Source organism: Streptomyces sp. NPDC088387 (assembly GCF_044753385.1).
Lineage (GTDB): Bacteria > Actinomycetota > Actinomycetes > Streptomycetales > Streptomycetaceae > Streptomyces.
Window position 1 is genome coordinate 228,918 of the sequence record NZ_JBIVNC010000012.1, and the last position, 53,952, is coordinate 282,869.

Consider the following 53,952-nt stretch of genomic DNA (forward strand, 5'->3'; position numbering starts at 1 on the left):
ACCAGGCGGTACGCCGCCGGGCGTTCACCAGGGCGCTGCGTGCCCCGGAGGCGCTCGACACAAAGGCGTTGCGCCAGTACGTCGAGCAGTCGGACAGTTGCTGAGCAGGCAACACCGTAAGAAGCGTCGCGCGGAACCCCCGCGTGGCCCTGGTACCCCGCGAGTTGGAAGTAGGTCGAGATTGCGATGAGCACTCGATGAGCACGCGATGAGTACGCCCATGAAGTAGCGACGGTCCGGACGCACCCGGACCTAAAAGGAGCGAAGTGGCTAAGGTCCGGGTATACGAACTCGCCAAGGAGTTCGGGGTCGAGAGCAAGGTCGTCATGGCCAAGCTCCAAGAACTCGGTGAATTCGTCCGTTCGGCGTCTTCGACCATCGAAGCGCCCGTAGTACGCAAGCTGACAGACGCCTTCCAGCAGGGCAGTGGCAACGGCAAGCCTGCCCCGCGCAAGGCGGCTCCCAAGCCCGGCGCGCCCTCTCCGGCGCCGTCGGCACGTCCGGCCGCACCGCGGCCGGCCGCACCCAAGCCGGCCGCGGCCCAGCCGCCGGCCGCCCCTGTGGCACCGGCCGCCCCCGCGGCGCCGGTGGCCCCCGCATCGACGCCGGCCCCCGCGGGCCAGCGCCCCCCCACTCCGGGCCCGCGGCCCGCGCCGCGTCCGGCGCCCGCCGCCCCGGAGTTCACCGCACCGCCGGCCGCCGCCGCCTCGTCGGCACCGGCCGCTCCGGCCAACCCGGCCGCACCCCGCCAGGGCTCCGGCCCCCGTCCGGGCGCCCCGCGTCCGAACACCCGTCCGGCCGGTCCCGGCCAGGGCGGTCAGGGTCAGGGTCAGGGTGGCCAGGGCCAGGGCGGTCAGGGTCGTCCGAGCCAGGGCGCGCCGCGTCCCGGTGGTCAGGCTCCGCGTTCCGGTGCCCGTCCGTCCGGCCCGCGTCCCGGCAACAACCCGTTCACGTCCGGCGGCAACGCCGGAATGGCCCGTCCGCAGTCGCCGCGTCCGCAGGGCTCCCGCCCGGGTGGTCCCGGCGCGCCCGGCGGTGCCCCCCGTCCCCAGGCGCCCGGCGCCCAGGGCGGCGGTCCGCGTCCGCAGGCTCCGGGCGGCTCCCGTCCGAGCCCCGGCGGCATGCCCCGCCCGCAGGGCGGCGGCCCGCGGCCCGGCGGCGGTTCCGCCGGTCCCCGTCCGAACCCCGGCATGATGCCGCAGCGTCCGGCTGCCGGCCCGCGTCCCGGTGGCGGTGGCCCCGGCGGCCGCGGTCCCGGTGGTGGCGGTCGTCCCGGCGGCGGTGGCGGCGGCGGTCGTCCCGGTGGCGGTGGCGGCGGCTTCGCCGGTCGTCCCGGTGGCGGCGGTGGCGGTGGCGGCTTCGCCGGCCGTCCCGGCGGTCCCGGTGGCGGTGGCGGTGGCGGCGGCTTCGCCGGTCGTCCGGGTGGTCCCGGCGGTGGCGGCGGCGGTCGTCCCGGCTTCGGTGGCCGTCCCGGCGGTCCCGGTGGCCGCGGTGGCACGCAGGGCGCCTTCGGCCGTCCCGGCGGTCCCGCGCGTCGCGGTCGCAAGTCGAAGCGGCAGAGGCGCCAGGAGTACGAGGCCATGCAGGCCCCGTCGGTCGGCGGTGTGATGCTGCCTCGCGGCAACGGCGAGTCCATTCGCCTGTCGCGCGGTGCGTCCCTCACCGACTTCGCGGAGAAGATCAACGCCAACCCGGCGTCGCTCGTCGCGGTCATGATGAACCTCGGCGAGATGGTCACGGCCACCCAGTCCGTCTCCGACGAGACGCTGGAGCTCCTCGCGGGCGAGATGAACTACACGGTTCAGATCGTCAGCCCCGAGGAGGAGGACCGCGAGCTGCTCGAGTCGTTCGACATCGAGTTCGGCGAGGACGAGGGCGGCGAGGAGGACCTCGTGGTCCGTCCGCCGGTCGTCACCGTCATGGGTCACGTCGACCACGGAAAGACCCGGCTGCTCGACGCCATCCGCAAGACGAACGTCATCGCGGGCGAGGCCGGCGGCATCACCCAGCACATCGGTGCCTACCAGGTCGCGACCGAGGTCAACGACGAAGAGCGCAAGATCACCTTCATCGACACCCCGGGTCACGAGGCGTTCACCGCCATGCGTGCCCGTGGTGCCCGGTCGACGGACATCGCGATCCTCGTCGTCGCGGCCAACGACGGCGTCATGCCGCAGACGGTCGAGGCGCTCAACCACGCCAAGGCGGCCGACGTCCCGATCGTCGTCGCGGTCAACAAGATCGACGTCGAGGGCGCCGACCCGACCAAGGTGCGCGGTCAGCTCACCGAGTTCGGGCTGGTGGCCGAGGAGTACGGCGGCGAGACCATGTTCGTCGACATCTCCGCCAAGCAGGGGCTGAACATCGACTCCCTGCTGGAGGCCGTGGTCCTCACGGCCGACGCCTCGCTCGACCTGCGGGCCAACCCGAACCAGGACGCGCAGGGCATCGCGATCGAGTCCCGTCTCGACAAGGGCCGCGGTGCCGTCTCCACGGTCCTCGTCCAGCGAGGCACCCTGCGGGTCGGCGACACCATGGTCGTGGGCGACGCCTACGGCCGGGTCCGCGCCATGCTCGACGACAACGGCAGCAACGTCGCCGAGGCGGGTCCGTCCACGCCGGTCCAGGTGTTGGGTCTCACCAACGTCCCCGGTGCGGGCGACAACTTCCTCGTCGTCGACGAGGACCGCACGGCCCGCCAGATCGCCGAGAAGCGTGCGGCGCGCGAGCGCAACGCGGCCTTCGCCAAGCGCACGCGCCGTGTCTCGCTGGAGGACCTGGACAAGGTGCTCAAGGCCGGCGAGGTCCAGCAGCTGAACCTGATCATCAAGGGTGACGCTTCTGGTTCCGTCGAGGCCCTCGAGTCGTCCCTGCTCCAGCTGGACGTCGGCGAAGAGGTCGACATCCGCGTCCTGCACCGCGGTGTCGGTGCGGTCACGGAGTCGGACATCGACCTGGCCATGGGCTCGGACGCCATCGTGATCGGCTTCAACGTCCGCGCGGCAGGCCGTGCGGCGCAGATGGCCGAGCGCGAGGGCGTGGACGTCCGGTACTACTCGGTCATCTACCAGGCGATCGAGGAGATCGAGGCGGCCCTGAAGGGCATGCTGAAGCCGGAGTACGAGGAGGTCGAGCTCGGTACGGCGGAGATCCGCGAGGTCTTCAAGTCGTCCAAGCTGGGCAGCATCGCGGGTGTTCTCATCCGCTCCGGCGAGGTCAAGCGCAACACCAAGGCGCGTCTGGTCCGCGACGGCAAGGTCATCGCGGAGAACCTCAACATCGAGGGTCTGCGTCGCTTCAAGGACGACGTCACCGAGATCCGCGAAGGGTTCGAGGGCGGTATCAACCTCGGCAACTTCAACGACATCAAGGTCGACGACGTCATCGCGACGTACGAGATGCGCGAGAAGCCGCGGGTGTAACCCGCGCGCTGTCCGAGTGCCGGGGTTCGGGGGCTGCCGCCCCCGGACCCCCGCTTCGGCCCTGAACGGGCCTCGTCCTCAAACGCCGGACGGGCTGGATGGGGCTGGGCGGAGCCCGGTCCTACAGGGGCGCGGGGAACTGCGCGACCAGCCCCCACCGGCCCGCACTCGCGGTACCACCCCAGCCTGAACGGCGCTGGGGCGAAACCCGTTAGAGCCCCCGGCAAGGGCGCGGTACCGTTCTTGGTGTCCCGCCCGTCCAGAGGCGCGCGGGCCACCGATCCCGGACCGGCGGGTGAACCGGCTGCATACATGTATGTGGGGACGCTGTCCTTCGACCTCCTCCTCGGCGACGTGCACTCGCTGAAGGAGAAGCGCTCCGTCGTCCGCCCGATCGTCGCCGAGCTCCAGCGGAAGTACGCGGTGAGCGCGGCCGAGGTGGACCATCTGGACCTTCACCGCAGGGCCGTCGTAGGCCTCGCGGTGGTCTCCGGCGACGCGGGGCACGTGACCGACGTACTGGACCGGTGCGAGCGGCTGGTCGCCGCCCGCCCGGAGGTGGAACTGCTCTCGGTGAGACGCCGTTTCCACGGCGACGACGACTGACCAGAGAACACAGATCAGGAAAGAACGGGAGACGGACCAGTGGCCGACAACGCGCGCGCCAAGAGGCTGGCGGACCTCATCCGAGAGGTGGTGGCCCAGAAGCTACAGCGTGGGATCAAGGACCCGCGGCTCGGCTCGCACGTCACCATCACGGACACCCGGGTCACGGGTGACCTGCGGGAGGCGACCGTCTTCTACACCGTGTACGGGGACGACGAGGAGCGGGCGGCGGCCGCCGCCGGCCTGGAGAGCGCCAAGGGCGTCCTGCGCTCCGAGGTGGGCCGGGCGGCCGGCGTGAAGTTCACGCCGACCCTGGCCTTCGTCGCCGACGCCCTGCCAGACACCGCGAAGACCATCGAGGACCTCCTCGACAAGGCCCGCCAGTCCGACGAGCAGGTGCGCCAGGCGTCGTCCGGCGCGGCCTACGCCGGAGAGGCCGACCCGTACAAGAAGCCCGGTGACGACGAGGACGACGCCGCCGAATGACCCAGAAGCACACCACGCCCGACGGCCTTGTCATCGTCGACAAGCCGTCGGGCTTCACTTCGCACGACGTGGTCGCCAAGATGCGCGGCATCGCCAAAACGCGCCGCGTCGGCCACGCCGGCACCCTCGACCCGATGGCGACGGGTGTCCTCGTCCTCGGTGTCGAGAAGGCCACCAAGCTGCTCGGGCACCTCGCGCTGACCGAGAAGGAGTACCTGGGCACGATCCGCCTGGGCCAGACGACCGTCACGGACGATGCCGAGGGCGAGATCACGGGGTCGGTCGACGCCTCGAAGGTCACCCGGGAAGCGGTCGACGCCGGGATCGCGAAGCTGTCCGGCGACATCATGCAGGTGCCGTCCAAGGTCAGCGCCATCAAGATCAACGGCGTGCGGTCGTACAAACGGGCCCGTGAGGGCGAGGAGTTCGAGATCCCCGCCCGCCCGGTCACCGTCTCGTCCTTCGCGGTCCACGACGTCCGGGACGCCGTCGCCGAGGACGGCACCCCCGTACTCGACCTGGTCGTCTCGGTGGTCTGCTCCTCCGGCACCTACATCCGCGCCCTCGCCCGCGACCTGGGCGCCGGCCTCGGCGTCGGCGGCCATCTCACGGCGCTGCGCCGGACCCGCGTCGGACCGTACAAGCTGGACGCGGCGCGCACGCTCGACCAGCTCCAGGAGGAGCTGACCGTGATGCCGATCGGCGAGGCGGCCGCCGCCGCGTTCCCGCGCTGGGACGTGGACCTGCGGCGGGCCAGACTGCTCACCAACGGTGTGCGGCTCGACATGCCCGAGGAGTACGCGGGCGCCGGGACGGTCGCCGTCTTCGGGCCCGAGGGCGGCTTCCTCGCCTTGGTGGAGGACCAGCGGGGCAAGGCCAAGAGCCTGGCCGTCTTCGGCTGACCCCACCTCCCGGTTCTGCCCGTGGAGCGGCGGTCACGGGGCCTGCTCGCCCGCCGCTCCACGGTCCCCCTCGGTTCCCCCACCCCTAGGGTGTGTCCACGGGCCCGGTTCTATTCACCCGTTCAGGCGGGCGCTCGGAGTGAACCGAGGGAGTGTATGGGGGCGCGTTCGTCGCGCACTGTGTTCAGCTGATCACCGTCCGCCTACCGTCGTACGGAGGTACGTGCGCGGGCGGGGAGGTTCGGCGATGGCGGGACGGGCCGGTCGTACCCACCGTGGTGACGACGACGGGACACCCGGGGCGGTGGACGGGCCGGCGCTCGTGCGGATCCACGACCTCGCCGGGCGCCCGCGCGGGGTCGGATTCGCCGCCGACCACCAGGGCACCCTGATCACCAGCCACGAGGCCGTCGACGGACTGCGCAGACTGGTGCTGCGGACCGCCGACGCCCGCGACCGGGTCGTCACCGCCGACGAGATCACCCCGCTGCCCGACCGCGGCCTGGCACTCGTCCGCGCCGAAGGGCTCGGCGTCGACCCCCTGCCCGTCACCGCGCGGGACCGGACCGAGACCGGCAGCTATGTGCGGCTCGCCGCCGGCTGCTGGCGCGAGGCCCGCGTCCTCGGCGTGGCCGACGCCACCTACACGGCCACCGACCGCTTCCATCTCCTCGGCGGCGCCCTGGAGTTGGCGATCGGCACCGCCGGGCGCGACGCCCTGCGGCTGGGCGGCGGCGCGGCCGGCGGCCCGGTGCTCGACGTTACGACCGGAGCCGTCGTCGCCGTCGTCGGCACCGCACTGACCGCGGGACCACGCGACAGCGGCTTCGCCGTCCCGCTGCGCCCCGCCACCGCCGGCCCGCTCGCCGACCTCCTCGCCCGCAACGCCGCGACCGTCCCCGCCTACGGCGCCGACCTCAACCTCGCCGGCGTCCTCCAGCTCACCGCCACCTCCGTCGGCTCCGACGGCCCACCCGCCGCCCGCGCCGCACACCCCACCGTCGTCCAGGTCGAACGGGCCGCCACCGCACGGCAGTTCGCCGCCTTCACCGCGAGCCGCGCCGACGTCCTCGCCCTCGTCGGACCACCGGGCAGCGGCCGTACGACGGAACTCGCGGCGCTCGCCGCCCGCCGCGGCAGCGGACCCGAACCCGCCCCGACGCTCTGGCTGCGCGGCGCCGACCTGGGCGCCTCCGACGTCTCCGTCGCCGACGCCGCCAGCCGCGCGCTCACCCGCGCCGCCCGGATCGTCACCGCCTCCCGCCCCGAACTGCCCGGCGGCCTCGGTGACTTGACCCCCGAACGTCTCGCCCACCTCGCCCGTGCGGCCGGCCGCCCCCTGCTGCTCCTCCTCGACGGCCCCGAGGAGATGCCCCCGGTCCTCGCCCACCGCCTGCACAACTGGACGCAGGGCACGGCCCGTTGGCTGCGGGAGACCGGCGCGCGGATGGTGGTGGGGTGCCGGGAGGAGTACTGGGAGCGGGCGGGGGAGGGGTTCGCCCCGGAGGCGCTGCACGACGCGCGCGACACGGTTGGCGCGGCCGGGCTGCCGCCGTGCGTGCCGCTCGGTGATCTCACCGACGAGGAGGCGCGCGAGGCCCGTCTCCGCTACGGCGTCCCGGACGACGCCCTCGTCGCCGCCGAGGCCCGGCATCCCCTGACCCTGCGGCTGCTGTCGGAGGTGCGGGCGGCGCTGGGCGAGGCCGGGAAGGGTGATGCCGGGCAGGGTGACGCGGTGCAGGGTGATGCCGGGCAGGGTGAGGGACGGGCCGGCGGTTCCGGCGTCCCGCAAGGGAGGGCGCTCGACCGGCACGACGTGTTCGCCGCGCATCTCGACCTGATGTGCCTGCGGATCGCCGAGCGGATCGCCGACGAGAACGGGCTGGGCGGGACCGCCGTACGCCGGCTCGCCGCCAAGGTCGCCGGGCAGGTGCACGAGGCCGCCCGGAGCAGTCTCGGACCGGGACAGGGGGAGCTGGACCGCAAGGCGTTCGAGACCGTCTTCCCCTGGGGGCCCGCGCCCCGACGGCTCGGCCGCGGCACCGGATGGGCGTCGGCCGTACTCACCGAGGGCCTGCTCGTCCCCGCGGGCGGCGGCTACCGCTTCGCCCACGAGGAGCTCGCCGACTGGCTCCAGGGCACCCACCTCGACCTCGACGAGGCGCTGCGCGCCCTCGTCCACCGGCACGCGCCGCCGCACCCCCTGCCGGTCCCGCACCACCGCATCGGCCCGGTCGTCCAGGCCCTGCTGCTCGTCGCCCGCCAGCACGGTCCCGCACAACTCGTCCCGCGTCTGGCGGAGTTGGTGCACGCGCTGGACGCCGACCCGGACTCCTGGTGGGCAGCCCGACTGCTCGGCGAGGTGCTGCGCCGGGTGCCCGACGGCACGCCCTATCTCCGGGTGCTGCGGCTGCTGGCCGACCGGCTCGCCGCATGGCGCGGCCAACACCCTTACGGGGCGCGAGAGTTCGGGCCCGGCTTCTGGACGGGGCTGCCCGTGGCCGTGGGGGAGCGGCTGGATCTGCTGCGCCGGCTGATGCTCGCCGACCCGGCGCCGGGCGAGGGCGGCGGGCCCCGGTACCTGGACGCCGTCGCCGCGCTGCTGGTCGCCGACCCCGTGGCCGTACAGCCGCATCTCACGCGCTGGTTCGCCGACGAGCGGGCGCTGCCCGCGACCCCGCACGCCACCGTGGCCACGGCCGCGCAGGCGCTGCTGCACACCCACCGGCACCGGGCCCTCGACGACCTCACGGACGCGCTCGCCGACCGGGCGCATCCGTATGCCGAGGAACTCCTCGCCGCACTCGCGGAGGAGGAGCCGTCCGCGCTCTGCCGGGCCGTGGACCGCTGGGCGCACGATCCGCGGCCCGCGCGGCACGAGGCGGCGATGACGTTCGGGCCGCGCGTCGCGCCCCACGCGCACTCCGCCGCCGACCGCGACCTGCTGCGCTACGCGGCCCTCGCCGTACTCGCCACCGCGGCCGACGCCCCGCTGCACGGCGCCGCGCTCGGCATGCTCGTCCGCGACCCCCGCAGCCGCGCCCGGCATCTGCCGAAGGCCCTCGCGCGGTTCGGCGCCGGTGATCCACGGCTGCCGCCGAGCGCGCTGGTGACCGCGCTCAACACCCATCCCGAGCCGGTACTGGAGGCGTTCCGCGCCCGGATGATGTCCGGCGGCCCGGTCACCATGGACGCCTCCGGCGCCGGGGAGGCGCTGCGCACACTCGCCGACGTCACCCCGCCCGCGCTGGCCCCCCGGGTCGCCGTGCTGGTGCGGGAGGCGATCGGGGAGCGGCCGGAGTGGGCGGAGCCGGTGGCGGCGTACGTCGACCGTCGGCTCGACGAGGGGCCGGACGCCAGAGCCGTACTGTTTCCGCTGGTCACGGGGTTGCTGGACGGAGGGCCCGAGCGGATGCGGGCCGGGCTCGCCGGGGTGCTGGCGGGGCCGGGTGCGCCCGCGTCGCGGGCCGCGCGGGACGAACTGCGGGAGTTTCTGCTGACCCATGAGCGGGAGCCGGCGGTGCTGGACGCACTGCTGCGGGGTGCGGTGCCGCACGGCGGGGCGGGGTTGGGCGGCGGTGCGAGGTTGGGAGGCGGAGCGGAGTTGGGCGGGCAGGGAGGGGCGCGAGGGCAGGGAGGGAGCGGAGGCCTGGGCGGGCACGGGGGACTGGACGGGCGCGGAGGAGTGGACGGGCGCGGCGGGCTTGGTGGGCTGGTGTGGCGGATCGGTGGTCTTCTTGTCCGTACGCCGGAGGGGGCGGCCCGTTTCGACCGGGCGCTTGTCGACCTGGGCCGTCATGTGCCGGGCTTCGCCGCGCTGGTCGCCGGGTGGCTGACGGAGTCGCCGGAGGAGTGGGCGGCCGTGGTGGGACCCAGCACCCGGCGGATGATCGAGAACCTGGCGGGGACGCGGGTACCGGCGTGAGCGAGGCCCCGGGACCGGGTCCGGGGCGGGGCCGCGGGGACCTTCCGGGCCCTTGGCGGGGCCGGGTCGGCGTGCGCCCTGTCACAGCCTGGATGCCGATGCGGGGCCGGGGCACCCGGCATGGCACCCTTAGACCTGCATGAGAAGCATCCGTATAGGGCAGACACGGGTTCGAGGAGCGGTCACAGTGCAGCGCTGGCGTGGCTTGGAGGACATCCCCCAGGACTGGGGGCGCAGCGTCGTCACCATCGGTTCCTACGACGGGGTGCACCGCGGCCACCAGCTGATCATCCGGCATGCCGTGGAGCGCGCGCGCAAGCTGGGCGTCCCCGCCGTCGTGGTCACCTTCGACCCGCACCCCAGCGAGGTCGTCCGCCCCGGCAGCCACCCGCCGCTGCTCGCCCCGCACCACCACCGCGCCGAACTGATGGCCGAGCTGGGTGTGGACGCGCTGCTCATCCTCCCCTTCACCACCGAGTTCTCGAAGCTGTCGCCGGCCGACTTCGTCGTCAAGGTCCTGGTCGACAAGCTGCACGCCAAGGCGGTCGTCGAGGGCCCCAACTTCCGCTTCGGCCACAAGGCCGCGGGCAACGTCGAGTTCCTCGCCGAACAGGGCAAGGTCTACGACTTCGAGGTCGAGGTCGTCGACCTGTTCGTGACCGGCGAGGCGGGCGGCGGACAGCCCTTCTCCTCCACCCTCACCCGGCGCCTGGTAGCCGAGGGAGACGTGGCCGGCGCCGGCGAGATCCTCGGCCGCCCCCACCGCGTCGAGGGTGTGGTCGTACGCGGCGCGCAGCGCGGTCGCGAGCTGGGGTTCCCGACCGCCAACGTCGAGACGCTGCCGCACACCGCCATCCCCGCCGACGGCGTCTACGCGGGCTGGCTGCACGCACAGGGCGAGGCCATGCCGGCCGCGATCTCCGTCGGCACCAACCCGCAGTTCGAGGGCACCGAGCGCACGGTGGAGGCGTACGCCATCGACCGCGTGGGGCTCGATCTGTACGGCCTTCATGTCGCCGTCGACTTCCTGGCCTACGTGCGTGGGCAGGCGAAGTTCGACACGCTCGACGCGCTGCTTGTGCAGATGGCGGCGGACGTGAAGCAGTGCCGGGAGCTGGTGGCCGAGGCGGAGGCCCGGCGGGGGCAGTAGCCCTCAGGGTTCTGACGGAAAGGGCGGCCGGTGCCTGATGGCATCGGCCGCCCTTTGTCGTTGGCGGGTGGTTATTGCTGTGGGGGTGCCGGCGGCGGGGCCTGGCCGTCGTTGGGCTGGGGCTGCTGGGGCGCCTGCTGCGGGGGCTGGGGCGGGTGTGCGGGGTTCGCGGGGTGCGGTGGCTGAGCCTGCTGGCCGGGGTGGGGTGCCTGGCCGGGCTGTCCGGGCTGTCCCGGTTGCGGGTAGCCGGGCTGGGCGCCGGGCTGCTGGTAGAAGGAGGGCGGCGGGCCCGGTTGGCCCGGCTGCACCGGCGGCTGTCCCGGCTGCCCGGGCTGGCCGTAGGGCTGGCCCGGGTGGGCCTGCTGGTGGCCGGGGTACGGGGGCTGACCCGGTTGCCCCGGTTGCACCTGCTGACCGGGCTGGGGGTAGCCGGGCTGCGGGTAACCAGGCATGGGCTGGCCGGGCATGGGCTGCCCCGGCACGGGCTGGCCCGGGATCTGCTGCCCCGGCACTGGCGGCTGCCCCGGATACTGCTGCTGGCCCGGCAGCGGCGGTGCCACCACCGGCGGCGGGTTGCCGTCGCTGGTCCACAGGCCGTGCATCTGCTGGTGGCGTACGAAGTCCTCGGCGACCATGGCCGCGAGGTTGAAGTACGCCTCGCGCACCTTCGGCCGCATCATGTCGAGGTCGACCTCGGCACCGGCGGAGAGATGCTCGTCGAAGGGCACCACGACCACACCGCGGCAGCGCGTCTCGAAGTGCGCCACGATGTCGTCGACCTTGATCATCTTGCCGGTCTCGCGGACCCCGGAGATGACCGTGAGGGACCGTGACACCAGGTCCTGGTACCCGTGCGCCGACAGCCAGTCCAGTGTGGTGCTCGCACTGCTCGCCCCGTCCACCGACGGCGTCGAGATGATGATGAGCTGGTCGGCGAGGTCGAGTACACCGCGCATCGCGCTGTAGAGCAGACCGGTGCCGGAGTCGGTGAGGATGATCGGGTACTGGTTGCCCAGCACGTCGATCGCGCGCCGGTAGTCCTCGTCGTTGAACGTCGTCGAGACCGCCGGGTCCACGTCGTTCGCGATGATCTCCAGGCCGGAGGAGGCCTGGGAGGTGAACCGCCGGATGTCCATGTACGAGTTGAGGTACGGGATCGCCTGGACCAGGTCCCGGATCGTCGCCCCGGTCTCCCGGCGCACCCGGCGGCCGAGCGTGCCCGCGTCCGGGTTGGCGTCGATCGCCAGGATCTTGTCCTGCCGCTCGGTCGCCAGCGTGGAACCCAGCGCGGTCGTTGTGGTCGTCTTGCCGACGCCGCCCTTGAGGCTGATCACGGCGATGCGGTAGCAGGACAGCACCGGCGTACGGATCAGCTGGAGCTTCTGCTGCCGCTCCGCCTCCTCCTTCTTCGCGCCGAGCTTGAACCGCGAGACGGCCGCCGCTGGACGACTGCTCTTCGCCTTCTGCCGCTTGTTGTTCAGCAGCCGGTCCGACGACAGCTCCACGGCCGCGGTGTAACCGAGCGGCGCGGCACCGGGGTTGGTCGGCTGCCGCTGGTCGTGCTGGAGCGGCTGCGGCCAGGCGGCACCGGTACGGGGGTCGACGGGGGGCTGGGGGTGGGGCTGGCCCTGTGGGTGCGGTTGCCCCTGTGGGTGGGGCTGCGGCTGACCGGGGGCCTGTGCTTGTCCGGGCACCTGCGGCTGTCCGGGCACGTTCGGCTGCCCCGGTACCGGCGGCTGGCCCTGCGGGTGCTGGGCGTTCGGGGGCTGCGGGAAGCCGTATCCACCCTGGGGGTTCGGGGGTGCCGGTTGCTGGGGGAAGCCGTAGCCGCCGCCCTGCGGGGTGGGAGGTGCGGGCTGCTGCGGGAAGCCGTAGCCGCCTTGCGGGTCGGGGGCGGGGGGAGTGCCCGGGTGCTGGGGCTGCGGCTGGGCGGGCTGACCCGGCTGGCCCGGGTGTTGTGGGAAGCCGTAGCCGCCCTGGGGGGGTTCAGCGCCCTGGGGGTTCGGGGGCGTGGGCGTCGGGGCGGCGCCCGGGGGCTGCGGGGGCGCCTGGACGGGCTGGCCCGGGTGCGCCGGGTGCTGGGGGAAGCCGTAGCCGCCCTGGGGGTTGGGGGGCGCGGGCTGCTGCGGGAAGCCGTAGCCGCCCTGGTGGGGTTGCGGTTGCGGTTGCGGCTGTCCGGGTGCCGCGGCCGCCGGCTGGGGCTGGCCCGGTGCCGGGTTCGGCTGTGGCGGCTGTACGGGCCACTCCGCCGCGGTGGCGGGGGCCGACGGCTGGTACGACGGGGGCAGCGGCGGTACGCCGCTCTCCGGCGCCGGCGGGGGAGTTGTCCAGCCGGGCGTCTCGCCCTGCGCGGGCGCGGCGGCGGCCGGACCACGGGGGTCGGTCGCCACGGGCTCGGCGTCGGGGGTGGCGGGCGCCGGGTCGTCGCCGTCGGGCGCTGGGGGTGCGGTGGGAGCCTCGTCCTGGGACGCGGTGTTGGTCTCGGGGGTGGTGTCGTCGGATGCCTCGGTGGGCTCCGACGGCTCGGCCGCATCCGCTGCTTCGGGAGTCTCGGGGGCAGCGGACGCTTCCGGAGCAGGGGGCGCTTCGGGAAGCGGGGGCGCCGAGTCGCCGCCGTTGTTGCTGTCCTCGCCGGGGTCCGAGGCGGGCGCGTTGGCCTCCGCCTGGGTCTCCTCGGTCGCGGCTCCGGCGTCGGACGCGGGGTTGCTCTCCCCGGTCTCCCCGGTCTCGCCGGACGCGCCGTCCGCCGCGGTCTCCGCCTCGGGCTTGTCGTCCTCGCCCTCGGTGGCCGGAGGCTGGGACGTGTCCGTGGCCGGGGTCTGGGCCCCCGCCAGCTCCGTCATCTCACGCCTGAGCGCGGCGGCCGAGAACTTCATCGTGGCGCCGCTCTCCAGATCACCGTTGTCCGGCTCGGGCGCCCCGGACATCCAGGCCGGCGGCAGCCCGCCCGGCTGCTGCGCCTGCGGCTCGAACCCGCTGCCCTCCGGAAGCCTCGGCACCTCGCCGGGGGGCGCGGACGGCAGCGGAGGAGGCGTGGTGAAGGGGCTGCCTCCTGGCGGCGTGTGGGACGGCGGACCCACGGGCGGAGTGCTGTGCGGCGTACCGGCCGCCGGAGTGTGCGGCGGAGTGCCACCGGGCGGGGTGTGCGGAGGCGTGCCCGCGGGCGGTGTGCTCCCGGGGAAGCCCTGACCGGGCCCACCGGCACCGACACCGGCAGCCGGAGGCGCAGCCGCAGCCGCACCCGCAGCGGGATCCGCGGCGACACCAGGCCCCGCACCGGGTCCCGCACCCGCAGCACCCGTACCCCCCGGCCCGCCGCCGGGACCGTACGCCCCCGGTTGCTGCTGCCCGGTCGCCGGACCGCCCGTCGGGCCGCCCGCCGCGTTCTGCGTGTACCAGGCGGGTGGTGCGTAGTCGATGGTGAACTCGCCCGTCATCTCCACGGAGGCGTCCGTATCGGGCTGGTCATCGTCGGGCGACGCCCAGCCCCCGCGGATCCCGTCCCGATCGCTGGTCACAATTCCTCCTGCTGTGGTCGAGCACCGTCATGCCGTGCTGGGGCGACCATTGCTGTCGTCCGAATCACCGCGCCGTCCCCCGGGGTCTCCCCGGAACGCGCATCTCCCGTTGACGGGTACTCGCGACGTGCCCCACCCCAGCCTAATCATGAAAGGGACGGCCACGGCAGGCCCGCCCGTCCCCAGGTGCCCGTACGGCGCTCCACCTCGCGCTCGCCACGGCCGGGACGGACGTAACAGACATCGAACCGTGACGAACGGCGTGCTGTCCGTATGCCAAATCGCGGTGATTTGGGTGTTATTGGTCATCGGGCGCGGCCGAGTGGCCCCGCGTGTCAGTCCATCCGCCGGGCCACGCCCAGCAGTCCGATCTCGGCGTCCGTCGGCTGGGTCATCACGTACTGCCGGTCCCGCTCGGTACACCACAGGGTGACGCCGTCGGCGAGGGTGGGCAGCGACTCGTACTCGGGGCGGGGCAGGCCTATGACGCGGCCGATCTCCGTCGCCTCGTCGGGCGACACCCGCTGCACACCCACCAGACGTGCCTGCCGCATCAACCGGGGCGCCACCGGGCTGAGATACGGCAGCAGCGTGATGACCGACTGCCAGGGCGCCGACACCACACGGCCGCGCGGCGGGCGCATACCGCAGTCCCGGATCACCAGCACCGGTCCGCCGGCCGACGCGCCGAGCGGCGGCACCCGGCCCACGTCGTGCACGGTCATCCCCGACTGGCCGCCACCCACCGCCTGGACCACCTGCGTCCAGTGCGCCGCGCGGCCGGTCTCGACGGCGACCCGGGCGCCGGTGGCCGCGGCCCGCAGGGCGAGCACCTGGGCCGTCCACAGTCCGCCGATGAGCAGGATGTCGTAGGGCGTGGGGCGGTTCACCCCGAGGACGGCCGGGTGGCCCTCCGCGTTGACGCCGACCACCACGCCGTCGTCGCCGATGGGCAGCGAGAGGGCGTCGAGCTGGTCGGCCCGCAGGGAGTGCCGCGGGTGCCGGGGGCCGAGCAGGCCGAAGCCGGTGCGCAGACGTTCCGCGAGGCCGGGGCCCTGCTGGGCGTCGGGGCCCATGGGGGACGTACGCGACGAAGCGGGTGAACTCGTCATGGTCATCAGCGGGCACCTCCGAGCGGCAGCGTGGCGAGGACACCGGGCAGCTGTTCACGGTCCAGGCGGGCGAGGCCGGTGCGCAACTGCCGTGCCGCACGCTCCAGATCACGTCGGGACGTCGCGAGCTCGCTGCTGCTGCGGCCGGTGATCCGCACATGGCCGGTGACCGAGACGTCCCGCTGCTCGCCGCCGGCCAGCGTCAGGCTGAACGTCGTCGCCAGCGCGGGTACCGCCGTCAACTGGGCGATCAGCTGGGGCAGTCCGATGCCGTTGCCACCGAGCGGGGGCCAGCGGCGGACCCAGTACGTGGTGTGCCGGCGGTTGTCGCAGCGCCAGCTGCGGCTCGACTCCTCCGTACGCCGCCGGGGCGCGTCGCTCTGGCCGGCCTGAGCGGTGACCATCGGGTTGGCGCAGGCCGAGGTGGCGATCGCGGAGGTGACCTCCTCCTCCGTGAGCACGTTCACCCGGAATCCGGCGCCGGTCAGCCGGCTCGACAGATGCTCCGCCGACCGCACCAGGCACTTCTGTGTACCGACCAGACCGCCACCGCGCGCGGCCACGGCCTCCGGGCACAGCTCGGGGTCCAGCTTGAGCGCGATCCACATGATGCGGACGGCGGGGGAGGCGGTCTGGGCCTGAAGCTGGGTGTAGTTGGTCACCACGACCGACTGCTGCGGCAGATGCGGCGCGGGCGCCGGCTGCGTGTGCACCACGATCTGCGCGGACTCCAGCCGGATGCCGTCGACGTCGAGGGCGTCCCGCACCAGGCCGACGGGCAGCGGTCTGCGGCTGCGCTCCGCGCGCAGCGCACCGGCGTCGGCCTCCACCTGGAGCAGCACGGTGAGGAAGCCGCCGTCGCCGACCATGCCCACGGGCCGCCGGTCGTCGCCCCGGCTGTAGCTGTACGTACGCAGGCTCTGGTCGCACTCGACGGCGGGCGCGAGACCGGCGTCGGTACCGGGCGGAACCGGGGTGCCGGCCGCGCGGCGGCGCCGGGTCCGCAGCGCCTGCACACCGCCCAGCCACTCGGGGAGCGAGCGCCCCCGGCGTCGTACCAGAGCGAGGACCACGAGGAGCGCGGCGACGGCGGCGGCCGGGATCATCGCGTACGTGCCGATCAGCCAGCCGCACACGACCAGCGCCGCGGCCAGCTCCAGCAGCACCAGCCGCTGGACGGCGAACGAGCCGCCGCGGCCCGAGCGCGACCGCGGATGCGGGGTCACGCTGCTGGTCTGCGACGTGGTGTGCGGCGCGACGGGCGCCGGGCCGACGGTGCCGGGCCCGCCCACGCCGGGTCCACCCGCGCCGTCCGTTCGCGACCTCGACTGCGACCGTGATTGCGATCGCGACCGGATCCGCGGTGCGGAAGCCATCACTCAAAAACCCCCGAACTCTCCCGAAATCCCTCGCGCACAGGTCCCTTCAAGCCCTGAGCACCCTACCCGTGCCACATGCGCGGTCCCACAACAGGCATAGTAGGGGCCGGGTCTGACAACTGAGGCAGCAGAAGGCAACCGAGGGCGGGGGACGGATCTTCACGGGTCCCCCCATGGCTCCGCACGGGGAGAGAGCGGACACAGATGGCATCACGGCGCGACGAACTCAACGCCTACACCTTCGCGAAGCGCCGCACACTCGCGTCGTTCCTGCGACCGTCCCCCTCCGGTTCGGAGGAGGGAGCGCCGAAGCCGCTCAGCGCGGTCTGGCCCGGCGTCGTCGTGGGCATCGTGATCCTGGCGGTGTTCGGCGCGATCGGCCTGTTCAGCCCCACGGCACCCAAGGGCTGGGACACCCCGGGCGAACACGTGATCGTCGCGAGCGACTCGACCACGCGGTACGTCGTACTGGAGACCGGCGGCGACAAGCAGCTGCACCCCGTGCTCAACATGGCCTCCGCCAAGCTGCTCCTCGACCCCAGCAAGAACAGCATCATCACCGTCGACGAGAAGGTCCTCGACAGCGGCAAGCCGCCGCACGGCACCACCATCGGCATCCCGTACGCCCCCGACCGCCTCCCGTCCGACGCCGAGGCGGAGAAGGCCAAGCGCTGGGCGGTGTGCGAGCGCCCCGGCGAGGGCGGCCGGGCCATCCAGAAGGCGGCGTTCGTCCTCGCCGAGAAGGAGTGGGACCTGACCGAGGGCCGCAACAGGCTCACGGGCGGCGACCTGATGTACGTCGTGGGCCCGGACGGCAGGACCCAGTACGTCGTGGACGCGCGCGGATCCGCGTACGAGATCTCCGACTCGCGGAACAACGAACTCCTCAAGGCCCTCGACACCCAGGGCCGCGAACCGCAGCGTGTCTCCCAGGACTGGCTCGACACCCTGCACAAGGGCGACCCGCTGGAGATCCCGAAGATCGAGGGCACCCCGGGCGAGCCGGCCGGTGCCTCGGACAGCCTCGGCGAGTACGACAAGGTCGGCATGGTCATCAGGGCCTTCGAGGGCCGGCGGATGCAGTACTACGTCGTACAGCCCGGCGAGGTGTCCCGTATCTCCGAGTTCACCGCGACCCTGCTCCTCAACAGCACCGCGCTGGTCGCCGTCGGTCAGGCGGGCGAGGCCCAGCAGGTCAGCCCGGGTGCGGTGGTCGACAGCGGCACGTTCGGCGCGGAGGGCAACTGGCCCGAGTACAAGCCGCGGATGGTCAACGAGACCGGCTCCGCGACCGGCCGCAACGCCGTCTGCAACGTCCTGCGCTCGGTCGACGCCAAGTCCGGTACGACGACCCTGTCCACCTGGGTCGGCACCAACTTCCCCGCACAGCTGCCCACCGGCTCCTCCAGCGCGTACGTCACACCCGGATCCGGCCAGCTGTACCGCCAGTTCAAGGGCACGGAGACCGCGGCGGGCAGCGTCTTCCTGGTCACCGACACCGGCCTGCGCTACGCGATGCAGTCCAACAGCGACAGCACCACCGACGACGAGGGCATCGGCACCTCCAAGGAACGGCGCGAGCAGGAGCTGAACGAGGCCAGGATCGCCCAGACCCGGCTCGGCTACGAGAAGATCGGCCCGACGCCGATTCCGGCCGAGTGGTCGACGTTCCTGCCGACCGGACCCCGCCTCTCGGAGGCGGCGGCACGGCAGCCGCAGGGTTCGTAGCCACGCCTCGGAGGAAAGCGAACTCATGCTGAACACAAGCGAGATGGCGCGGTCCGGCGGTCGTGGTGTGGCGGCCCTGCTCGCCACAGCCGCCCTGCTCGTCCTTCCCGCGCCCATGGCGACGGCGGACGAGGGCCAGTGCACCTTCCCGTCGGACCCGTACGAGGGTCTGCCCTGGGCGCTGCAACGCGTCAACCTCGACGAGCTGTGGGCCCAGTCGAAGGGCAAGGACGTCCAGGTGGCCGTCATCGACACCGGTGTGGACATCAAGAACCCGCAGCTGAAGCCAGCGGTCGACGCGTCCAAGGGCAAGAACCTCCTGCCGGCGAAGAACAAGGAGGGCGAGAAGATCGACCGCGGTGCCGCCAACGGCACGACGGACACGGTCGGTCACGGCACGCGCGTGGCGGGCATCATCGCGGCGCGCCCCGCCAAGGGCACGGGATTCGTGGGCCTGGCCCCCGAGTCGACGATCATCCCGATCAAGCAGAACGACGCGGAGGGCAACGGCACGGCGGCCACGCTCGCCACGGCGATCAACGAGGCCGTGGCCGAGGGCGCGGACGTCATCAACATCTCCCAGGACACGGCGAACGCGGTGCGCCCGGACGACAGTCTGGAGGCGGCGGTGAAGTCGGCGCTGGCGGAGGGGGTGGTGGTCGTGGCCTCGGCAGGCAACGACGGCCTCGGCGGCAACACGAAGACCACCTACCCGGCGTCGTACGACGGTGTCCTGGCGGTCGCCTCGTCGGACCGCAACAACGAACGGGCCTCGTTCTCCCAGTCCGGCGAGTTCGTGGGGGTGGCGGCGCCGGGCGTCGACATGATCTCCACGGTTCCGGGCGGCGGCCACTGCCCCGACAACGGCACCAGCTTCTCGGCGCCGTACGTGGCGGCGGTGGCGGCCCTGCTGAAGTCCAAGTACCCGAAGTGGACGGCACAGCAGGTGGTGGCCCAGATCGAGCAGACCGCGGAACGCTCCATCCCCGGCCACGACCGCCTCGTCGGCTGGGGTGTCATCGACCCGGTCCGCGCCCTCACGGACGTCGACCCGGAGAACCCCGTGGAGTCCCCCCAGCCGGAGAACGGCGTCGCCAAGGGCGAGCCCCCGTCGGTGGCCCCGGTCCACTTCGGCGAATCAGCACAGGAACGCAACACCCGCCTGGGCACGTATGTGGTGGTGGGGGGCCTGGTGCTGGTGGCGGGGTTGAGCGGGACGGCGGTGGCTTTGCGGGATTCTCGGAGGCGGCGGGGTGGGGCTGAGCTGCGGGGGCAGAGATGACGCCGCGGGGCCCGCGAGCCGGGCACGAGCAGCGGAACTGCGAGGGGCGACGACGGTGACGGTGTTCAGTTTCGCCCTGGCGGCGGTGATGCTGGCCGCGGCGTGCATTCCTGCGGACCGGGTACGGGGGTGGCGCGAGAGCGTGAACCCTTCGGCACCGGAGCTACCGGACTCGGCGTTCGTCGTCGCCCGGATCGTTTTTGTGGTGATGGCGGGATTGGTGGTCTACGCGACCATCAACGTCATGCGTCTCTCGAACTGATCCGGGCGGGACGTGGTCAGTGGGCGGCGGCGGACGGAGCGTTGCCGCTCCGAGCCTCTTCAACACGCTTCGCGAGCATCGCGGCGTACTGCGTCATCGCGGCCTCTGATGTCGTGATGCCGGAGCCGGCTTCGCTGACCGTCAGCATGATGACGTTGCCGACGCGCACCTGAGTAATCGTGCTCTTCGAGCCCTCGGCGAACGACGTACCGACGCCCGACACCGCGTCACGCTGCTCGCCGATCTTCCCGGGATCGAAATTCTGTGCCTCGGGAATCCGACTCTTTATGCAGACCTTGCTGCAATTCTTGGGGCCCTCGTAGCAGCGGGACAGGCCCATTTCCTTGGCCTTGCTCATTGATTGGGCGATCGGCTCTATTGCCACTTTCCAACCGGGTAGAGCCTTTGTGCCCGGCAGCACGGCCTGGACCTGCCGGGTGTCGAGTGCGCTCGCCTTTTCCGAATCCGCGCCGCAGCCGGCCAGAAGGCTCAGGGAGGCGAGACCAGCCGCCAGGGCTCGATTCCGGCTACGGGATGGTGTGTGCGTCGAACGAGCCACTCTCAACTCGTTATGTCGGGCCGTTGCGGGCGGATCAGCGGCACGTTCCGGAACCTTCGAGGGCTTGCGTATAGGCGGAAATCAGCGCCGCTGTCGCTTCCGCGTCGTCCACGCCGTCCCCATAGACCTGAACGGATGTGAAGAACGTGTGGTCGGGATGATCGGCGTTGGAGCAGGACGTCACCCGCCGCAACGCTCCGGTGCCGGAGTAGAGGACCGAGTCGTCGTCCGCTGGCTCAGCCGAATCCAGCTCGGGAATCGAGTCGGCCACGTCGGTCATACGGTCGGTCCCCTTTTCCCACCACATCTGGCTGGCGATCAGGGCGGCCTTGCCGTCGATGTTCACCTGGCAGCGCGTTCGGCTGGGCACGGGGTTCTTCTCCTCAACGCTGATTGACGTGCCGGCCGGCAGCAGCTCCGAGACCAGATCCTGGTCTACCGAAACACCACACAGTGCCTCGGGGACGTCGTACTCTTTCGACCCGTCGGACGCTGAGCAGCCGACAAGCGTACCCACCACGGACGCCAGAGCCGCAGCCTGCATGAGGCTTCGAGTAATCACCTGGAAAGCCTCCGGACCGCTGGAGCTCGTCCTGGCGAGTTGTACATCTCTTCATACACGGGTGATGCCTTGCCTGTTGGTGACCCACTCACGGTGGAAGGCATGTCGCACTTGGCCTGCGCATGGGCGAACGTGGCCGCACCCTTGGCCAGCTCAATCAGGCTGGACCGGGTCTCGCTGCTGCCCGACTCTCCCTGTTCCTTCAGCTGCACGACAACGCTGAGGTTGTACTGTCCGCCCGGAATCTTCCCCTCGGACGAGCACGGCACGAAGACGGCAGCCACCGATGAGGACGCGACCCCTTCCGCTCTAGCCTCGAAGGACGTCAGCCGGCCAGAACCGTCGGCATACTGCTCGACCTCGCCGCTGACCCAGCTCTGAACCGACTCCGCGCGCATCATCTGGGTTCGCGCAGTCATGAGCTCTTTGTCGCCACCGGTGACAGAGCAATCCGAGCTGTATCCATCATCGCCGTCATCCACGCGAAGGGTTACGTCGTCGTCGAAGGCGTACGACGACTCCTCTGGCAGGACAGATTTGAGTGCGGAGACAGACTGCCCGGATTGGCCCAGTGACGCACATACTGCGTTCTGTCGGATCTCGCCCACTGCGCTGTCGAACGGTGGGAGATTGAACAGGTAGGCCGCTCCTGCCAGGAGGACCACAGCTACGGCGACGCCAACAGCGATCGGTACTCTTGTCCAGGTTATTTTCACGCCACGTTGCCTTAGCTGCAGACCTCAGATGATTTCACGGCCTGGGTGTATTTTTCAATGAGCCGCTTCATCGCATCAAGATCGCGGTGGTCTGAACCAGACCCCTGAATTGCTGTATACAACACCTGACCCTTATGTGCGTTGCTTTGACAGTCGACAACCTTACCGAAGGCTTGGTAGTCAGAGTAGACGTAATTTCCGTCGTCAGTCTGGTGATCGGGATCGTCTAACGTCATACCTCGAGAAAATTCGACTACGGTCATGTCGTCCCACCACTCTTGGGCAGTCTGGACGACTAGCTTGCTATCTACGGAGATGGCGCACTTGGTGGAGTCTCGAGAATCCGAGGTGGTTTTGGTGGTCAGCTTCTTACCTGGAGGAAGAAAAGCGGAAAGATCGTCCGCGTCGATGGGTGTCCCGCATGCCGACTTGGGAACTGCGAACTCACGTTTGGCCTCATTTTCAGTGCACCCTGGGAGGACGACCAGGGCGGTAATGGTGCCGAGAACGGCAATTGCACCAGAAGAATATGTCACGGTTCGCTCACCAGATATGTGATTTTAGCCAAATGTTGTGATGCTACCCTGGGCCTCCGACGCAACGACAGTTTGGACTCCTGCGGAAATTACATTCATGTTCTGGGCGACGGAGTGAAGGGCTCTGATGAGGCAATCACGGGGCTCCGTCCTTACACTCATCCGAGCGCTGAACTTCATTGATGTAAGCTTCAATAAGCTGCTTCATGGCGTCGGAGTCTCTGTGTTTCGATCCTTGGGCCTGAACGGCAACATAAAGCTCCTGTTTTTTGTCAACGCAAGTGCGAGTCTTACCGAAGGCCTCATTCCCCGTATACCGGATTTGGCCGTCGTCGTCTGAATGTTCCAACTTCTCAAGTGTCAAACCAGCCGCAAAGTAGGCCGTGTCTTTTCCTTCCTCAATCCACGCCTGCGTTGTGGTCACCGCGAGTGTTTTGTCGACAACCATGTCGCAGCTCTTAATTCCTGAGCCGTCACTGTCACTCATGGATACCTTGCGTCCCGGAGGAAGGAATGGTTCCAAGGCATCCGCGTCAACAGCAGTTCCGCACAGCTTCTGAGGTGTTGCGTACTCGCGTTTTTCCTCTTCATTACTGCAGCTGGACAGTGCAAAAGTGAGTGCAACGCTGGTGACGCACACAGATGTAATGCGCCACCTGTGAGATGTGTTCTGAGGCACGGAATTTCTCCAAAATGGTGACCCTGTTGGCGGTAGCATTAGTCGCCCGCAATAATTCCAGGGGCCTGACCCTCCAGAATATTGCGCGAATTTAGATAGCCCTGCCGCGCAGATTCCCGAGCCGTGGATCCGATGTCCCCGGCGTCCAGATGGTATTTATCGGCCGCATTGCGCGCCGCTTCCTCGGAAACTTTGATGTTCTGTTGCCAACCTTCGTTCCAGACTTTGCCACCCGTCTTTTGGGCATCCGACACGGCGTTACCTTCTGCGTCTTTGAACACCGATTCCAAAACCATGCCGGATACGGTGCCCGCGGCCCCGCCGGCGACCGCGCCGACCCAAGGTGTGGCAACAAAGGAGGTCCCGACACCGACGACGGTGCCGACGGTCCCCGAGATGAAGTTCTTCTTCTGCGCGACCGAGTGCGCGTATTCCTTGTCCTTTTCGGAAGCCTCGTCACCAATGTACTCTTGAGCACCAAGCCGCAGAGTTCCGGAGATTTCCCCCGATCTTGAAGCAATGGGCTCGACGAGCCTCTCGTAGTCGTCGGAGACGCGCAGTTCATTGGGCAGGTCCGGGTTGAGGTGGTACTCCATGAGCCTCCCCATGTAGTCTTTCTGGCCCACTTCAACGGCGGCAAAGCCTTCTGGGTTCTGTCCAACAGCGAACAGCAACTGGCTTACGGAAGTGTGATCGAGCTCCGCCTCTGTTCCGGCAACCGGATACAGGCTCATGATTTCTTGCCACGCTTCGGATTTTGGATCCCTGTCAACGTCGCTGACCGACCGGTTGATGTCTGGCAGATATTCAGAGGTGATCTGGCCGATGCTGTCGGACATGTAACTGTTGTCCGTCAAACGCGTGGGATCGTCCGCGATCGATTCAACCAGGCTCTCCATGAGCTTGGCCTGCTCGGCGTTGTGCGCAGGAGTGTCAGCGGTTGGCATTTCACCTGCCGGGTGTCCGGTCGTGGCTGCCTCCAGCGCCAGGGCCAAATTGTTCTGCCCCGTGTGAAGGTCGTCGCCCTTGAGGTTGCTCTCCTGGGGCCATTCCCGCTCCTCGAAGAGGTACTGGAAGTTGGAGAGCGTTACCTTGCCGTTCTTTCCGTTGCCGTCCGTGTCCCGCTCGAACGGGTTGTTCGGATCGTCCTTGGAGACGTACTCCTGGTTCAGGAAGTCCGTGGCCGCGTCTGGGCTGTTGGAGAGGCCCTTTAGGAATCCGGTCAAGGGGTCGGACCCGCTGTCCTCACCGATCTGGTTGAGCCACGGATCCATGGGTTTGTGCTGCCACGACAAATTGTCGTGCTCACCATTGCCCGTCAGTTTCCGCTCGGTGTCCATGAGCTTGTTCCCATAGTCCTTCAGGAACTGGTCGTCGTAGTCACCGGTCCGCATCAGGTTGCTCATGACCTGGAAGCCCATGGGGCCGCCGACGTTGTTGCCGTAGACTGGCTTTTCGCCGATGTCGATCATCATGCGCTTCCAGTCGGCCATGGCGCCGGAATCACTCTGGGTGGCGTTGGCCAGCGTCAGGCCGAGGTTGCGCTGCAGATCGTCGAACTGTTCCTGACGCTCTTGCCCGAGTTCGTAGTTCCCTGTGCGGGGATCATTGACCCCGGCCCAGAACGCAAGCGTCTTCTCGGGGCCGAGAGTCGTGGCGAACTTCTCGGCGAACAGATCGTCGTTCGCGTACTCCTTGAGCCCCTTGTTGAGACGGTCGAACTCTTCGACAGTCAGGTCCTTGGGGTTCTTCCTGGCCAGATTGGCCAGGCTCTCGGCCTGCTTCAGTGCCTCGCTCGCCGTGTCCCGGTCCTTGTAGCTCGCATCGGCGAAACCGAGCTGGCTCTGGTCGGCGATGGCCTTCAGGACTTTCTGGGCCGAGTCGTCGCTCTCGGTCGCCTTGTCCAGGATTCCCTGGATCCGGTCACGGAGACCGGTGATCTCGGTCTTGCTGTCCTGGTCCTTCTGCGCCCGCCCCTCCGGCGGCCCACTGGAGGTGACGGTGAATCCGCCCTCGTACCCGATGACCTGGAGACTCTGCTTGCGGCCGCTCTCAATGGCTTCCGTGAGCTGCTGGTGGTAGTTCTTCAGCTCGCCGCGGGTGTCGTCGAGGATTCTGTGAATTGTCGTGGCCTGGGTGTGCGCGTCGGTGAACTCGCCGGCCGTTTTGCCGATGAACTCCTTGGTCACCTGGGCGTTCACACCGGCCCAGTCCGCCTTGTTGGCGGCCTGGTGGAGTTCGTCCTCGGCATTCTTCTTCAGGGTCTCCAGGTGCTTGACCAGGGTCGACCAGTCCGAGACGGCTTCGTCGAGCAGTGAGAAGTTGGCGTTGCGCAGAGCGTCGAGGTCCATGCGTCTTTGTCCCTAGATATGGCGAGAGGTGGCTGAGTGAGTCCGCGAGTTCGCGCCGGTCCGGGCGCCGGGACGAGTGACGTCGCCGTGCGCCGCGTACTTCGCCGCTACCCCTCCTCCTTGGCGTTCTTGCCATAAATGGGGTTGTCCTTGCCCGGCTGGCCGACCCGCTCGTCGAAGCCGGAGTCGAGCGCGTCGATGCTGCTCATCTGCCGCACGATGTAGCCCTCGTCGCCGGCGTGAACGTTCTTGGTGACCTGGAGGTGGTTGGTGATCTGCGCGCAGGCGTCCATCAGCGACTTGAGCTGCTGATCCCACCTGTTCGACACATGCTGGAGACCGCCCCCGAGGGCAAAACCCTGCTTCGACAGGTCACCGGCCGCCGAGTCGCTGCTGGGGATGGCGACGCGCGCCTTGTCCCACAGCGCGTTGTACAGGTCGTGCGCAGACTTGCTGATCTTCGTCAGCGAGGCGTTCGCGACTTTCAGATCGCCGTAGTAGCTCGGCGAGTTGTCGCCGGGATCGAGCTGGTTCAGCCGCATCTGCGTGGACTGCCGCTCGGCGGCCTCGGCCTTGAGCTGTTCCCACTCGTCCCATGCCATGCGTGTAGCTCATCCCCCTCGTGCGTGACCGCGCACACGTGTGACTCCGCGCGAGCGCGGTGTGCCTTTCCGTGCTGTGGATGCAGCCAACGTAGCAAGCCGCCCTGAGAGGACTCCCAGGTCAGAGTGGGTTTGCCGCGTTTGTCCAGTGTGAAGATTCGGAGGATTAGGGTGATAAGCGGGACTGCTGCGGCATCAATCTGGCCGGATCGCGGCTGTTTGCGGCCGACTCGCCGAGGGTTGCTTCTTTCCCGTGCTTCGAGCCGGCGCACTAAACGGAGCGGGGCCCCTTGTGCGCTTCCGCCGGGCCCCTAGGACTCCCTCGTGCACGGCTCCGACTTCTCCAACGCCGCCGTGTACCCCGAGATCAGGTCCCTCATCGCTGCCTCGTCCTGTCGTCCGGGTTCCAGGACCTTGACCAGAGTGCTGATGTCCTCCGCCACCACTCCGGCGCCGCCGCACTTCACCACGGAGACGGCAGCCGCCGCGGAATACGCGATCGTGCCGTCGTCCGCCGTCTTCGGATCGGCCACGGACGCCCGGGACCGCAGGATGTCCCGCGCCGAACCACCCGTCTCGATGCGCTCGCCGGTGAGCGTAAGGACCATCTCGTGATCGTCCACGGCGACCTTGCAGAGCACCGACCCGTCCGCCTGGTTCCCCTCGTCGTCCACGGAGAGGTCCTTGCCGGAAGAGGGGAGGAGCTGGGACAGGGCGTCAGCCGGTACGGCGACCCCGCAGAGCGCCTTCGGCACGCTGAACTCCTGCTTCGGCTCGTCCGACGAGCAAGCTGTCGCCACCAGCGCGACGGCACACAGGGAGGCGCCACCCAGCGCGAACCTCTTGCTTCTCAATTTCCGTCACTCTCCGAATTCCACTGCGCGCCGTCCGAGTGGCTGATCCCGGCCGCCGTACGGGCGGCACGCTTGAGGTCCTCACCCGTCTGCCAGTCGATGTCGTGATTATTGACGAGCGCGCGGAACACGGCGTCCTCCGCCGACCGAATGGCCTGCGAACGCCCACCGGAGTACTCGTTCCCGGCCTTGGCCTCCGCCTCGGTAGTCGTGTCCTGCTGGATGCTCTTCATGATGGAGTCCTGGATGTCCTCGGACGCCCAGCCGAGCAGGGTTCCGGCAACCGGCACCCGCTGCCCGACGGCGTCGACGCCCATGCCGAGAATCCGGTCCACCCACTTCTGCTTGTCCGCCGCGGACTCGTTGAACTCGGTATCCGCGGCGGTGTGGTACTTGTAAATCGCGTCCGCGCGGGAGTCGCTCATGATGCCCGCCATGGCCGCGCCGGGCGCGATCGCGTCACGTACGCGTCCGTCCAGCGACGCGCCCGAGACGCCCTCCGCGTTGATGACGCGATCCACGACATCCGCCGTGTACGCCTGCTGCGCGGTCGTGATGGCCGCATAGGCGTCGGGGTCCTGACCCACCTCGCCCAGGAACTGCTGCACGTTCCCGGGATTCAGATTCGCGCTCGACCCGAACGTGGGGAACATGTCGCTGGACGACCCCTCCTCGTACATGGCCCGCTGGAAGTCGCCCATGTACTCGGCCGTGATGTCACCGAGGCTGCCGCGCATGCCGTAGAGGGGTCCGCTGGAACCGTCGACGTCACCGTTCTCGTTGTGCCGGATGAGTTCCGGGTGGGCGCCGAACTTCTCGACGATGTCCCGCACGAGGCCGGCACGTGCCTCGGTGTGCCGGACGGCGTCACCGGTGTCGTCACTGTCGTACGGCCGCCCCGTCGTCGCCGCCTCCAGAGCGTGGCCGAGCGCCTCGGGACCGTAGGCCAGGGCCCGCTTGCTCTTGTCCTCGTCGGCCAGGATGTTCGTGTCGTTCGTGTCGATGGTCCACTCGAAGTCCTTGTCGGTGAAGACATCGAGGTAGGAGCTGAAGCCGGTGTTCCCGTCCTTCTTGACCGTGCCGTCCTCGTTGTACGCGGTCGGCGGCTGGGTGAAGAACTTCTCCGACGCCTCCGGGCTGTGCCCCAGAGCCTCCAACACGCTGTTCAACGGGTCATTGCCAGTGCCGAGCTGCCCGGAGGGATTGAACCCGTAGGTGTCCGGGTTGCCCGCGGGCTTGTTCGACAGGAAGCGGAAGGCGTCGTCCTTGTGCAGCTGGGTGACGTGCTCCGCGATGGGCGTCAGGAACCGGGCATCGTAGTTGCCGTAGCGGAGCAGGCCACCGAGGACCTGATAGCCGTACGGCTTGTTCATCTGTCCCGGCTGCCAGCCGATCGACTGCGTGCCGAGGCGGCGGAAGTCCGAGCCCCAGCTCGCCGGCAGGTGGTGCTTGTGGTCCGGGTCCGTGGCGTTCGCCAGTGTGTAGCCCATGACCTTCTGTAGATCCTGAACGGCGTTGAGCCGTGTCTTCGTCGCCTCGGAGTCGGTACCGTCGATCGACATCTCGGCGTAGAACTGAAGCGTCTTCTCCGGGCCGCCGAGCCCCTGGTAGAACTCGGTCGCGAACTCCCCGTCCTTCTCGGAGGAGTTGAACCGCAGCAGCCGGTTGAGTTCCTGGAGTTCGGCGTCGGACATCTGATCACCCTTGCGGGCGATTTCCACGGCACGCTCGACCTCGGCGTCGTTCAGCGACTCGTAGGAGCTGTGACCGGCGTTGTGCGCGTCGTTGCCGTGGCTCTTGCCGAGGGCCCGCGCGACCGTGGAGTCGATCTCGGCGGCGTGGGACAGGATCCGCCTGATCCGGTCCTCCAGCTCCCGCTTGGCGTCGAGCTGCGCCTGAGTGCGCTCGTCCGTGTCGCCCCGGACGTGCGGGAAGTAGCAACGGATCGTGCCGTCGCCGAGGTCCTCGACGCGGACGCCCATCGTGGCCGCGTCCACGTCGACGGCCTGCTTGAGCTGCTTCTGGAGGGCGACGAGCTCCGTGTGCCCGTCCTCCAGCACCTGGTAGATGCTGTTCGCCTCGGTGTGGAGATCCGATATCTCCTTGGTCGTCTTCGTGATGAAGTCACGGGTCACCGTGGCGTTGACACCGCCCCACTGGGCTGTGTCGGACTTGGCCTTCATGCCCTTGCGGGCGTTCTCCGCCGACGTCTTGAGACCTTCTACGGTCTTCTTCCAGTCCGCCACCGACGTGCCGAGCTTGCCCAGGTCGACCTCGACGAGGTCGGTCAATGTGAGAGCCACCGGAGAATCGCCTACTTGAAGTACTCGTTGAGCTGGGACACGGGTATGGCGGAGCCGTCGCGCCCGCGAACGACCGCGCCGATCTGCGCGTCGTCCTCCGAGTGGCGCTTCTGGCTGTAGTCCAGGTGGTTCGAGATGTGCGCGCAGGCCTGGAGCACGGACTTGACCTGTGACGTCCAGACGTTGACGGTCGTCTCCAGCGCGGCGCCCGTCTGGAAGCCGTGGGACTTCAGCGTGGCCGCGGCCTGCATCGTGGTGCCGGCCCCGTCCTTGTTGGCACCCGCCCCCGCGATGTCGGCCCCCTTGCGGAGCTCGTCGTAGAGCAGATAGGCGTCATGCCCTACGGCACCCAGGTCGTCCTGGCGCACCACGAGATCCCCGCCGCCGCCCCCACCACCCTCCGCGGGCAGCTGATTGAGGCGCATTTGCGTAGTACGCCGCTCAGCGGCCTCGGATTTGAGGTGCTCCCACTCGTCCCATGCCATGCGCAGGACCTTCCCCCGTGTCCGTCTGCCCTCTGGTGTCTTACCGCCCCCTGAGCAGCAGGGGCGAGCGCAAGCACGCTAGCAACCTTGTGTGTAGTTGACATGTGTCATCGAGCAGTCGATGTGCGCTCGTGCGTGGAAGTCCGGTGAAGATCACGGATTCTCTCTGACGGCACCGCCGGGCCGCGAGTCCCATGGGCACGCTGGTGGTGACCGCGTGGCCCCGAGCGCGCCGGACGCAAACCGGCGAACCGGGCATTTTGTGGTCTCTGGTGCAGGGTTGTAACTGAATTGGCGCACGCCCCGGTTGGAGTCGTTGAGCACGTTGTCTAGAGTGGTAAAGACGTTGTTAGGTGCGGCTCGGTTTGCGATCGTGTGGCTGGCGGATGATCCAGCCACGGTGGGCCGCGACGGGTGGATGCAACGCGTAACGGGGAAACGGGGAGGAGCGTCGTGCTTCCGGCGGACATGGGTGGAGGCGGGGCCGCGGACCTTCAGGTCAGCGGTGAGTTGCTCAGTGATTTTGTGTCGAGGGTCGACGCGGTGCTCCGCGATCTTGAGGGGTCGGCTGGTAACCCCACCAACGTGGGGGCGCAGACGATCAAGCAGACGTCTCTGAGCAGTGGGGGAGCCGGTGGCTTCGTCGAGGCCACCAATCTGTACACCCAGTACAACATCGTGCACGAACAGCTCACGTCGCTGTCCAAGACGCTGCATTTGCAGATTGAGGCCATAGCGATCGCTGTCAAGGGTGCGAAGGACGGGTTCGACGCACTCGAAGAGTCCGAGCGGCGCAGGTACTGGCAGATCCGGGTGCAGATCGACGAGACCCAGGGCTCGGTGAAGACGGTTCACAAGTCCGAAGAGACTTCCGGAATGGGGGGCTGAGGATGTCCGGCGACGAGCACAAGGCGGATCTGGAGCGCGCCTCCAACCAGAACTCCTTCGCGGACGTGGCCCGTGTCGTGGAGAACACCGGAGGCGGTGGGCTGTTCACCCGCCTCGTGACTGATCCACTGCGTGCGGTGGTCGGAGCCACCGGCCAGGGGAAGGCCGTATTCGGAAGCACGGACTTCGACGCGAAGAACCTCGATCTGAACCAGATGGTGGACCTGGTCGAGCAGACGAATCCTGAGGACCTGGAGTCGTCTGGCAAGGCCCTGTGGGACGCGCGTGACGCCATCAAGGCGGCGGCGGAGGAACTCGACGGTCGTATCACCAAGCTCTCGTGGAAGGGCACGGCCGGGAACGACTTCCGTACGTACGGCGCCCAGCTCGTCACCAGTACCCGCGAGCTGAGTGACTTCGCGGGGAGCGCCGGTGACCAGATCACGGCGGCTGCCATGGGCCTGGCGTCCGTGCGGAGCAGCATGCCTCCTCGCGACCCCCAGAACAGGAAGCGTCCCGAGAGCTTCACTGCGGTCGAGAAGACGGCGGACGACAAGGAGTACACGGCCGCGCTGAAGGTGGAGAAGGATCGCCAGGAGGCGATCAACCAGATGAACCGCCTGGCCTCTTACTACGCCGTGTCCAGCCAGCAGCTCGAAGTGCTTCAGGCCAAGCCGCCGACGTTCCCGAACGTGCCCAATGTCGGGGTACCGGAGCCCAAGAAATGGAGCACCGTTTCCGAGGAATCGGACCCCACCGTTCGGACGGAGCAGTACCAGCCGCCGCAGCAGGGCAGGGAGCAGACCGGCACGACGGACCCGACTCCGCCACGGCAGACCGATATCGACGGTGCGGTCACCCGCCCCGGCGACCCCATCCGGAGGGACCCAGCAGTCCCGGACGTCAACACGGACCTCAACACCGTCGGGACGCTGCCGCCGAACACGACCATGCCCACCACCGGTCCGACGTCGCCGGTGACCGGGAACCCGCCGATCACCGGCCAGACGGGCGGTCCGTTCCCGACCCCCGTTGCGCCGCTGCCGAACGGCTTCAACAAGAACACCGGGGGAGCGAACGGTCAGCGCACCCCCATCTCCGCACAGGGGCGTGCGCGGTCCGGCATGGTCGACCCGGTGACGGGACGGACGAACGGTCCCGGCGCCACGAACCAGGCAGGCAGGCCGTCCGCGACCGGCGCCACCAACCCCATGGGCCGCTCCAACCCGACCGCTTCCGGTTCGGCGTCGGGTCGGCCCACCGGGACCGGGCCGGGCGGCAGGCCGTACCCCATGGGCGGCCAAGGCGTCACGGGCGGTACGCCGCGTGCCGGCGGCACCCAGGGACCACGGAACTCGGGCACCCCTGCCACCGGCGCGGGCCGAGCCAACGGTGTTGTGGGGGGCCGTCCGGCAACCCAGGGCGCCACGCCGCAGCGGAGCGGTGGGGCAAAGCCTCCCCGCGGCACGGTGATCGGCGCGAGCACACCTCCGGGGTCTCGTCCTCCGACCGGACAGACGAGTCAGCGCGGAGTCTTCGGCGCTTCCCAGCCCGGCAGCAGGCCTCGTACCGGGACCGGTCGCCCGGGTGGTCGCCCCAACCAGACGGTGACCGGCAACCCGACGGGTCGCAACTCGCCCACCGGAGCCGAGCGGAACGGCATGACCCGCGGAGGCGCCGGTCTCGTACGCGGCCCGGGCCGCAACCGGCGTGACGACGACCGCGACCGCGACGACGACAGGAACGGCGAGGAGACGCGTCGCCCGGATGCGTCGTCGGACTGCGATGAGACGCAACTCCCCAACGGGCCGCGGCGCGACGTGCCCCCGGCCGTCAACTGAGCACTAGCGAGGACTAACCAAGCCATGACGTCAGGGACCAGCCGACGGACCGAGCAGTCAGTGCTCCTTCGGTCGCCGTGGGGCAGGCGCGTACGTGCAGCGGGTGCGTTCGTCGGCGCCCTGGTCACCGTCAGTGCCGTGAATCTGCCCAGCGCCGCCGCCGACGCCCAGGCGGATCAGTGGTACTTGGCCGAGATGCAGGCCGAGAAGATGTGGAAGGTCAGCACGGGGGAGGGGGTCAAAGTCGCGGTCATCGACAGCGGGGTGAACGCGAACACGTCTTCCCTGAAGGGACAGGTCCTGGCTGACGAGGTTCCGGAGTCGGTTGCCTACCACGCCACGAAGGATTTCTCCGGCCACGGTACGGGCATGGCGGAGCTGATCGCCGGTACGGGCGCGGGAGGCGGCGTGCGAGGACTTGCACCCGGCGCCAAGATCGTCCCGTACCGGGTGTCGCTGGAAGGTCTGTCGGAGAAGGACCCGGAGTACGCGCAGACGCCGGATCCGCACGAGGCGCTCCGGGCGGCCGCTGACACCGACGCGAAGATCATCAACATCTCCTTCGGTGGAATGGCCGACGAGGAGGACAAGGAGGCCGTCAGGTACGCGGCCTCCAAGGGCAAGCTCGTGATTGCGGCCGTCGGCAACGAGTCCTACACGTCCCTTCCGGCCGCCTATCCCTATGTCCTCGGAATCGGTTCTGTAGACCAGTCGTTCGAGGTTTCGAAGTTCTCGCCGGGCGGCTACGCAGATCTCATGGCGCCTGGTGAGTCCATCCCTGCCTGGTGCGACGAGACATTCAAGTCGTACTGCAAGCACGACGGCACCAGTGGGTCAACCGCGATCGCCTCGGGCGCCGCAGCCCTGGTCTGGTCCGCGCACCCCGACTGGACGGTCAACCAGGTCACCCGTGCCCTCATCGACACAGCGAGCCGCGGCTGGCCCAAGGATGAGCCCAGCAAGTTCGCCGGGTATGGCTTCATTCGCCCGCGCGTGGTGCTGGAAGACCCCAACTACGACGCGGGGGCGCCCAACGTCGATCCGCTCGCGAAGGACAACAGGGGCGATCTCCTGGCCAAGTCGGGGGAGAAGAACGCGGCACCCTCATCCCCCGCCGCTTCTGCATCAGCCCCGTCACAGGCCCCTGAAAAGGGTTCAACCGGCGGCACTTCGGCGGCAGGATCAACCGCGGAGGCGTCCAGTGACAGCAACACCCTCTGGATCGCCCTGGGCGCCGCCGCCGCGGTCGTCGTGATCGGTGGGGCCGGCGTCGCCGTGACGCGGGCACGACGCGCGAGGTGACGTACGTCGCCGACCAGCTGCCCGAGCCGTCCACGTAGCCATGTGCCGGTCAGGCAAGGGCTCAAGAGCGCGCTCGCTTCGCTTAGGCGGGCGTGCGGGACAAGAGAAGAAAAAAGACAGAGGAAGGGCAGGTCACCATGGGTACTCCGAGCCAGAAGCTCGAAGATGCCGCAGTCGTCCAACTCCAGAAGCAGATGTTCGAGAAGTACGAGGGCATCCGCAAGCGGGTGCACAGTCTTCAGGGCGTCATCGACGGACTCGAAGGCCAGTGGCAGGGTATCGGCCGCGCCGAGTTCGACAAGAAGCAGTACGAGATCAACGAGTCCCTCAAGGGCATCGGCACCATCCTCGGTGAGGTCATGGAAGCCATGACCACCGCGCGCAACATCAAGGACACCAAGGAAGACGAGGTGCGCGCGTCCGTCAACCGCATCAGCCTCACCGACGGTGCCCCGACGGTTCAGCCGTCCGCCTTCAACTCCATGTGAGACGACCCGAGCTGACGACTTCGGTTCAGCACAGCGGCGGTTGCCGCACAGCATCCGGTCTGTTCCACAGCCCGGCACACACGAGCGAGACGAGGTAGACAATGCGCAACGGCGAGGGGCTTTCCGTCACTTATGACGGGCTCGACTTCGCGGCCACGAAGATCGGTAACGAGGCCAAGCAGCTTGAGCAGGACTTGCAGGAACTCCGCGCGCTGGTCGAGCGGAGCCGTGAGTACTGGGCCGGTTCGGCTCAGGACCAGTTCGGCGAGAAGCTGCGCCGCTGGGACAAGGAAGCCAACGACATCCACACGGCGCTGACCGGCATCGGCCACGTCGTGGGCCAGTCGGGTGGTACGTACATGGAAGGCGACAAGAAGGCCGCCAGCTACTTCCTGTAAGCACCGCGGTTCTCAGAAGCAACTCCAGGGTGGGCGCGCGCGGGAGGCGCCCACCCTGCTTTTGTGTCCGCGGACAGGTGATCGACCGCGCGCCTCGGAATCGCTGTACAGACCCAGGGTGGCCGCAGCGCACCCGTCCGCCGGGGGACTCCAGGTGCGCTCGTGAGCTGTGCCGTGTACGTCGGCCCGCTCACCGCCCCTCCGGCACCAACCCCACCTGAACCAACGGCTTCCCCCGCTTGCGCGATACGAAGATCCCCCGCCCCGGCGGCATCGGCCGGGGCCGTACGCTGCCGATGAGTTCGCCCTCGTTGGGGTCGCCGGCGAGGACCACGCCCTGCGCGCCGAGTTCCTTCATCCGCTGCATGAACGGCTCGTAGCCGGCGCGGCCGGCGCCTGCCGTGGAGCGGGCGATGATGAAGCGGACGCCGACATCGCGGGCGAAGGGCAGGAGTTCCGTGAGGCCGGCCAGGGGGTTGCCCTGGGACGTCGAGACCAGGTCGTAGTCGTCGATGACCACGTACACCGTCGGACCCTGCCACCAACTGCGGTCGCGCAGCTGCTCCGGCGTGACGTCCGCCGTCGGGGTGCGGCGCTGCATCAGGTCGACCAGGGCGTCCATGTGGTGCTGCATCTGGTTCGACATCGGGATGTACTCGGCCAGGTGCGAGGTCGGCGTCATGCCGAGCAGCGAGCGCCGGTTGTCGACGACGAAAAGCTTGCAGTCGTTGCCGTCGTAGCGCTCGGTGAGACGCTGGATCAGCAGCTTGACCATGTTGGACTTGCCGGACTCGCTCTCGCCGTAGACCAGGAAGAACGGGTCCTGGTCGAAGTCGACGAAGACCGGCTCCAGGTTCTCCTCGTCGAGGGCGAACGCGACGCCGCGGTTCGGGAAACGGTCGCCCGGCGGCAGCTGTGTCGCCGGGAACTCGCGCGGCAGCAGCCGTACTTCGGGCGCGCCGGGCAGGGTCCAGTGCCGGGTGACCTCGGCCGCCAGCGCCTGGGCCGCCTCGGCCAGGTCGGTGTCGGAGGACAGACCGTCGATACGCGGCACCGCCGCCATGAAGTGCTGCTTCTGCGGGGTCTGGCCGCGGCCCGGCACACCCGTGGGGACGTTCGCCGCGACCTTGCGGTCGAACTCCGAGTCCATCGGGTCACCGAGGCGCAGTTCGAGCCGGTTCATCAGGTGGTCCTTGAGGTTCGAGCGGACCTCCATGGACCGGGACGCGGTCAGGATGACGTGGATGCCGTAACCGAGGCCCCGCGCGGCGATGTCGAGCACAAACGGCTCCAACGCCTCGTAGTCCGAGCGGAAGTTGCCCCAGCCGTCGATGACCAGGAAGACATCGCCCCACGGCTGGTCCGTCACCGAGATGTCGCCCCGCGCGCGGCGGGTGCGGAACTCCGCGATGGACGAGATGCCCGCCGTACGGAAGTACTCCTCGCGGCGGGTCAGGATGCCGTACACCTCCGCGGCCGTACGGCGGACCTTCTCCGGGTCGAGGCGCGAGGCCACGCCGCCCACGTGCGGCAGGCCCGCGACGGACGCGAGGCCGCCACCGCCGAAGTCCAGTGCGTAGAACTGCACTTCGTGCGGGGTGTGGGTGAGCGCGAAGGAGGCGATGATCGAACGGGCGAGCGTCGACTTGCCGGACTGCGGGCCGCCCAGGATCTGCATATGGCCGGCCGCGCCGCCGAAGTCCGTCCAGAGCGGGTCGCGGCGCTGCTCGTACGGCTTGTCGACAAGGCCGACCGGGATGACCAGCCGGCCCGCGCCCTCGTAGCCGGGCTGGGTGAGTCCGCGGCCCTGGACCGCGGCCAGGCCGGGCAGCAGCGAGTCGAGCGACGGCGGGCTGTCCAGCGGCGGCAGCCACACCTGGTGGGCCGCCGGACCCTGCGCCTCAAGCCGCCGCACGATGACGTCGAGCACGGTGTCCGCGAGGGCGTCGTCCCGCCGCTCGGGCTCCTCCTCCTGCCGCTGCTGCGGCACCGGCGCGTACTGCACGGGCACCTGCGACGCCGTGAACAGGACCGGCCGGCGGTCCACCGGCAGCGCACCGCCGTACGACGCGGCCTGCTGGGCGCTGGTGCGGTACACGCCGGAGACGTACGCCGCCTTGAAGCGGAGCATCTCGTCCGTGCCGTACTTCAGGAAGCCGGAACCCGGGACGTTCGGCAGCTCGTAGGCGTCCGGGACGCCGATCGCCGCGCGGGACTCGGCCGCCGAGAACGTACGCAGACCGATCCGGTACGAGAGGTAGGTCTCCAGGCCGCGCAGCCGGCCCTCCTCCAGGCGCTGCGAGGCCAGCAGGAGGTGCACGCCCAGGGAGCGGCCGATGCGGCCGATCTGGACGAACATGTCGATGAAGTCCGGCTTGGCGGTGAGGAGTTCGCTGAACTCGTCGATGACGAGGACGAGGGACGGCAGCGGCTGGAGCGGGGCGCCGGCCGCGCGGGCCTTCTCGTAGTCGTGCATGTTGGCGTAGTTGCCCGCGTCGCGGAGCATCTCCTGGCGGCGGTTGAGCTCACCGCGGATGGAGTCGCCCATCCGGTCGACGAGAGTCAGGTCGTCCGCGAGGTTGGTGATCACGGCCGCGACGTGCGGCATCTGGGCCATGCCCGCGAAGGTCGCACCGCCCTTGAAGTCCGCGAGGACGAAGTTCAGCGTCTCCGAGGAGTGCGTCACGGCGAGACCGAGGACCAGCGTGCGCAGCAGCTCCGACTTGCCGGAACCGGTGGCGCCGACACACAGGCCGTGCGGGCCCATGCCCTCCTGTGCCGCCTCCTTCAGGTCGAGCATCACGGGCCGGCCGTCCTCGCCGACACCGATCGGCACGCGCAGCCGCTCGGACTGCGAACGCGGCCGCCAGGTGCGGCGTGTCTCCACGGAGGCCGCGTCGCCCAGGTTCAGCAGATCGGTGAACTCCAGGTTGGCGAGCAGCGGCTCGTCGTCGTCACCGCCGGACGCCACCCGCAGGGGCGCCAGCTGCCGGGCCAGCGCCTCGGCGCCCTCGTACGACAACACGTCCGGCGTGCCCTCGTAGACCATGCCGTGCGCCGACTCCAGGCGCAGCTCGCGCGGGTGCACCACGACGGAGAGGTCGCCGCGCCCGGCGGTGAGCTCGCCGGGGACGACTTCGAGGACGGTGACGCCCTGGAGGCCCTCGGGGCTGGCCAGGAGCGAGGTCGGCGGCAGCGAGACACCGTCGAGGACGACCACGACCTGCGGCTGCTCGGGGACCGGCGCGCCGTCGGGGTGGAAGCGCGGGCGGCCCTGGAGGCGGGCGCCCAGCAGCTCCTCCAGTTCGAGCGGGTTGGTGGTGATCAGGCGCAGGCTGCCCGCGCCGTCCGCCGCCGTGCTCGCCTGCACGTGGGGCAGCCACTTCGCCCACTCCCACTCACGGGTCGACTCGCGCCCGGTCGCCACCGCGATGACGAGGTCCTCGGGGGACTGCAACGAGGCGAGGGAGGCGATGACCGCGCGGGCGGCACCGCGCACGGTGACGGGCTCCCCGCTGATCGTCACGTGGTAGAAGGCGCGCAGCGAGACCGCCATCGGCAGGTCCTCGATCGTGGCGTGTGTCGCCAGGAAGCGCTGCATCGCGCCCGTGGTGAGCGGTTCCAGCTGGTCCACCGGCGCGCTCTGCGGCGGGATCAGGGGGGTGGCAAGGGACTGCGGGCCGAGTCCGACCCGCACCTGGCCGAAGTCGTCGTCGCCGGTGCGACGCTCCCAGACGCGGCTGCCCTCGGCGACCAGCGCCCACAGTTGCTCGGGCGAAGGGTGGAGGTAGTACTGCGCGTCGCGCTGGGCCTTCGCGGTCTCCTGCGCGTCGTGGCGGGTCTGCGAGAGATAGCGGAGGTAGTCGCGGCGCATGTCGGCCATCTGACCCTGGTTGCCCCGGCGGTAGCGGATCAGCATCGCGATGCCCATGGCGATCGTCGACGCGATCATCACCATGCCCATGATCTTCATAAAGGGCTGGGCCTGCGGATTGAAGAAGAACACCACCGAGCCGCCCATGCCGAGCATGGGCAGCAGCTGCATCATGGCGCCTTCCTGCTGCCCGCGCGGCAGCTCCGGCGGCGGCTGGAGCACGACCTCGCTCGTGGGCACTTCCTTCGGCAGCGCCCGAGGTGGGCGCTTGACGACGATGTGGCTCACTTCGCACCAATTCCCTTGCCGAACCGATCCGTTCCGTCCACCGCCCCGTGTCCGGCGAACGTCGATCGCGCAGCGCGATCCTACTGACACCCACTGACAATGGCGGGCGGTAGGGTGCCCGTGAGACGTGTGAGCAGTTGCGAATCGGGCCGGAAAAAACGGGCAATCCGCAACGTTCGATACGGGCGCTCCCCGCCCGCTCCCGGGCACCGTGGCGTATTTGACCGGCACGGCGGACGGCAGGGCGCCGCGTACAGCAACGTACACAGGATCGTTACAGGCGGTCGCGCGCACCGATGCCGAACTCGGCGCCGTGATCGTCGTCTCCATCGACGAGGGGGAACAGCAGGTGAGCATGACGGCCTCCGCGCCGGCCGGCGCGACCGGCGGAACGGGCACCGGAGCCCCTTCGGGGGCGGGTACCGGATTCGGGTTCTGCCGGGTCACCATCGTGGCCCCCGACAGCCGTATCGACGTGGCACTGCCCGACGACGTACCGGTCGCCGACCTCTACCCCGAGATCCTGCGGCTCTCCCAGCAGAGCCCCACTGAGGGCGCCCCGGTCGGCTACCACCTCGTCCGCCGCGACGGCACCGTCCTCGACGGCTCCCGGTCCTTCGCCGCCCAGCGCATCCTCGACGGAGAGCTGCTGACCCTGCGCCCGTTCGCCGAGTCGCTGCCCCCGGCCGTCTTCGACGACGTGTCCGAGGCCGTCGCCCGCGCGGTCACCCAGGACACCACGCTGTGGAACGGCACGCTGACCCGCGCGGCCGGCCTCGTCGCCGGCGGCGTCCTGCCCGCCCTGCTCGCCTTCGTGGCCTGGAGCTCCCAGATCCGCCACGACATGCACACCCTCCAGGGCATCCTGGCCGCCGTCACCGGCCTGCTCCTGGTCACCATCGCCTCGGTACGCGCGCGGGTGTACGACGACCGCGGCTCGGCCGTCGCGCTGGGACTCGGCGCGCTGCCCAACATGGCCGTGGCGGGCTCCGGACTCCTGCCGCTGTCCGACGGAGAGGGCATCGGACAGCTACAGTTCCTGCTCGCCTGCGCGGCCGTCCTGGTCGCCTCCGTGCTGCTCACACTGCTGTCGCCGGGCGGCGACAGCCCGTTCGTGGCGTTCGTCTTCGCGTCCACGATCGGCCTGATCACCACGTTCATCGCGATGCTGACGCACCTCAAGCCCATCGAGACGGCCGCCGTGTGCGCCCCGCTCGCGGTCTGCGCGCTGGCCTTCCTGCCCGGCCTCTCGATGCGCTTCGCGCGGCTGCCCATCGGCTTCGAGCCGCCCAACCCCGCCCGCGGCTACGGCACCGACGAGGCCGCCGACCAGGAGCCCGTCGACGCCGAGCGCATCGTCGCCCAGGCCCGCCGCGGCCACGAACTCCTCGTCGGCCTCGTCGGGGGCTGCGCCCTCGTCACCGTCGGCGCGGCGATCGTGCTGAGCTTCTCCAGCAACGTGTGGGCGCAACTGCTCGCCCTGGCGACCGGTATCGCGATGCTGATGCGGGCCCACCTCTTCCGCTACACCGCACAGGTGGCCGCCACACTCGCCGCCGGTCTCGCGGCCCTGGTCTTCCTCGGCCTCGGACTCGCCCTGAACCCGCCCGCCGAGTACCTGCGCGACGCCTTCGCCGGCGACACCACGGCCCTCGACATCCGCTCGGTCTGGCTCGCCGCCGCCCTGGGCGCGGCCACCGCCCTCGTGACCGCGATCGGCCTGATCTCCCCGCGCCGCGGAGTGACGCCCTTCTGGGGCCGCTTCATGGAGATCGCCGAGAGCTTCGTCCTGCTGACCCTGGTACCGCTGGCCCTGGCCGTGTTCGACGTCTACGCGTCCGCGCGGTCGATGACAGGGAACTGAGCCGAGCGGACGGCCCGACCGGGGCGCCGGTCGGGCCGGTCGGGCCGGTCAATGGACGAGCCGGTGAGGGGCGGGGTCGCGCAATCGTGCCCGCGCGGTGGTGGGTTTCCGTCGGCCACCGGGCGTGTCGGTGCACCGCGGCCCGCTCCGGATGGTTGCACTCCGGCCCACTCCGGACGGATGCGGCCCGAAGCACGCCGGGCGGCCTTTCACGACGCCGCCCGGCCGGGCCTACTCCGCGCCCATCCGCAGGGCGCCCTCACCGACGTATGACCACCGCACAACGGTGACGTACGACGGCTCCCGCGCGCCCGCCCGTACGAACGCACGCTCTTGGCGCACCTACTTGTGCCGCACGCGCGTGCTCACGCCCGCCCGCCCGCGCGCGTACCTGCACGCGCGCCCCCTGTGAAGCAGCCCAACCCCCTGAAACGCCGCCCCCCAACCCCCGAAGAAAGGCCCCCAGCGTGAGCTTCGGCCCGCCACATTCCCTGTACACCGAGTCCACCCGGGCGGCCGAGGGCCGACGCACCCGGCTCCGGACGCGGCTGCTCGGCGCCGCGGCGGCCGTACTGCTCGTGGTGGGCGGCGTGGGCGGCTGGCTGATCGCCGCGGACGACGACCCACCGCCCGCAGCCGAGCCGGCGCCCGTCGCGCAGAGCCCGGACGAGGTCAGGGAGACCGTCGAGAAGGTCCCCGCCTCTCCCGAGGGCCGGCTGATGGTGATGCAGCGCGAGGCGGGCCTGGAGAAGTTCAAGGACGGCGACCAGCGCTACGCGCCCGGCACCTGGGCCACCGGCAAGGTCTTCGCCAAGGGCATGGCCGACAAGGTCATGGGCTTCGAGATCGGAGCGGACTCGGACGATCCGGCGTGGACCCTGGAGCTGGGCGGCCACATATGCGCCACCACCAAGCACGTGACGGCCGACGGCCGTACCGCGGTCGTGGTGCAGCCCAAGAAGCCCGAGGGCGATGTCACCGAGGGCGTCTGCGACAAGGTCGTGTTCTTCGACATCGACACCGGCAAGAAGCTGTGGCAGGCCACCATGCCGTCGGCCCGTTCGGCCTTCGTCACGAACACCAACCTGACCCTCACGAGCGGTGTCGTCGCCGTGGCCTGGGGCCAGGGCTCGATCGCGTACGACATGAAGAACGGCCGCCAGCTCTGGAACGGCAACACCGCCTCCAGCTGCGAGGACGAGGGTTTCGCCGGGGGGCGCGCGCTGCTGGCCCTGCTCGGCTGCGGTGAGGGCACCGACGCGACGTACCAGGTGCAGAAGCTCGACCCACGCACCGGCAAGGCGGAGTGGACGTACAAGGTCGCCCGGGGGATCCAGGCCGTCTACCTCCCGTCCTCCGACCCGCCCGTGCTGGCCGTCGCGGCGGGGGACCTCACGGTGACCGACCTGATCACCCTGGACGCCGCCGGCAAGCACCGGGCCACCATCGCGATGGCGGACAGCTACGACCCCAAGTGCGGTGAGCGGTACTTCAGTTCGCCGTACTTCGGGGTGGTGGAGTACTGCGACGGGATGGCCGTGGGCCAGGACCGGCTGTTCGTCGCCACCAAGGACGAGTCCGACATCGACCAGCCGGCGAACTGGATCGTGGCCTTCGACGCGGCCACGGGCCGGACGGACGGCAAGTTCGAGGGACGCCCGTACCAGCCGGTCCATCCGATCCGGACCAACGGCGACGAGCTCCTCATCTTCCGGGGGAGCCTCAGCGAGTACGAACCGGCGGCCGTCGTCAGCTGGAACCCGAGCACCGACAAGGAGACGCCCTACCTGCTGTTCAACCTTCCGCAGGACGACCTCGGCAAGCTCGGCGACCTGGAGTGGTCCGACATCGTGGTCGAAAAGGGCCGGGTCTTCTTCTCAAGGCGGCAGCTCTCGGCGGACAGCGAGGATCCCAAGGCGGCGGTCCTGGCCTCGGTCGGACTGGGAAGCTTCGGGCTCCGCCACTGAGGGACACGGGCGTCGAGCGAACGCTCAACAAGAGCAATCGAACGCTCAACAAGAGAGGGCGGCACACGCGTGCCGCCCTTTTCCCTGCCACAGCCCCCGCGCGGCAGCGTTCACGCCCCCGCGCGGCCAGCGCCCCTCACTCCCGCGCAAGCCCCCCGTTGTGCGGCGCCGGCTCCAGGTCGAACTCCCCGTCCCGGGCTCCCAGCACAAACGCCCGCCACTCGGCCTCCGTGTAGCGCAGCACGGTGTCCGGATCCAGGGAGGACCGCATCGCCACGGCACCCTCGGGCAGGTACGCGATCTCGACGCGCTCCTCCTGCTCCTCGGTGCCCGGCGCGCTGTGCCACTCCACGCCGGAGATGTCGAGCGCGTACAGCTCGTCGCGCTCCCGCTCCTTGCGCGCCTTGACGTCCTCGTTCACTTCCTCCGCCATGGCGAAGCGACCCCTTCCCGACGTACCGATGTTCCCGGCGCTCACCCTAGTGGCCGCACCGGGGCCGCCGGAGAAGTTCGGCCGACCGTGGTAAGGGGCGTCGTCGCCTGCTGGTACTCTGGGTGACGGCCGTTTGTGTACGCACCCCCGGAGCACTGCCTCCGGCAGTCGCGCCCAGCGGACCCCCGCCTTCCGAGTTACGGAAGCTCCCCCGAGAAAGAGACCGGGGGCACTCGGTGGCCACTCACAGACTACGAGGAGTACGCGTGTCGCTCGACGCCGCTACGAAGAAGCAGATCATGACCGAGTTCGGTACCAAGGAGGGCGACACCGGCTCCCCCGAGGTCCAGGTGGCGATGCTCTCCCGTCGCATCTCGGACCTGACCGAGCACCTCAAGACGCACAAGCACGACCACCACTCGCGTCGCGGCCTGCTGATCCTGGTCGGTCAGCGCCGCCGCCTGTTGCAGTACCTGGCGAAGAAGGACATCCAGCGCTTCCGTGCGCTGGTCGACCGCCTCGGCATCCGTCGCGGTGCGGCGGGCGCCAAGTAGGACGCCACGGAGGGAGCGGTTCCCACGATCAGGGGAGCCGCTCCCTTTGCCGTACACATGGCTTGCCGTACACACCGGGACGTCGCCGTCCGCACGGAAACGTGCGCGGTGTCAGTGCCGCTTTGTAGTGTGTTGGCACAACGCAATACGTACGAACACAGCGTGATACGGCGTACCCGTTCGGGTATGGCGACATCACAAAGACGAACGAGGAGAAGCGCACCTCGCCGCCGCCGGTCCTCGGTAGTGGCCCCCGGGGAAAGTGACACCCGGGTGCTTCGATCGAAGACCGGCCCGCACCAGACGGCGCGCTTCTCCGCAACCGTCCCCCTGCCACACGGGTGAGGAGGGACGAAGACGAGGAGAAAACACTAGTGGAGAACGAGACCCACTACGCCGAGGCCGTTATCGACAACGGCACGTTCGGCACCCGCACCATCCGCTTCGAGACGGGCCGCCTGGCCAAGCAGGCCGCCGGCTCCGCCGTGGCGTACCTGGACGACGACACCATGGTGCTGTCGGCCACCACCGCCTCCAAGAACCCCAAGGACCAGCTCGACTTCTTCCCCCTGACGGTGGACGTCGAGGAGCGGATGTACGCCGCCGGCAAGATCCCCGGCAGCTTCTTCCGCCGTGAGGGCCGGCCCTCCGAGGACGCGATCCTCACCTGCCGCCTCATCGACCGCCCGCTGCGCCCGTCCTTCAAGAAGGGCCTGCGCAACGAGATCCAGGTCGTCGCCACGATCATGGCGCTCAACCCCGACCACCTGTACGACGTCGTGGCGATCAACGCCGCCTCCGCGTCCACCCAGCTGGCCGGCCTGCCCTTCTCCGGCCCGATCGGCGGCGTCCGCGTCGCGCTGATCCGTGGCCAGTGGGTCGCCTTCCCGACGCACACCGAGCTCGAGGACGCCGTCTTCGACATGGTCGTCGCGGGCCGCGCCCTGGAGGACGGCGATGTCGCGATCATGATGGTCGAGGCCGAGGCCACCGAGAAGACCATCAAGCTCGTCGAGGGCGGCGCCGAGGCGCCGACCGAGGAGCTCGTCGCCGCCGGTCTGGACGCCGCGAAGCCCTTCATCAAGGTGCTCTGCAAGGCCCAGGCCGACCTCGCCGCGAAGGCCGCCAAGCCGACCGGCGAGTTCCCGATCTTCCTCGACTACCAGGACGACGTCCTGGAGGCGCTCTCCGCCGCCGTCCGCCCGGAGCTCGCCTCCGCGCTGACCATCGCCGCCAAGCAGGAGCGCGAGTCCGAGCTGGACCGCGTCAAGGCGCTCGCCGCCGAGAAGCTCCTGCCGGAGTTCGAGGGCCGCGAGAAGGAGATCTCCGCCGCGTACCGCTCGCTCACCAAGCAGCTGGTCCGCGAGCGCGTGATCAAGGAGAAGAAGCGCATCGACGGCCGCGGTGTCACCGACATCCGCACCCTGGCCGCCGAGGTCGAGGCCATCCCGCGCGTGCACGGCTCCGCGGTGTTCGAGCGTGGCGAGACCCAGATCCTGGGCGTCACCACCCTCAACATGCTCCGCATGGAGCAGCAGCTGGACACCCTCTCCCCGGTGACCCGCAAGCGTTACATGCACAACTACAACTTCCCGCCGTACTCCACCGGTGAGACCGGCCGCGTCGGCTCCCCGAAGCGCCGCGAGATCGGCCACGGCGCCCTCGCCGAGCGCGCCCTCGTGCCGGTCCTGCCGACGCGCGAGGAGTTCCCCTACGCGATCCGCCAGGTCTCCGAGGCGCTGAGCTCCAACGGCTCGACGTCCATGGGCTCGGTCTGCGCGTCCACCATGTCGCTGCTGAACGCCGGTGTGCCGCTGAAGGCCCCCGTCGCCGGTATCGCCATGGGTCTGATCTCGCAGGAGATCGACGGCGAGACGCACTACGTCACCCTCACCGACATCCTCGGTGCGGAGGACGCCTTCGGCGACATGGACTTCAAGGTCGCCGGCACCAAGGAGTTCGTGACCGCCCTCCAGCTCGACACCAAGCTGGACGGCATCCCGGCCTCCGTCCTGGCCGCCGCCCTCAAGCAGGCCCGTGACGCCCGCCTCCACATCCTCGACGTGATGATGGAAGCGATCGACACGCCGGACGAGATGTCCCCCAACGCGCCGCGGATCATCACCGTGAAGATCCCGGTCGACAAGATCGGCGAGGTCATCGGCCCCAAGGGCAAGATGATCAACCAGATCCAGGAGGACACCGGCGCCGAGATCACGATCGAGGACGACGGCACGATCTACATCGGTGCCGCCGACGGCCCGGCCGCCGAGGCCGCCCGTACGACGATCAACGGCATCGCCAACCCGACGATGCCCGAGGTCGGCGAGCGCTACCTGGGTACGGTCGTGAAGACCACCACCTTCGGTGCCTTCGTCTCCCTGCTCCCCGGCAAGGACGGTCTGCTGCACATCTCGCAGATCCGCAAGCTCGCCGGCGGCAAGCGCGTGGAGAACGTCGAGGACGTCCTCGGCGTGGGCCAGAAGGTTCAGGTCGAGATCGCCGAGATCGACTCCCGCGGCAAGCTCTCCCTGATCCCCGTGATCGAGGGCGAAGAGGGCTCCTCCGACGACGACAAGAAGGACGACGCCGACCAGTGACGTCCCGTAGCTCCAAGGCGACGGCCCGCACCTCTTCGGAGGCGCGGGCCGTCGCCCGTACCCAAACCCTCATCCAGGGCGCCAACGGCATCGGTACGGTCCGCAAGACCACCCTCCCGGGCGGTCTCCGTGTGGTCACCGAGACCCTGCCGTCGGTGCGCTCCGCCACCTTCGGCATCTGGGCGCACGTCGGCTCCCGCGACGAGACCCCGTCGCTGAACGGCGCCACCCACTACCTGGAGCACCTGCTCTTCAAGGGCACCGCCCGGCGCAGCGCCCTCGACATCTCCTCCGCGCTCGACGCGGTGGGCGGCGAGATGAACGCGTTCACGGCCAAGGAGTACACGTGCTACTACGCGCGCGTGCTCGACACCGACCTGCCCCTGGCCATCGACGTCGTCAGTGACATGCTCACCGGCTCGCTCATCCTCGAAGAGGACGTCAACGTCGAACGCGGCGCGATCCTCGAAGAGATCGCCATGACCGAGGACGACCCGGGCGACTGTGTGCACGACCTGTTCGCGCACACGATGTTCGGCGACAACCCCCTCGGCCGCCCGGTCCTCGGCACGGTCGACACGGTCAACGCCCTCACCGCCGAGCGCATCCGCCGCTTCTACAAGAAGCACTACGACCCGACCCACCTGGTCGTCGCGTGCGCCGGCAACGTCGACCACAACAAGGTCGTACGACAGGTCCGCGCGGCCTTCGAGAAGTCGGGCGCCCTCAAGGACACGGCCGCCGACCCCATCGCCCCGCGCGACGGCCGGCGCGCCATCCGCACCACGGGCCGTGTCGAACTGGTCGGCCGCAAGACCGAGCAGGCACACGTCGTCCTCGGTATGCCGGGACTGGCCCGCACGGACGAGCGCCGCTGGGCGCTGGGGGTGCTGAACACGGCCCTCGGCGGCGGCATGTCGTCCCGCCTCTTCCAGGAGGTCCGCGAGAAGCGCGGCCTGGCCTACAGCGTCTACTCGTACACCTCGGGCTTCGCCGACTGCGGCCTGTTCGGCGTCTATGCCGGCTGCCGCCCCTCCCAGGTGCACGACGTGCTGAAGATCTGCCGCGACGAACTCGACCACGTGGCCGAACACGGCCTGACCGACGAGGAGATCGGCCGCGCCATCGGCCAGCTGCGCGGCTCCACGGTCCTCGGCCTGGAGGACACCGGCGCGCTGATGAACCGTATCGGCAAGAGCGAGCTGTGCTGGGGCGAGCAGATGTCCGTGGACGACATGCTGCTGCGGATCGCCTCGGTCACCCCGGACGAGGTCCGCGCGGTCGCCCGCGACATCCTGGGACAGCGGCCGTCCCTGTCGGTCATCGGCCCGCTCAAGGACAAGCAGGCAGCCCGGCTGCACGACGCCGTCGCCTGAATCCCGTATCCGGTAAGGAAACAAGAAGATGAGCAAGCTGCGTGTGGCGGTCCTCGGTGCCAAGGGCCGGATCGGTTCGGAGGCGGTACGGGCGGTCGAGGCCGCACAGGACATGGAGCTGGTCGCCGCTCTCGGCCGGGGCGACACCCTGGAGGTCCTCACGTCGTCCGGCGCCCAGGTCGCCGTCGAACTGACCACGCCCGACTCGGTGATGGACAACCTCGACTTCTGCGTCCGCCACGGCATCCACGCCGTCGTCGGTACGACGGGCTGGACCGACGAGCGCCTCGCGCGGCTGCGCTCCTGGCTGGAGCAGTCGCCCGAGACCGGTGTGCTCATCGCGCCCAACTTCTCCATCGGGGCCGTACTGACGATGAAGTTCGCGCAGATCGCCGCGCCCTACTTCGAGTCCGTCGAGGTCGTCGAGCTCCACCACCCGAACAAGGTGGACGCCCCCAGCGGCACGGCCACACGCACCGCACAGCTCATCGCCGAGGCCCGGGCCAGGGCCGGCTCGGCCCCGGCGCCGGACGCCACCACGACCGCACTGGACGGCGCCCGCGGTGCCAGCGTCGACGGCGTCCCGGTGCACGCGATCCGGCTGCGCGGTCTGCTGGCCCACCAGGAGGTACTGCTCGGCGGCGAGGGCGAGACGCTGACCGTCCGCCACGACTCGCTGCACCACAGCAGCTTTATGCCCGGCATCCTGCTGGGCGCCCGCCGCGTGGTGGGCACCCCGGGCCTGACGTTCGGCCTGGAACACTTCCTGGACCTGAGCTGAGCCGTACGACGTCATGCGCGCGAAGCTCTCCTACGCCCTCACCGCGGCCGTCCTGGTCTTCTACTTCGTCCTGGTCGGCAGCCGGGGCGTCCTGCTGATCCGGGCCGGCACCCTGCTCACCGTCACCTTCGGCGTGGCGGTGCTGATCCTGCCGGTCATCGGGGTGTGGTTCCTGTGGAAGAACACCCAGTTCGTCCGCAAGGCCAACGCCCTCGCCGCGAAGCTCGACGCCGAGGGCGGACTGCCCGTCGACGAGCTCAGGCGACTGCCGAGCGGCCGGGTCGACCGTGACTCGGCCGACGAGATCTTCGCCCGCCGCAAGGCCGAGACGGAGGACGCGCCGGACGACTGGCGCTCCTGGTTCCGGCTCGCCGTCGCCTACCACGACGCCCGTGACACCCCACGGGCCCGCAAGGCGATGCAGCGGGCGATCGCACTCCACGAGGGCCCACGCTGAGCGCGCGCCCTGTCCGGCGATGAGCACGGCCGTCAGACGACACGAGCCGTGAGGCGACACGAGCCGTCAAGCGACACGAAGGGGCCCGGTCCGACCAAGCGGACCGGGCCCCTTCCCGTTCGACGACCGCGCGTTGCTCAGCGCTTCGCGGGCTCGGGCTTGTGCCCGTACTCGTCCGCCCACACCTCGACCGAGTCCGCCGCACGGTCGAAGGCCTCGACCCGCGCGAGGAAGTCGGCGTTGTGCGTGGTCAGCAGCGTCGGCGCGTCCTCGGCGGACCGGTCCTGCCGTACGAGCACCAGGGCCTGGCCCTGCACCGTGCGGGGCAGGCCCAGCCAGCGCACCGGCTGCTGCACCGTGCGCACGGCCACGATGCGGTCCCACGGGACCGTACGCGTGGCGACGAACCGCACCTGGCGCAGTCCCCGGGCGCTGACCCACACGCCGGAGCGCAGCAGGCGCAGAGCCGCGGCGATGATCGCAAGCGCGATGCCGAAGACCACTCCGGCGCCGGAGATGGTGCCCGTGAGGGCGATGATGACCGCGGCGAAGAGCACGAACGACGCGAGCAGCAGACCGGTCGCGGCCAGGCCGACCCGCCAGGGCCCGGGGCGGTAGGGCCGACGCCAACGATCGCGATCGTCGAACGGCAGGGCGACATCGTCCGTCGCGTCGAATTCACGATCGGCCGTCAGGAAGGGCAGGGGCACGGCTGGTCCTCACTCATCCATGCATGGGCTGTGCCCGGTGAGGCTATCGATACGTGTCCCGGCCCACCACCCTCGGGGGGCCAGTGGGGGTGCCGCCCACACCATTCGGCCGGTGGGGGAGGGGTCAGGGGTGGCTCAACGGCCGTCCGTCGCCTGCGACTGCTGGCTCGGCGCGGACGAGTGGTCGAGCTCCAGCGCCGGCATCCCGAGGACCAGCGATCCGGCGAGCGCCGCGATGATCGTGGCCCCCAGCAGCCAGCGCCCGGCTATCTGCCCGGCACTCGCGCGCGGGCGGGGCGGGGGAGGGACATTGCTGCGGAACTTCTCCGCCTCGGCGACGAAGGCGAAGGGAACGGGCTCACGCCGGCGGAACATGGGCGGTGCTTCTCCTCTCGGGGCTTGCATCTCACGGGCCTGTGGCGCACGGGCTCTCATGAGGTCGAACACGCAACTCTCATCAGTACAGACGCACGATCGGCGCACAAAGTGCCCGCAATCACCGAATTGGCAGAAGTTCGTTGAAGTTCACCGATGTTGGGCGCAGATGTCGTGGACCGGCACCGAACGCCCCGTTGTCAGTGCCGCGCCGTAGAGTGGGCGCCGCCCGTCAGACGTGGATGGAAGGACCCTCCGAGCCGTGACCGACACCCCCGCCGACGCCCCCCAGGACACCCCGGACCTCAAGCCGAGCTTCCGCGGCGATGTCACCGTCGAGCTGGTCAAGCACACCGCGTCGGACGCCGACGTGCTCTTCGCCGCGCGCGTATCGACCGTGGGCGAGCAGTCCCTGGAGGAGCTGGGCAAGGACCCGCAGCGTTCCAAGGGTCTGATCAACTACCTGATGCGGGACCGGCACGGCAGCCCGTTCGAGCACAACTCGATGACGTTCCTGATCAGCGCCCCGATCTTCGTCTTCCGCGAGTTCATGCGACACCGCGTGGGCTGGTCGTACAACGAGGAGAGCGGCAGGTACAGGGAGCTCCAGCCCGTCTTCTACGTCCCCGACGAGTCCCGCAAGCTGGTCCAGGAGGGCCGTCCGGGCAAGTACCGCTTCGTCGAGGGCACGCAGACCCAGCAGGAGCTGGTCGGCCGCGTCATGGAGGACTCGTACCGCAGGTCCTACGAGGCCTATCAGGAGATGCTCGCCGCCGGTGTCGCCCGCGAGGTCGCCCGCGCGGTGCTGCCCGTCGGCCTGTTCTCCTCGATGTACGCGACGTGCAACGCCCGCTCGCTGATGCACTTCCTCGGGTTGCGCACCCAGCACGAGCTGGCGAAGGTGCCGTCGTTCCCGCAGCGCGAGATCGAGATGGTCGGCGAGCGGATGGAGGCCGAGTGGGCCGCGCTCATGCCGCTCACCCACGACGCCTTCAACGCCAACGGCCGCGTCGCACCGTAGGGACGCACGGTCTGCACTGATGGCCCATTGACCCGGCACAGATGTACGGATCAGCCTCACGAAGTGTCCGTATTGCGGCATTTAGAGAAGTTCATCTAGCCTGATCAAACGGACCCGGCACTGCTTGAACCCCCGAGCAGGCAGTGCCGGGCTCCACCTTTGTCATGACACTTCCGACACCCCAAGGGCAGACCGCGCCTTGAGCAACGAGTAGCGTGTAACCCATGGCTCCGACCTCCACTCCGCAGACCCCCTTCGGGCGGGTCCTCACCGCCATGGTCACGCCGTTCACGGCGGACGGCGCACTTGACCTCGACGGCGCACAGCGGCTCGCCACCCACCTGGTGGACGCAGGCAACGACGGCCTGATCATCAACGGCACCACCGGTGAATCCCCCACCACCAGTGACGCGGAGAAAACGGACCTCGTACGAGCCGTACTGGAGGCGGTCGGCGACCGCGCCCACATCGTGGCAGGCGTCGGCACCAACGACACCCGCCACAGCACCGAGCTGGCCCGCGCCGCCGAGCGCACCGGCGCACACGGCCTGCTGGTCGTCACGCCGTACTACAACAAGCCCCCGCAGGAAGGCCTCTACCGGCACTTCAAGGCAGTCGCCGACGCCGCCGGACTCCCGGTGATGCTCTACGACATCCCCGGCCGCAGCGGCGTCCCGATCAACACCGAGACACTCGTCCGGCTCGCCGAGCACCCGCGCATCGTCGCCAACAAGGACGCCAAGGGCGACCTCGGCCGCGCCAGCTGGGCCATCGCCCAGTCCGGCCTCGCCTGGTACTCGGGCGACGACATGCTCAACCTGCCGCTGCTCTCCGTGGGTGCGGTCGGCTTCGTCTCCGTCGTCGGCCACGTCGTCACACCCGAGCTGCGCCAGCTCGTCGAGGCGTACACCAGCGGTGACGTCCAGAAGGCGACCGAGATCCACCAGAAGCTGCTCGCCGTCTACACCGGCATGTTCCGCACCCAGGGCGTCATGACCACCAAGGCCGCGCTGACCTTGCAGGGACTGCCCGCCGGACCGCTGCGCGCACCGATGGTCGAGTGCACACCCGAAGAGATCGAGCAGCTCAAGATCGATCTTGCTGCCGGCGGGGTACAGCTCTGACATCGGACTTCGCGAGGCCAACGCCTCGCACCACCAGCTTCACAACTGAATAGACGGGCCACCGGTGCCCGCAACGAACACTGACAACGACAACTGCGTCTTGCACGAACGTCACGCGCGCCACGTGCCTCACCGGTACGTGGCGTGCGTGGTGAGGAGAGTCTTTTGAGTCATCCGCATCCTGAACTCGGCTCGCCCCCGCCGCTTCCCGAAGGCGGCCTGCGGGTCACCCCACTCGGCGGCCTCGGCGAGATCGGCCGCAACATGACGGTCTTCGAATACGGCGGCCGCCTGCTGATCGTCGACTGCGGAGTGCTCTTCCCCGAGGAGGAGCAGCCCGGAATCGACCTGATCCTGCCGGACTTCTCGTCGATCCGTGACCGTCTCGACGACATCGAGGGCATCGTCCTCACGCACGGTCACGAGGACCACATCGGTGGTGTCCCCTTCCTCCTGCGGGAGAAGGCGGACATCCCCCTGATCGGCTCCAAGCTCACCCTCGCCCTGATCGAGGCCAAGCTCCAGGAGCACCGCATCCGCCCGTACACCCTCGAAGTCGCCGAGGGGCACCGCGAGCGGATCGGCCCCTTCGACTGCGAGTTCGTCGCGGTCAACCACTCCATCCCGGACGCGCTGGCGGTCGCCATCCGCACACCGGCCGGCATGGCGGTGCACACCGGCGACTTCAAGATGGACCAGCTTCCGCTGGACGGCCGGCTGACGGACCTGCACGCGTTCGCACGCCTGAGCGAGGAAGGCATCGACCTTCTCCTCTCGGACTCGACGAACGCCGAGGTCCCGGGCTTTGTCCCGCCCGAGCGCGAGATCTCCAACGTGCTGCGCCAGGTCTTCGGCAGCGCCAGCAAGCGGATCATCGTGGCGAGTTTCGCCAGCCACGTCCACCGCATCCAGCAGATCCTGGACGCGGCCCACGAGTATGGCCGCAGGGTCGCCTTCGTCGGCCGTTCGATGGTCCGCAACATGGGCATCGCGCGGGATCTCGGCTATCTGAAGGTCCCGCCGGGCCTGGTCGTCGACGTCAAGACGCTCGACGACCTCCCGGACCACCAGATCGTGCTGGTCTGCACGGGGTCCCAGGGCGAGCCGATGGCGGCCCTGTCCCGGATGGCCAACCGCGACCACCAGATCCGGATCGTCGACGGCGACACGGTGATCCTGGCGTCGTCCCTGATCCCCGGCAACGAGAACGCGGTCTACCGCGTGATCAACGGCCTGACCCGCTGGGGCGCCAACGTCGTCCACAAGGGCAACGCCAAGGTGCACGTCTCCGGCCACGCGTCGGCGGGCGAGCTCCTGTACTTCTACAACATCTGCAAGCCACGGAACCTGATGCCGGTCCACGGCGAATGGCGCCACCTGCGGGCCAACGCCGAGCTGGGCGCCCTGACCGGCGTCCCGCACGACCAGATCGTCATCGCCGAGGACGGCGTCGCCGTCGACCTCATCCAGGGCAAGGCCAGGATCTCCGGCAAGGTGCAGGCGGGTTACGTCTACGTCGACGGTCTCTCCGTCGGTGACGTGGGCGAGCCGGCGCTGAAGGACCGCAAGATCCTCGGCGACGAGGGCATCATCTCGGTCTTCGTGGTCCTCGACTCCTCCACCGGAAAGATCACCGCGGGCCCGCACGTCCAGGCCCGCGGCTCGGGCATCGAGGACTCGGCCTTCGCCGACGTCCTCCCGAGGATCACCGAAACGCTGGAACGCTCGGCCCAGGACGGCGTCGTCGAACCCCACCAGATGCAGCAGCTCATCCGCCGCACGCTGGGCAAGTGGGTCTCGGACACCTATCGCCGCAGGCCGATGATCCTGCCGGTGGTCGTGGAGGTCTGACGGACCGCCACGGCTCCGGCCGTGCCACGTAGGAGCGGGCCGCCTCGATTTGCATCGAGGCGGCCCGCTCCAGTAGGTTTACGGCTCCACCTCGACGGGAACCCGGACACTTCGCGTGCCTGGACCAAGTGCCCCGAAGGGGTGGGGAATTCCGACTCAGAACCTCTGATAAAGTCGGAACCGCCGGAAAGGGAAACGCGAGAGCGAGAACCTGGAAAGCACCGAGGAAATCGGATCGGGAAACGGTCTGATAGAGTCGGAAACGCAAGACCGAAGGGAAGCCCGGAGGAAAGCCCGAGAGGGTGAGTACAAAGGAAGCGTCCGTTCCTTGAGAACTCAAC

Annotated in this window: 42 protein-coding genes (1 of these 42 cut by a window edge); 25 read left to right on the forward strand and 17 right to left on the reverse strand. The window is 69.6% G+C overall.

From position 1 onward, the window contains the following. The 7 genes from ACIQAC_RS29605 to ACIQAC_RS29635 form a co-directional block, all read left to right on the forward strand. Positions 1 to 104: the end of a YlxR family protein gene (locus tag ACIQAC_RS29605; protein WP_402196129.1), read on the forward strand. The gene continues 178 nt to the left of window position 1, outside the view; only the last 104 of its 282 coding nucleotides appear in the window; its start codon lies beyond the left edge, outside the window; its stop codon occupies positions 102 to 104. Positions 105 to 266: 162 nt separating this feature from the next. Further along, the gene (infB, locus tag ACIQAC_RS29610; RefSeq protein WP_402196132.1) at positions 267 to 3,422 is read left to right on the forward strand and encodes a translation initiation factor IF-2; all 3,156 of its coding nucleotides are present in this window, start codon (positions 267 to 269) and stop codon (positions 3,420 to 3,422) included. A 312-nt stretch (positions 3,423 to 3,734) separates the two neighbouring features. Further along, complete coding sequence (locus ACIQAC_RS29615; RefSeq protein WP_402196134.1) at positions 3,735 to 4,028, forward strand: DUF503 domain-containing protein; 294 nt, start codon at positions 3,735 to 3,737, stop codon at positions 4,026 to 4,028. A gap of 39 nt (positions 4,029 to 4,067) precedes the next feature. Then, positions 4,068 to 4,514 carry a 30S ribosome-binding factor RbfA gene (gene rbfA / locus ACIQAC_RS29620; RefSeq protein ID WP_402196136.1) on the forward strand — a complete coding sequence of 149 codons (447 nt, stop codon included), beginning with the start codon at positions 4,068 to 4,070 and terminating at the stop codon, positions 4,512 to 4,514. After that, on the forward strand, positions 4,511 to 5,416 hold the full coding sequence (gene truB / locus ACIQAC_RS29625) for a tRNA pseudouridine(55) synthase TruB (RefSeq protein WP_402196138.1): 906 nt from the start codon (positions 4,511 to 4,513) through the stop codon (positions 5,414 to 5,416). Before rbfA ends, truB begins: the two co-directional genes overlap by 4 nt. A gap of 247 nt (positions 5,417 to 5,663) precedes the next feature. Beyond that, positions 5,664 to 9,341 carry a serine protease gene (locus tag ACIQAC_RS29630; RefSeq protein ID WP_402196140.1) on the forward strand — a complete coding sequence of 1,226 codons (3,678 nt, stop codon included), beginning with the start codon at positions 5,664 to 5,666 and terminating at the stop codon, positions 9,339 to 9,341. Between the two features lie 187 nt (positions 9,342 to 9,528). Further along, positions 9,529 to 10,491: a bifunctional riboflavin kinase/FAD synthetase gene (locus ACIQAC_RS29635; RefSeq protein WP_402196143.1), complete on the forward strand. Its 963-nt coding sequence runs from the start codon at positions 9,529 to 9,531 to the stop codon at positions 10,489 to 10,491. A 71-nt stretch (positions 10,492 to 10,562) separates the two neighbouring features. On the opposite strand, the gene ACIQAC_RS29640 is transcribed toward ACIQAC_RS29635, so the two are convergent. The 3 genes from ACIQAC_RS29640 to eccE form a co-directional block, all read right to left on the reverse strand. After that, on the reverse strand, positions 10,563 to 14,009 hold the full coding sequence (locus ACIQAC_RS29640; protein ID WP_402196146.1) for an SCO5717 family growth-regulating ATPase: 3,447 nt from the start codon (positions 14,007 to 14,009) through the stop codon (positions 10,563 to 10,565). A 335-nt stretch (positions 14,010 to 14,344) separates the two neighbouring features. Further along, a complete protein-coding gene (locus ACIQAC_RS29645) occupies positions 14,345 to 15,085 on the reverse strand; it encodes a hypothetical protein (RefSeq protein WP_402196240.1) in 741 nt (246 codons plus the stop codon). Between the two features lie 41 nt (positions 15,086 to 15,126). Continuing rightward, complete coding sequence (eccE, locus tag ACIQAC_RS29650) at positions 15,127 to 16,497, reverse strand: type VII secretion protein EccE (RefSeq protein WP_402196149.1); 1,371 nt, start codon at positions 16,495 to 16,497, stop codon at positions 15,127 to 15,129. A gap of 207 nt (positions 16,498 to 16,704) precedes the next feature. Here eccE and eccB point away from each other — a divergent pair, with 207 nt between their 5' ends. The 3 genes from eccB to ACIQAC_RS29665 are packed head-to-tail and all read left to right on the forward strand — an operon-like array spanning position 16,705 to position 19,772. Beyond that, entirely contained in the window at positions 16,705 to 18,228 is a 1,524-nt protein-coding gene (eccB, locus tag ACIQAC_RS29655; RefSeq protein WP_402196150.1) for a type VII secretion protein EccB, read from the forward strand. Between the two features lie 43 nt (positions 18,229 to 18,271). Further along, positions 18,272 to 19,510 (forward strand): type VII secretion-associated serine protease mycosin, encoded by a 1,239-nt coding sequence (mycP, locus tag ACIQAC_RS29660; protein WP_402196243.1) that lies wholly within the window; start codon positions 18,272 to 18,274, stop codon positions 19,508 to 19,510. A 55-nt stretch (positions 19,511 to 19,565) separates the two neighbouring features. Next, on the forward strand, positions 19,566 to 19,772 hold the full coding sequence (locus tag ACIQAC_RS29665) for a hypothetical protein (protein ID WP_402196153.1): 207 nt from the start codon (positions 19,566 to 19,568) through the stop codon (positions 19,770 to 19,772). Positions 19,773 to 19,788: 16 nt separating this feature from the next. Here the strand turns inward: ACIQAC_RS29665 and ACIQAC_RS29670 are convergent, their stop codons facing one another. The 10 genes from ACIQAC_RS29670 to ACIQAC_RS29715 form a co-directional block, all read right to left on the reverse strand. After that, positions 19,789 to 20,130, reverse strand: coding sequence for a hypothetical protein (locus tag ACIQAC_RS29670; protein WP_402196155.1), 342 nt, complete (start codon positions 20,128 to 20,130; stop codon positions 19,789 to 19,791). A 235-nt stretch (positions 20,131 to 20,365) separates the two neighbouring features. Continuing rightward, complete coding sequence (locus ACIQAC_RS29675) at positions 20,366 to 20,875, reverse strand: hypothetical protein (protein WP_402196157.1); 510 nt, start codon at positions 20,873 to 20,875, stop codon at positions 20,366 to 20,368. A 14-nt stretch (positions 20,876 to 20,889) separates the two neighbouring features. After that, positions 20,890 to 21,609: a hypothetical protein gene (locus ACIQAC_RS29680; protein WP_402196159.1), complete on the reverse strand. Its 720-nt coding sequence runs from the start codon at positions 21,607 to 21,609 to the stop codon at positions 20,890 to 20,892. Between the two features lie 11 nt (positions 21,610 to 21,620). Continuing rightward, the gene (locus tag ACIQAC_RS29685) at positions 21,621 to 22,145 is read right to left on the reverse strand and encodes a hypothetical protein (RefSeq protein ID WP_402196162.1); all 525 of its coding nucleotides are present in this window, start codon (positions 22,143 to 22,145) and stop codon (positions 21,621 to 21,623) included. Between the two features lie 136 nt (positions 22,146 to 22,281). Then, the gene (locus ACIQAC_RS29690; protein WP_402196164.1) at positions 22,282 to 22,632 is read right to left on the reverse strand and encodes a hypothetical protein; all 351 of its coding nucleotides are present in this window, start codon (positions 22,630 to 22,632) and stop codon (positions 22,282 to 22,284) included. Positions 22,633 to 22,862: 230 nt separating this feature from the next. Then, positions 22,863 to 25,175, reverse strand: coding sequence for a hypothetical protein (locus ACIQAC_RS29695; protein WP_402196166.1), 2,313 nt, complete (start codon positions 25,173 to 25,175; stop codon positions 22,863 to 22,865). Positions 25,176 to 25,282: 107 nt separating this feature from the next. After that, positions 25,283 to 25,777, reverse strand: a complete 495-nt coding sequence (locus ACIQAC_RS29700; protein WP_402196169.1) for a hypothetical protein — start codon at positions 25,775 to 25,777, stop codon at positions 25,283 to 25,285. A gap of 311 nt (positions 25,778 to 26,088) precedes the next feature. Next, complete coding sequence (locus ACIQAC_RS29705) at positions 26,089 to 26,631, reverse strand: hypothetical protein (protein ID WP_402196172.1); 543 nt, start codon at positions 26,629 to 26,631, stop codon at positions 26,089 to 26,091. Continuing rightward, positions 26,628 to 28,934, reverse strand: a complete 2,307-nt coding sequence (locus ACIQAC_RS29710; RefSeq protein WP_402196175.1) for a hypothetical protein — start codon at positions 28,932 to 28,934, stop codon at positions 26,628 to 26,630. Before ACIQAC_RS29710 ends, ACIQAC_RS29705 begins: the two co-directional genes overlap by 4 nt. Before the next feature lie 11 nt (positions 28,935 to 28,945). Then, the gene (locus tag ACIQAC_RS29715) at positions 28,946 to 29,419 is read right to left on the reverse strand and encodes a hypothetical protein (RefSeq protein WP_402196176.1); all 474 of its coding nucleotides are present in this window, start codon (positions 29,417 to 29,419) and stop codon (positions 28,946 to 28,948) included. Between the two features lie 453 nt (positions 29,420 to 29,872). Between ACIQAC_RS29715 and ACIQAC_RS29720 the strand changes: the two genes are divergently transcribed. From ACIQAC_RS29720 to ACIQAC_RS29740, 5 genes are all read left to right on the forward strand, one after another. After that, a complete protein-coding gene (locus tag ACIQAC_RS29720) occupies positions 29,873 to 30,307 on the forward strand; it encodes a hypothetical protein (RefSeq protein ID WP_402196178.1) in 435 nt (144 codons plus the stop codon). A 2-nt stretch (positions 30,308 to 30,309) separates the two neighbouring features. Further along, the gene (locus ACIQAC_RS29725; protein ID WP_402196180.1) at positions 30,310 to 32,148 is read left to right on the forward strand and encodes a hypothetical protein; all 1,839 of its coding nucleotides are present in this window, start codon (positions 30,310 to 30,312) and stop codon (positions 32,146 to 32,148) included. 138 nt (positions 32,149 to 32,286) lie between these two features. Beyond that, a complete protein-coding gene (locus ACIQAC_RS29730) occupies positions 32,287 to 33,450 on the forward strand; it encodes a S8 family serine peptidase (protein WP_402196183.1) in 1,164 nt (387 codons plus the stop codon). A gap of 137 nt (positions 33,451 to 33,587) precedes the next feature. Continuing rightward, complete coding sequence (locus tag ACIQAC_RS29735) at positions 33,588 to 33,938, forward strand: hypothetical protein (RefSeq protein WP_402196185.1); 351 nt, start codon at positions 33,588 to 33,590, stop codon at positions 33,936 to 33,938. A 101-nt stretch (positions 33,939 to 34,039) separates the two neighbouring features. After that, positions 34,040 to 34,336 (forward strand): WXG100 family type VII secretion target, encoded by a 297-nt coding sequence (locus tag ACIQAC_RS29740; RefSeq protein WP_402196188.1) that lies wholly within the window; start codon positions 34,040 to 34,042, stop codon positions 34,334 to 34,336. A 190-nt stretch (positions 34,337 to 34,526) separates the two neighbouring features. On the opposite strand, the gene eccCa is transcribed toward ACIQAC_RS29740, so the two are convergent. Beyond that, positions 34,527 to 38,498, reverse strand: a complete 3,972-nt coding sequence (gene eccCa / locus ACIQAC_RS29745) for a type VII secretion protein EccCa (RefSeq protein ID WP_402196190.1) — start codon at positions 38,496 to 38,498, stop codon at positions 34,527 to 34,529. Between the two features lie 355 nt (positions 38,499 to 38,853). On the opposite strand from eccCa, the gene eccD reads away from it, so the two are divergent. Continuing rightward, complete coding sequence (eccD, locus tag ACIQAC_RS29750; protein WP_402196245.1) at positions 38,854 to 40,362, forward strand: type VII secretion integral membrane protein EccD; 1,509 nt, start codon at positions 38,854 to 38,856, stop codon at positions 40,360 to 40,362. Positions 40,363 to 40,829: 467 nt separating this feature from the next. Continuing rightward, a complete protein-coding gene (locus tag ACIQAC_RS29755) occupies positions 40,830 to 42,329 on the forward strand; it encodes a PQQ-binding-like beta-propeller repeat protein (protein ID WP_402196192.1) in 1,500 nt (499 codons plus the stop codon). Positions 42,330 to 42,465: 136 nt separating this feature from the next. Here the strand turns inward: ACIQAC_RS29755 and ACIQAC_RS29760 are convergent, their stop codons facing one another. Further along, a complete protein-coding gene (locus tag ACIQAC_RS29760; protein ID WP_402196195.1) occupies positions 42,466 to 42,762 on the reverse strand; it encodes a DUF397 domain-containing protein in 297 nt (98 codons plus the stop codon). 266 nt (positions 42,763 to 43,028) lie between these two features. Between ACIQAC_RS29760 and rpsO the strand changes: the two genes are divergently transcribed. The 5 genes from rpsO (at position 43,029) to ACIQAC_RS29785 (ending at position 48,530) form a co-directional block, all read left to right on the forward strand. Beyond that, entirely contained in the window at positions 43,029 to 43,316 is a 288-nt protein-coding gene (gene rpsO / locus ACIQAC_RS29765) for a 30S ribosomal protein S15 (protein WP_352088471.1), read from the forward strand. A gap of 374 nt (positions 43,317 to 43,690) precedes the next feature. Beyond that, on the forward strand, positions 43,691 to 45,916 hold the full coding sequence (locus tag ACIQAC_RS29770; RefSeq protein WP_402196198.1) for a polyribonucleotide nucleotidyltransferase: 2,226 nt from the start codon (positions 43,691 to 43,693) through the stop codon (positions 45,914 to 45,916). After that, entirely contained in the window at positions 45,913 to 47,292 is a 1,380-nt protein-coding gene (locus ACIQAC_RS29775) for a M16 family metallopeptidase (RefSeq protein ID WP_402196201.1), read from the forward strand. The genes ACIQAC_RS29770 and ACIQAC_RS29775 overlap by 4 nt, the downstream gene beginning before the upstream one ends. 28 nt (positions 47,293 to 47,320) lie before the next feature. Next, on the forward strand, positions 47,321 to 48,073 hold the full coding sequence (dapB, locus tag ACIQAC_RS29780; RefSeq protein ID WP_402196204.1) for a 4-hydroxy-tetrahydrodipicolinate reductase: 753 nt from the start codon (positions 47,321 to 47,323) through the stop codon (positions 48,071 to 48,073). Positions 48,074 to 48,086: 13 nt separating this feature from the next. Then, positions 48,087 to 48,530 (forward strand): hypothetical protein, encoded by a 444-nt coding sequence (locus tag ACIQAC_RS29785; RefSeq protein WP_402196207.1) that lies wholly within the window; start codon positions 48,087 to 48,089, stop codon positions 48,528 to 48,530. 137 nt (positions 48,531 to 48,667) lie between these two features. On the opposite strand, the gene ACIQAC_RS29790 is transcribed toward ACIQAC_RS29785, so the two are convergent. Then, on the reverse strand, positions 48,668 to 49,240 hold the full coding sequence (locus tag ACIQAC_RS29790) for a hypothetical protein (RefSeq protein ID WP_402196209.1): 573 nt from the start codon (positions 49,238 to 49,240) through the stop codon (positions 48,668 to 48,670). A 135-nt stretch (positions 49,241 to 49,375) separates the two neighbouring features. Beyond that, the gene (locus ACIQAC_RS29795) at positions 49,376 to 49,615 is read right to left on the reverse strand and encodes a hypothetical protein (protein WP_402196211.1); all 240 of its coding nucleotides are present in this window, start codon (positions 49,613 to 49,615) and stop codon (positions 49,376 to 49,378) included. A 262-nt stretch (positions 49,616 to 49,877) separates the two neighbouring features. Between ACIQAC_RS29795 and thyX the strand changes: the two genes are divergently transcribed. The 3 genes from thyX (at position 49,878) to ACIQAC_RS29810 (ending at position 53,611) form a co-directional block, all read left to right on the forward strand. After that, positions 49,878 to 50,636: an FAD-dependent thymidylate synthase gene (gene thyX / locus ACIQAC_RS29800; protein WP_402196213.1), complete on the forward strand. Its 759-nt coding sequence runs from the start codon at positions 49,878 to 49,880 to the stop codon at positions 50,634 to 50,636. A gap of 224 nt (positions 50,637 to 50,860) precedes the next feature. After that, entirely contained in the window at positions 50,861 to 51,760 is a 900-nt protein-coding gene (dapA, locus tag ACIQAC_RS29805; RefSeq protein WP_402196216.1) for a 4-hydroxy-tetrahydrodipicolinate synthase, read from the forward strand. A 165-nt stretch (positions 51,761 to 51,925) separates the two neighbouring features. Then, positions 51,926 to 53,611 carry a ribonuclease J gene (locus ACIQAC_RS29810; protein ID WP_402196219.1) on the forward strand — a complete coding sequence of 562 codons (1,686 nt, stop codon included), beginning with the start codon at positions 51,926 to 51,928 and terminating at the stop codon, positions 53,609 to 53,611. The last annotated feature ends 341 nt before the right edge of the window (positions 53,612 to 53,952 follow it).

Coding starts and splice junctions, on each gene's coding strand:
- ACIQAC_RS29740 (WP_402196188.1), top strand. CDS start 34,040: ATGCGCAACGGCGAGGGGCTTTCCGTCACTTATGACGGGCTCGACTTC.
- ACIQAC_RS29715 (WP_402196176.1), bottom strand. CDS start 29,419: ATGGCATGGGACGAGTGGGAGCACCTCAAATCCGAGGCCGCTGAGCGG.
- ACIQAC_RS29670 (WP_402196155.1), bottom strand. CDS start 20,130: ATGAGCAAGGCCAAGGAAATGGGCCTGTCCCGCTGCTACGAGGGCCCC.
- ACIQAC_RS29795 (WP_402196211.1), bottom strand. CDS start 49,615: ATGTTCCGCCGGCGTGAGCCCGTTCCCTTCGCCTTCGTCGCCGAGGCG.
- dapA (WP_402196216.1), top strand. CDS start 50,861: ATGGCTCCGACCTCCACTCCGCAGACCCCCTTCGGGCGGGTCCTCACC.
- ACIQAC_RS29615 (WP_402196134.1), top strand. CDS start 3,735: ATGTATGTGGGGACGCTGTCCTTCGACCTCCTCCTCGGCGACGTGCAC.
- ACIQAC_RS29695 (WP_402196166.1), bottom strand. CDS start 25,175: ATGGACCTCGACGCTCTGCGCAACGCCAACTTCTCACTGCTCGACGAA.
- ACIQAC_RS29690 (WP_402196164.1), bottom strand. CDS start 22,632: ATGAGTGACAGTGACGGCTCAGGAATTAAGAGCTGCGACATGGTTGTC.
- ACIQAC_RS29735 (WP_402196185.1), top strand. CDS start 33,588: ATGGGTACTCCGAGCCAGAAGCTCGAAGATGCCGCAGTCGTCCAACTC.
- ACIQAC_RS29700 (WP_402196169.1), bottom strand. CDS start 25,777: ATGGCATGGGACGAGTGGGAACAGCTCAAGGCCGAGGCCGCCGAGCGG.
- eccD (WP_402196245.1), top strand. CDS start 38,854: ATGACGGCCTCCGCGCCGGCCGGCGCGACCGGCGGAACGGGCACCGGA.
- eccE (WP_402196149.1), bottom strand. CDS start 16,497: ATGGCTTCCGCACCGCGGATCCGGTCGCGATCGCAATCACGGTCGCAG.
- ACIQAC_RS29725 (WP_402196180.1), top strand. CDS start 30,310: ATGTCCGGCGACGAGCACAAGGCGGATCTGGAGCGCGCCTCCAACCAG.
- ACIQAC_RS29760 (WP_402196195.1), bottom strand. CDS start 42,762: ATGGCGGAGGAAGTGAACGAGGACGTCAAGGCGCGCAAGGAGCGGGAG.
- mycP (WP_402196243.1), top strand. CDS start 18,272: ATGGCGCGGTCCGGCGGTCGTGGTGTGGCGGCCCTGCTCGCCACAGCC.
- ACIQAC_RS29645 (WP_402196240.1), bottom strand. CDS start 15,085: ATGGGCCCCGACGCCCAGCAGGGCCCCGGCCTCGCGGAACGTCTGCGC.
- ACIQAC_RS29785 (WP_402196207.1), top strand. CDS start 48,087: ATGCGCGCGAAGCTCTCCTACGCCCTCACCGCGGCCGTCCTGGTCTTC.
- truB (WP_402196138.1), top strand. CDS start 4,511: ATGACCCAGAAGCACACCACGCCCGACGGCCTTGTCATCGTCGACAAG.
- ACIQAC_RS29630 (WP_402196140.1), top strand. CDS start 5,664: ATGGCGGGACGGGCCGGTCGTACCCACCGTGGTGACGACGACGGGACA.
- eccB (WP_402196150.1), top strand. CDS start 16,705: ATGGCATCACGGCGCGACGAACTCAACGCCTACACCTTCGCGAAGCGC.
- ACIQAC_RS29675 (WP_402196157.1), bottom strand. CDS start 20,875: ATGCAGGCTGCGGCTCTGGCGTCCGTGGTGGGTACGCTTGTCGGCTGC.
- dapB (WP_402196204.1), top strand. CDS start 47,321: ATGAGCAAGCTGCGTGTGGCGGTCCTCGGTGCCAAGGGCCGGATCGGT.